The organism is Streptomyces bungoensis (assembly GCF_001514215.1).
Classification (GTDB): Bacteria; Actinomycetota; Actinomycetes; order Streptomycetales; family Streptomycetaceae; genus Streptomyces; species Streptomyces bungoensis.
In genome coordinates, this window is record NZ_KQ948862.1 from 115,344 (window position 1) to 171,432 (window position 56,089).

At 72.4% G+C, this 56,089-nt stretch carries 51 protein-coding genes, 5 tRNA genes and 1 pseudogene (1 of these 57 running past the window's edge); 36 read left to right on the forward strand and 21 right to left on the reverse strand.

The features are described 5' to 3' along the window. Positions 1-2,244, forward strand: the 3' portion of a protein-coding gene (locus tag AQJ66_RS23135; protein ID WP_061925621.1) for a glycoside hydrolase family 3 N-terminal domain-containing protein. It extends 771 nt beyond the left edge of the window; 2,244 of the gene's 3,015 nt are visible here — the last part of the coding sequence; its start codon lies off the left edge, out of view; it ends in the stop codon at positions 2,242-2,244. A gap of 67 nt (positions 2,245-2,311) precedes the next feature. Continuing rightward, positions 2,312-3,694, forward strand: coding sequence for a hypothetical protein (locus AQJ66_RS23140; protein WP_061925624.1), 1,383 nt, complete (start codon positions 2,312-2,314; stop codon positions 3,692-3,694). Between the two features lie 40 nt (positions 3,695-3,734). On the opposite strand, the gene AQJ66_RS23145 is transcribed toward AQJ66_RS23140, so the two are convergent. Beyond that, positions 3,735-4,343 (reverse strand): YceI family protein, encoded by a 609-nt coding sequence (locus tag AQJ66_RS23145; RefSeq protein ID WP_061925628.1) that lies wholly within the window; start codon positions 4,341-4,343, stop codon positions 3,735-3,737. 225 nt (positions 4,344-4,568) lie between these two features. On the opposite strand from AQJ66_RS23145, the gene AQJ66_RS23150 reads away from it, so the two are divergent. The 4 genes from AQJ66_RS23150 (at position 4,569) to AQJ66_RS23165 (ending at position 9,377) form a co-directional block, all read left to right on the forward strand. Beyond that, a complete protein-coding gene (locus AQJ66_RS23150) occupies positions 4,569-5,081 on the forward strand; it encodes a hypothetical protein (RefSeq protein WP_061925631.1) in 513 nt (170 codons plus the stop codon). Positions 5,082-5,100: 19 nt separating this feature from the next. After that, positions 5,101-7,404, forward strand: a complete 2,304-nt coding sequence (locus tag AQJ66_RS23155) for a polysaccharide lyase 8 family protein (RefSeq protein WP_061925634.1) — start codon at positions 5,101-5,103, stop codon at positions 7,402-7,404. A gap of 153 nt (positions 7,405-7,557) precedes the next feature. Further along, positions 7,558-9,153, forward strand: a complete 1,596-nt coding sequence (locus AQJ66_RS23160) for an acyl-CoA carboxylase subunit beta (RefSeq protein WP_061925637.1) — start codon at positions 7,558-7,560, stop codon at positions 9,151-9,153. A gap of 35 nt (positions 9,154-9,188) precedes the next feature. Continuing rightward, complete coding sequence (locus AQJ66_RS23165; RefSeq protein ID WP_061925640.1) at positions 9,189-9,377, forward strand: acyl-CoA carboxylase epsilon subunit; 189 nt, start codon at positions 9,189-9,191, stop codon at positions 9,375-9,377. Positions 9,378-9,461: 84 nt separating this feature from the next. Here AQJ66_RS23165 and AQJ66_RS23170 read toward each other — a convergent pair whose 3' ends face one another. From AQJ66_RS23170 to AQJ66_RS23205, 8 genes are all read right to left on the reverse strand, one after another. Beyond that, positions 9,462-10,043, reverse strand: coding sequence for a GTP-binding protein (locus AQJ66_RS23170; protein ID WP_029183992.1), 582 nt, complete (start codon positions 10,041-10,043; stop codon positions 9,462-9,464). Continuing rightward, positions 10,024-10,593: a DUF742 domain-containing protein gene (locus AQJ66_RS23175; protein ID WP_061925643.1), complete on the reverse strand. Its 570-nt coding sequence runs from the start codon at positions 10,591-10,593 to the stop codon at positions 10,024-10,026. The genes AQJ66_RS23170 and AQJ66_RS23175 overlap by 20 nt, the downstream gene beginning before the upstream one ends. Positions 10,594-10,687: 94 nt before the next feature. Next, positions 10,688-11,101, reverse strand: coding sequence for a roadblock/LC7 domain-containing protein (locus tag AQJ66_RS23180; RefSeq protein WP_004983065.1), 414 nt, complete (start codon positions 11,099-11,101; stop codon positions 10,688-10,690). A 10-nt stretch (positions 11,102-11,111) separates the two neighbouring features. After that, complete coding sequence (locus tag AQJ66_RS23185; RefSeq protein WP_208611434.1) at positions 11,112-14,372, reverse strand: sensor histidine kinase; 3,261 nt, start codon at positions 14,370-14,372, stop codon at positions 11,112-11,114. 380 nt (positions 14,373-14,752) lie between these two features. Then, positions 14,753-15,328, reverse strand: coding sequence for a GTP-binding protein (locus AQJ66_RS23190; RefSeq protein WP_061925646.1), 576 nt, complete (start codon positions 15,326-15,328; stop codon positions 14,753-14,755). Beyond that, positions 15,309-15,707 carry a DUF742 domain-containing protein gene (locus AQJ66_RS23195; RefSeq protein ID WP_019058642.1) on the reverse strand — a complete coding sequence of 133 codons (399 nt, stop codon included), beginning with the start codon at positions 15,705-15,707 and terminating at the stop codon, positions 15,309-15,311. Before AQJ66_RS23195 ends, AQJ66_RS23190 begins: the two co-directional genes overlap by 20 nt. A 110-nt stretch (positions 15,708-15,817) precedes the next feature. After that, positions 15,818-16,231: a roadblock/LC7 domain-containing protein gene (locus tag AQJ66_RS23200; protein WP_061925649.1), complete on the reverse strand. Its 414-nt coding sequence runs from the start codon at positions 16,229-16,231 to the stop codon at positions 15,818-15,820. Positions 16,232-16,240: 9 nt separating this feature from the next. After that, the gene (locus AQJ66_RS23205) at positions 16,241-20,020 is read right to left on the reverse strand and encodes a sensor histidine kinase (protein ID WP_107119023.1); all 3,780 of its coding nucleotides are present in this window, start codon (positions 20,018-20,020) and stop codon (positions 16,241-16,243) included. Between the two features lie 571 nt (positions 20,021-20,591). Between AQJ66_RS23205 and AQJ66_RS23210 the strand changes: the two genes are divergently transcribed. From AQJ66_RS23210 to AQJ66_RS23255, 9 genes are all read left to right on the forward strand, one after another. After that, the gene (locus tag AQJ66_RS23210) at positions 20,592-20,786 is read left to right on the forward strand and encodes a hypothetical protein (protein ID WP_061925652.1); all 195 of its coding nucleotides are present in this window, start codon (positions 20,592-20,594) and stop codon (positions 20,784-20,786) included. A 920-nt stretch (positions 20,787-21,706) separates the two neighbouring features. Beyond that, positions 21,707-22,492, forward strand: a complete 786-nt coding sequence (locus AQJ66_RS23220; protein ID WP_061925657.1) for a fumarylacetoacetate hydrolase family protein — start codon at positions 21,707-21,709, stop codon at positions 22,490-22,492. Next, complete coding sequence (gene gltX, locus AQJ66_RS23225) at positions 22,485-23,969, forward strand: glutamate--tRNA ligase (protein ID WP_079060370.1); 1,485 nt, start codon at positions 22,485-22,487, stop codon at positions 23,967-23,969. The genes AQJ66_RS23220 and gltX overlap by 8 nt, the downstream gene beginning before the upstream one ends. Positions 23,970-24,048: 79 nt before the next feature. Beyond that, positions 24,049-24,783, forward strand: coding sequence for an HAD family hydrolase (locus AQJ66_RS23230; protein ID WP_061925975.1), 735 nt, complete (start codon positions 24,049-24,051; stop codon positions 24,781-24,783). 92 nt (positions 24,784-24,875) lie between these two features. After that, positions 24,876-24,947, forward strand: a tRNA-Gln gene (locus tag AQJ66_RS23235). Positions 24,948-24,986: 39 nt separating this feature from the next. Then, positions 24,987-25,059 (forward strand) — tRNA-Glu (locus AQJ66_RS23240). Positions 25,060-25,088: 29 nt separating this feature from the next. Continuing rightward, a tRNA-Glu gene (locus tag AQJ66_RS23245) sits at positions 25,089-25,161 on the forward strand. A 21-nt stretch (positions 25,162-25,182) separates the two neighbouring features. Further along, positions 25,183-25,254 (forward strand) — tRNA-Gln (locus tag AQJ66_RS23250). A 28-nt stretch (positions 25,255-25,282) separates the two neighbouring features. Further along, positions 25,283-25,355, forward strand: a tRNA-Glu gene (locus AQJ66_RS23255). Between the two features lie 62 nt (positions 25,356-25,417). On the opposite strand, the gene AQJ66_RS23260 is transcribed toward AQJ66_RS23255, so the two are convergent. Further along, positions 25,418-26,065, reverse strand: coding sequence for a MerR family transcriptional regulator (locus AQJ66_RS23260; protein WP_061925663.1), 648 nt, complete (start codon positions 26,063-26,065; stop codon positions 25,418-25,420). A gap of 129 nt (positions 26,066-26,194) precedes the next feature. Between AQJ66_RS23260 and AQJ66_RS23265 the strand changes: the two genes are divergently transcribed. After that, a complete protein-coding gene (locus tag AQJ66_RS23265; protein WP_208611435.1) occupies positions 26,195-26,680 on the forward strand; it encodes a DUF4188 domain-containing protein in 486 nt (161 codons plus the stop codon). 86 nt (positions 26,681-26,766) lie between these two features. Here the strand turns inward: AQJ66_RS23265 and AQJ66_RS40990 are convergent. Next, positions 26,767-26,916 (reverse strand): annotated as a pseudogene (locus AQJ66_RS40990) (IclR family transcriptional regulator); the annotation flags it as partial. 484 nt (positions 26,917-27,400) lie between these two features. After that, positions 27,401-28,117: an IclR family transcriptional regulator NdgR gene (ndgR, locus tag AQJ66_RS23270; protein ID WP_061925666.1), complete on the reverse strand. Its 717-nt coding sequence runs from the start codon at positions 28,115-28,117 to the stop codon at positions 27,401-27,403. A gap of 209 nt (positions 28,118-28,326) precedes the next feature. Between ndgR and leuC the strand changes: the two genes are divergently transcribed. From leuC to AQJ66_RS23290, 4 genes are all read left to right on the forward strand, one after another. Then, the gene (leuC, locus tag AQJ66_RS23275; RefSeq protein ID WP_061925669.1) at positions 28,327-29,751 is read left to right on the forward strand and encodes a 3-isopropylmalate dehydratase large subunit; all 1,425 of its coding nucleotides are present in this window, start codon (positions 28,327-28,329) and stop codon (positions 29,749-29,751) included. 6 nt (positions 29,752-29,757) lie between these two features. Then, positions 29,758-30,351 carry a 3-isopropylmalate dehydratase small subunit gene (leuD, locus tag AQJ66_RS23280; protein ID WP_061925674.1) on the forward strand — a complete coding sequence of 198 codons (594 nt, stop codon included), beginning with the start codon at positions 29,758-29,760 and terminating at the stop codon, positions 30,349-30,351. 275 nt (positions 30,352-30,626) lie between these two features. Next, positions 30,627-30,857 carry an SCO5555 family protein gene (locus AQJ66_RS23285; protein WP_061925677.1) on the forward strand — a complete coding sequence of 77 codons (231 nt, stop codon included), beginning with the start codon at positions 30,627-30,629 and terminating at the stop codon, positions 30,855-30,857. A gap of 137 nt (positions 30,858-30,994) precedes the next feature. Continuing rightward, positions 30,995-31,654 (forward strand): HU family DNA-binding protein, encoded by a 660-nt coding sequence (locus tag AQJ66_RS23290; protein ID WP_061925680.1) that lies wholly within the window; start codon positions 30,995-30,997, stop codon positions 31,652-31,654. 74 nt (positions 31,655-31,728) lie between these two features. Here the strand turns inward: AQJ66_RS23290 and AQJ66_RS40150 are convergent, their stop codons facing one another. Both AQJ66_RS40150 and cofC read right to left on the reverse strand, forming a co-directional pair. Continuing rightward, entirely contained in the window at positions 31,729-31,932 is a 204-nt protein-coding gene (locus AQJ66_RS40150) for a hypothetical protein (protein WP_061925684.1), read from the reverse strand. 71 nt (positions 31,933-32,003) lie between these two features. Continuing rightward, positions 32,004-32,642 (reverse strand): 2-phospho-L-lactate guanylyltransferase, encoded by a 639-nt coding sequence (gene cofC, locus AQJ66_RS23300; RefSeq protein WP_061925687.1) that lies wholly within the window; start codon positions 32,640-32,642, stop codon positions 32,004-32,006. A 176-nt stretch (positions 32,643-32,818) separates the two neighbouring features. On the opposite strand from cofC, the gene AQJ66_RS23305 reads away from it, so the two are divergent. From AQJ66_RS23305 to AQJ66_RS23315, 3 genes are read left to right on the forward strand one after another with little or no spacing between them, the layout of a single operon-like run. Then, positions 32,819-33,670 carry a lysophospholipid acyltransferase family protein gene (locus tag AQJ66_RS23305; protein ID WP_061925690.1) on the forward strand — a complete coding sequence of 284 codons (852 nt, stop codon included), beginning with the start codon at positions 32,819-32,821 and terminating at the stop codon, positions 33,668-33,670. Then, on the forward strand, positions 33,667-34,677 hold the full coding sequence (locus tag AQJ66_RS23310; RefSeq protein WP_061925693.1) for an NAD(P)H-dependent glycerol-3-phosphate dehydrogenase: 1,011 nt from the start codon (positions 33,667-33,669) through the stop codon (positions 34,675-34,677). Before AQJ66_RS23305 ends, AQJ66_RS23310 begins: the two co-directional genes overlap by 4 nt. Positions 34,678-34,736: 59 nt before the next feature. Then, positions 34,737-35,894 carry a D-alanine--D-alanine ligase family protein gene (locus AQJ66_RS23315; protein ID WP_061925696.1) on the forward strand — a complete coding sequence of 386 codons (1,158 nt, stop codon included), beginning with the start codon at positions 34,737-34,739 and terminating at the stop codon, positions 35,892-35,894. Positions 35,895-35,906: 12 nt separating this feature from the next. On the opposite strand, the gene AQJ66_RS23320 is transcribed toward AQJ66_RS23315, so the two are convergent. Together AQJ66_RS23320 and AQJ66_RS23325 are read right to left on the reverse strand one after the other, a co-directional pair. Beyond that, positions 35,907-36,428 (reverse strand): DUF3515 domain-containing protein, encoded by a 522-nt coding sequence (locus AQJ66_RS23320; RefSeq protein WP_061925698.1) that lies wholly within the window; start codon positions 36,426-36,428, stop codon positions 35,907-35,909. A gap of 20 nt (positions 36,429-36,448) precedes the next feature. Next, positions 36,449-36,682, reverse strand: coding sequence for an Lrp/AsnC family transcriptional regulator (locus tag AQJ66_RS23325; protein WP_059252806.1), 234 nt, complete (start codon positions 36,680-36,682; stop codon positions 36,449-36,451). A 204-nt stretch (positions 36,683-36,886) separates the two neighbouring features. On the opposite strand from AQJ66_RS23325, the gene AQJ66_RS23330 reads away from it, so the two are divergent. Both AQJ66_RS23330 and thiD read left to right on the forward strand, forming a co-directional pair. Beyond that, positions 36,887-37,852, forward strand: coding sequence for a thiamine-phosphate kinase (locus AQJ66_RS23330; RefSeq protein WP_061925701.1), 966 nt, complete (start codon positions 36,887-36,889; stop codon positions 37,850-37,852). Further along, positions 37,849-38,649 carry a bifunctional hydroxymethylpyrimidine kinase/phosphomethylpyrimidine kinase gene (thiD, locus tag AQJ66_RS23335; protein ID WP_107119024.1) on the forward strand — a complete coding sequence of 267 codons (801 nt, stop codon included), beginning with the start codon at positions 37,849-37,851 and terminating at the stop codon, positions 38,647-38,649. Before AQJ66_RS23330 ends, thiD begins: the two co-directional genes overlap by 4 nt. A gap of 95 nt (positions 38,650-38,744) precedes the next feature. On the opposite strand, the gene rpmB is transcribed toward thiD, so the two are convergent. Continuing rightward, positions 38,745-38,930 (reverse strand): 50S ribosomal protein L28, encoded by a 186-nt coding sequence (rpmB, locus tag AQJ66_RS23340; protein ID WP_003993230.1) that lies wholly within the window; start codon positions 38,928-38,930, stop codon positions 38,745-38,747. Between the two features lie 259 nt (positions 38,931-39,189). Here rpmB and AQJ66_RS23345 point away from each other — a divergent pair, with 259 nt between their 5' ends. Further along, positions 39,190-40,905 (forward strand): DAK2 domain-containing protein, encoded by a 1,716-nt coding sequence (locus AQJ66_RS23345; RefSeq protein ID WP_061925704.1) that lies wholly within the window; start codon positions 39,190-39,192, stop codon positions 40,903-40,905. Between the two features lie 37 nt (positions 40,906-40,942). Here the strand turns inward: AQJ66_RS23345 and AQJ66_RS23350 are convergent, their stop codons facing one another. Both AQJ66_RS23350 and AQJ66_RS23355 read right to left on the reverse strand, forming a co-directional pair. Further along, the gene (locus tag AQJ66_RS23350) at positions 40,943-43,882 is read right to left on the reverse strand and encodes a hypothetical protein (protein ID WP_061925707.1); all 2,940 of its coding nucleotides are present in this window, start codon (positions 43,880-43,882) and stop codon (positions 40,943-40,945) included. Continuing rightward, a complete protein-coding gene (locus AQJ66_RS23355; protein ID WP_061925709.1) occupies positions 43,879-45,708 on the reverse strand; it encodes an HSP90 family protein in 1,830 nt (609 codons plus the stop codon). Before AQJ66_RS23355 ends, AQJ66_RS23350 begins: the two co-directional genes overlap by 4 nt. A 201-nt stretch (positions 45,709-45,909) precedes the next feature. On the opposite strand from AQJ66_RS23355, the gene recG reads away from it, so the two are divergent. The 9 genes from recG to AQJ66_RS23400 all read left to right on the forward strand — a co-directional run bounded on the left by recG (position 45,910) and on the right by AQJ66_RS23400 (position 53,625). Next, a complete protein-coding gene (recG, locus tag AQJ66_RS23360; RefSeq protein WP_061925712.1) occupies positions 45,910-48,117 on the forward strand; it encodes an ATP-dependent DNA helicase RecG in 2,208 nt (735 codons plus the stop codon). A gap of 107 nt (positions 48,118-48,224) precedes the next feature. Then, a complete protein-coding gene (rsmD, locus tag AQJ66_RS23365) occupies positions 48,225-48,812 on the forward strand; it encodes a 16S rRNA (guanine(966)-N(2))-methyltransferase RsmD (protein WP_061925716.1) in 588 nt (195 codons plus the stop codon). A gap of 26 nt (positions 48,813-48,838) precedes the next feature. Beyond that, a complete protein-coding gene (gene coaD / locus AQJ66_RS23370) occupies positions 48,839-49,318 on the forward strand; it encodes a pantetheine-phosphate adenylyltransferase (RefSeq protein ID WP_208611437.1) in 480 nt (159 codons plus the stop codon). 56 nt (positions 49,319-49,374) lie between these two features. Then, positions 49,375-50,463 (forward strand): ATP synthase F0 subunit B, encoded by a 1,089-nt coding sequence (locus tag AQJ66_RS23375; RefSeq protein ID WP_061925984.1) that lies wholly within the window; start codon positions 49,375-49,377, stop codon positions 50,461-50,463. Positions 50,464-50,592: 129 nt separating this feature from the next. Beyond that, positions 50,593-51,237, forward strand: a complete 645-nt coding sequence (locus AQJ66_RS23380; protein WP_061925721.1) for a YceD family protein — start codon at positions 50,593-50,595, stop codon at positions 51,235-51,237. Between the two features lie 2 nt (positions 51,238-51,239). Further along, positions 51,240-51,413: a 50S ribosomal protein L32 gene (gene rpmF, locus AQJ66_RS23385; protein WP_003951102.1), complete on the forward strand. Its 174-nt coding sequence runs from the start codon at positions 51,240-51,242 to the stop codon at positions 51,411-51,413. A gap of 8 nt (positions 51,414-51,421) precedes the next feature. Beyond that, positions 51,422-52,216, forward strand: a complete 795-nt coding sequence (rnc, locus tag AQJ66_RS23390) for a ribonuclease III (RefSeq protein WP_208611436.1) — start codon at positions 51,422-51,424, stop codon at positions 52,214-52,216. 85 nt (positions 52,217-52,301) lie between these two features. Next, positions 52,302-53,174, forward strand: coding sequence for a bifunctional DNA-formamidopyrimidine glycosylase/DNA-(apurinic or apyrimidinic site) lyase (gene mutM, locus AQJ66_RS23395; RefSeq protein WP_061925726.1), 873 nt, complete (start codon positions 52,302-52,304; stop codon positions 53,172-53,174). Positions 53,175-53,187: 13 nt separating this feature from the next. Beyond that, the gene (locus tag AQJ66_RS23400; protein WP_061925730.1) at positions 53,188-53,625 is read left to right on the forward strand and encodes a DUF6924 domain-containing protein; all 438 of its coding nucleotides are present in this window, start codon (positions 53,188-53,190) and stop codon (positions 53,623-53,625) included. 12 nt (positions 53,626-53,637) lie between these two features. On the opposite strand, the gene AQJ66_RS23405 is transcribed toward AQJ66_RS23400, so the two are convergent. Then, positions 53,638-54,045 carry a winged helix-turn-helix transcriptional regulator gene (locus tag AQJ66_RS23405; RefSeq protein WP_061925733.1) on the reverse strand — a complete coding sequence of 136 codons (408 nt, stop codon included), beginning with the start codon at positions 54,043-54,045 and terminating at the stop codon, positions 53,638-53,640. Between the two features lie 107 nt (positions 54,046-54,152). Between AQJ66_RS23405 and AQJ66_RS23410 the strand changes: the two genes are divergently transcribed. Next, the gene (locus AQJ66_RS23410) at positions 54,153-54,737 is read left to right on the forward strand and encodes a flavodoxin family protein (protein WP_061925736.1); all 585 of its coding nucleotides are present in this window, start codon (positions 54,153-54,155) and stop codon (positions 54,735-54,737) included. Positions 54,738-54,774: 37 nt separating this feature from the next. Here the strand turns inward: AQJ66_RS23410 and AQJ66_RS23415 are convergent, their stop codons facing one another. Further along, positions 54,775-55,932, reverse strand: a complete 1,158-nt coding sequence (locus AQJ66_RS23415; RefSeq protein ID WP_061925987.1) for a CAP domain-containing protein — start codon at positions 55,930-55,932, stop codon at positions 54,775-54,777. Between the last annotated feature and the right edge of the window lie 157 nt (positions 55,933-56,089).

Genomic DNA, 56,089 nt, shown 5'->3' on the forward strand with positions numbered 1-56,089 from the left:
GGCACCGCCACCGCCGGCCGGGACTACACCCCCGCCTCCGGCACCCTCACCTTCCCGGCCGGCAGTCCCTCCGGCACCGTCCGCACCATCGAGGTCGCGACGCACAGGGACAAGTCCGCGGCGGCCGCGAAGACCATCCCGGTGAAACTCGCGGTCACCGGCGCCAAGGCCCCCGCCGAGACCCCGCAGGTCGTCATCGACGCGCACGGACTGCCCTACCTGGACGCGAAGTTGCCGGTCAGGAAGCGCGTCGCCGATCTGCTGTCCCGCATGTCCCTCGAGGAGAAGGCCGGGCAGATGACCCAGGCCGAGCGCGGGGCGGTCGGGGAAGGCGGCGACGTCGCGGCGTACGGCCTCGGCTCCCTGCTGTCCGGCGGCGGCTCGACGCCCACCCCCAACACCCCCGAAGCCTGGGCGAAGATGATCGACGGCTTCCAGCTGCGCACCCGGGCGACCCGCTTCCAGGTCCCGCTGATCTACGGCGTCGACGCCGTCCACGGCCACAACAACCTGGCCGGCGCCACGATCATGCCGCACAACGTCGGCATCGGCGCGAGCCGTGACCCGCGACTCGCCTACCGGACGGGCGCGGTGACGGCCGCCGAGGTCCGCGCCACCGGCATCCCCTGGGACTTCGCGCCCTGCCTGTGCGTGAGCCGGGACGAACGCTGGGGCCGCTCCTACGAGTCCTTCGGCGAGGACCCCGCCCTCGTGCAGTCCATGGAGACCGTGATCCAGGGCCTCCAGGGCCGCGCCGACGGCCGCGACCTGAGCCGGAACGACAAGGTGCTCGCCACCGCCAAGCACTTCGTCGGCGACGGCGGCACCGCCTACGGCTCCTCCACCACCGGCACCTACACCATCGACCAGGGCGTCACCACGGTCACCCGGCAGCAGCTGCAGGACATCCACCTGGCGCCGTTCGAGACCGCCGTCGAGCGGGGCGTCGGCACGGTCATGCCGTCGTACTCCTCCCTCGACATCACCGGCGACGGCAAGGGCGCGGTGAAGATGCACGCCCGCGGCGACATGATCAACGGCGAGCTCAAGGGCCGGATGGGCTTCGGCGGCTTCGTCATCAGCGACTGGAACGCCATCGACCAGCTCCCCGGCGACTACGCCACCCAGGTCCGCACGGCGGTGAACGCGGGCGTCGACATGATGATGGTGCCCTACTCGTACCGGGACTTCGGCCGGACGCTCGCCGACGAGGTGAAGGCGGGCCGCATCAGCGGGAAGCGGGTGGACGACGCCGTCTCCCGCATCCTCACCCAGAAGTTCCGGCTCGGCCTGTTCGAGCACCCGTACGCCGACACCCGCGGCGCCGCCGCCATCGGCTCCCCGGCCCACCGGGCGGTCGCCCGCCGGGCGGCGGCCGAGTCGCAGGTGCTGCTGAAGAACAGCGGCGGGCTGCTGCCGCTGAGGAAGAGCGAGAAGGTGTACGTCGCCGGGTCCGACGCCGACGACCTCGGCAACCAGACCGGCGGCTGGACCATCACCTGGCAGGGCGCGTCCGGCACCCACACCAAGGGCACGACCATCCTGCAGGGCATGCGCGACGCCGGCGGGAACGTCACCTACTCCAAGGACGCCTCCGCGCCGACGGACGGCTACGACGCCGGCGTGGTCGTCGTCGGCGAGACCCCGTACGCCGAGGGCGTCGGAGACGTCGGCAACGGGCACTCGCTGCAGCTCTCGGCCGCCGACCGGGCGGCCGTCGACAAGGTGTGCGCCGCCATGAAGTGCGCGGTGCTGGTCGTCTCCGGGCGCCCGCAGCTCGTCGGGGACCGGCTCGCCGGCATCGACGCGCTCGTGGCCTCGTGGCTGCCCGGCACCGAGGGCGAGGGCGTCGCCGACGTCCTCTACGGCAGCCGGCCCTTCACCGGGCAGCTCCCGGTCAGCTGGCCCCGGTCCGAGTCCCAGCTGCCGGTCAACGTCGGCGACGCCGCCTACGACCCGCAGTTCCCCTACGGCTGGGGCCTGACCACGCTCACCCACGTCCCGAAGGGCGGCGCGGCCACGCTGCGGGCGCTGCGCCTGGCGGCGGCGGTGGCGGAGCGGGCGGGCGCCGGCCGCACCGGACGGGAGATCGTCCGCGAGGCCCGGCTGATCGTCCAGCGCAAGGCGGGGGAGCGCATGACCGAGGGCGTGGCGAAGCCCTTCGCGGAGGCGGACCACCTGCTGCTGACGGGCCGGTACGGGGAGGCGGTGCGCAAGCTGGAGCAGGCGTACGGGGCCGCCTGATCCCCCCGGGGCCCTGCCGGGGCCCGTGCGCCGACCGCTCGGGGGAGGCTTCGGGTAGTTTCGAAGGATGAAGGCCGTCCTGCGGACCCGAAGCCTCCCCGCGCTGCTGCTGGCCGCGCTCGTCCTGGTGATGGCGACCGCCCTCGCGCCCGCGGCCCGGGCCGGGACCAGCGTCTCCACCATCGCCGACGCCCTGCGCAGGAGCCCGGTGTACGTCGATCCGGCGGTCTCCCGCGAGGTGCCGCCCGCCGAGGCCCGGGCCCTGGCGAAACGCATCGAGGACGCCGACAAGCCGCTGTTCATCGCCGTGCTGCCGGCCGGCTACCCGACGCAGAAGCTCTTCCTGAACCTGCGCGCGGCCACCGGGATCACCGGCCTCTACGGCATCCGTCTGGGCGACGGGTTCGACGCGCGCGCGGACTCCTCGGTGATGTCGGCGACGGCCCGGCGGAACCTGGTGTCGAGTGTCCAGGGCGAGTCCGCCACGGCCCAGCTGACCGACTTCACCGACCGCGCCCTGCCCACCCTGCGCGGCCACGCGCCCGCGAGCTGGGGCTCCTCCGGCGGTGGCGGGGGCGGCGGGTCGAGCACGGCCCTGATCGCGGTCGGCGCGGTGCTGGTCGCCGGCGGCGCGGGCGCCTACGCCCTGGTCCGGCGCGGGCGGCGCCGGCGCGAGCAGGAGCAGCGGGCGGCGCTGGACAGGCTGCGGGTGGTCGTGGACGAGGACATCACCGCCTTCGGCGAGGAACTCGACCGGCTCGACTTCCACCCGGCCGAGGCGGGCGCCGACGACGCGATGCGCGCGGACTACGAGCGGGCTCTGGACGCCTACGACAGCGCCAAGCAGCGCATGGCCGAGGCCCAGCGGCCGGAGGAGGTCCGCACGGTCACCGAGGCGCTGGAGGACGGCCGGTTCTCGCTCGCCCAGCTGGCCGCCCGCCGCGAGGGGCGCCCGCTGCCCGAGCGGCGCCCGCCCTGCTTCTTCGACCCCCGCCACGGCCCGTCCGTCACGGACGCGACCTGGACGCCGCCGGGCGGCGCGCCCCGCCAGGTGCCGGTCTGCGCCGCCGACGGCACCCGGCTGGCCGACGGCCGCGACCCGGTGATCCGCGAGGTCGACACCGACTACGGCCGCCGCCCCTACTGGGACGCCGGGCCCGCGTACGGCCCCTGGGCCGGCGGCTACTTCGGCGGCGGCATCCTCCCCGGCCTCCTCGTCGGCACGCTGCTCGGCGGCATGATGGCCGCGCCGTCGTACGCGGCGGACTACGGCGCCGGGTACGGCGACTTCGGCGGCTACGGCGACGGCGGGGGTGACGTGGGCGGTGACGTGTCCGGCACGGACTTCGACCCCGGCGACTTCGGCGGCGGCTTCGGTGACGGCGGGGGCTTCGACGGGGGCGGCGGGGACTTCGGCGGAGGCGGGGGCGACTTCGGCGGAGGTTTCTGACCGCCCGCACCGAAGTCCGCCCCACCGCTCCGCGCGCGGGTCACGCGTTCTTGACGGCCGAGACGTCGAAGTTCAGCTTGATCTTGTCGGAGACGAGGACGCCGCCGGTCTCGAGCGCCGCGTTCCAGGTCAGGCCCCACTCGGAGCGCAGGATCTCGGCCTTGCCCTCGAAGCCGACGCGCTCGTTGCCGAAGGGGTCCTTGGCGGCGCCGTTGAACTCCAGGTCGATGGTGAGCGGCTTGGTGACGCCGAGGATGGAGAGGTCACCGGTGATCCGGTAGTCGTCGCCGCCGAGGGACTCCGCCTTGGTGGAGCGGAAGGTCATCGTCGGGAACTCGTCGGTCTTGAAGAAGTCCGCGGACTTCAGGTGGCCGTCGCGGTCGGCGTTGCCGGTGTCGATGCTGTCCATGCGGATGTCGAGGGTGGCGGTGGACCGGCTGGGGTCCGCGCCGTCCAGGTGCAGGCTGCCGGTGAAGTCCTGGAAGCTGCCCTTGACGTTGGTGACCATCGCGTGGCGGGCCACGAAGCCGATCGTGGTGTGTGCCGGGTCGATGGTGTAGTCGCCGGTCAGCGCGGCCAGGTCGGGGGAGACGGCGGCCGGGGCGGCGGCGGTCCCGGAGGCGGTGTCCTTGCGGCCGAAGATGCCCATGGTGTGCTCCTTGGAGTTTCTGTTTAATGTTCAACGAACCCAACAGGAACGACGTTAGACCTATTCCGTTCGAGTTTCAACATCATCCGCAGAGTGTCGGACCGTAATCACCGAGTCACGGCGCACGCCCTCTGGCGAACGCGCGTAGACCTCGGGCACCATCAGCGGTGCACCACCTGCACAGCCGCCCCGCAGCACACACCGGCCCACCGCAGGAAGGTCCCCATGAAGGCACACCGCCCGACACTGCGCGCCACCCTCACCGCCCTCGTCCTCGTCGTCGCCCCGGGCGTCGCGGTCCTCGGCACCGCCGGCGACGCGTTCGCCGTCACCAAGATCAGCCACGCCACCGCCACCGGGATGTTCCGGGACGTGGGCATCACCTGGTCGTCCTCCGGCAACTGCTCCGACCGCTACAACTCCACCTGCACGTCCTTCGAGCAGCTCAACCTCGCCACCGCTCAGGGCGCCCAGACGCTCAAGCGGGCCAGCGGCTGCGCGCTGAACATCACCGGGGGCACCGAGACCGGGCACGCCTCGGGCACCTACTCGCACTGGAACGGCTACAAGCTCGACTACGGCAAGAACACCTGCGTCACCTCGTACATCAAGAACAACTTCGGCTACATCGGCCTGCGCGGCGACGGCGCCCCGCAGTACAAGTCCGGCTCGGGCAACATCTATGCCGACGAGGGCACCCACTGGGACGTCCTGTACTACAACTGCGGCGGCTGCTGAGCCGGGGAGGGAGGCGGCCATGGGCGTGTCCCGGCGGGCGCTGCTCCTGGCCGCCGCCCTCGCCGCCACCGCGGCGCCCGGCGCCCGGGCGGACGACGACCCCTACGAGGCCCTGCGCCGCCGCTGGCTCGGGATCGCGCTGGGCTCGGGGTACGACCCGGGTGCCGAGCCGTACGCCTCGCGGCTCGCCGAACTCGGCACCAGAGCAAGGGAGTTCCGCGAAAGCATGGCCCCCGCTCCCGGCTCGCTGTGGCCCGGGCAGCCCTTCGACCCGCCCGCCGGCATCACCCTCGGCTACGGCCGGCTGTGGACCATGGCCCAGGCCTACGCGCAGCCCGGCACCGGATCCACCGGCGACGACGCCCTCCTCGCCGCCGTGCTGCGCGGCCTCGACCACCTCTCCGCCACCGTCTACCACCCCGCCACCACCCCCTACGGCAACTGGTGGGAGTGGCAGATCGGCAGCCCCCGGCCGCTGATGGACATCACGGCCGTCCTGTACGACCGGCTCGGACCGGCCCGGGTGGCGGCGGCCTGCGCGGCCGTCGGCCACTTCGTCCCGGACGCGCTGCTCACCGGCTACTCCGGCACCTCCACCGGCGCCAACCGCGTGGACCTGTGCCGCTCCGTCGCCCTGAGCGGCATCCTCGGCCGCGACCCCGGCCGCATCGCGCTCGCCCGGGACGCCCTCTCGCCCGTCTTCCCGTACGTCACCCGGGGCGACGGCCTCCACGCCGACGGCTCCTTCGTGCAGCACACCTGGGTCGCCTACTCGGGGACGTACGGCCAGGTCCTCCTCGACGGCCTGGCACGGCTGTTCGCCCTCCTCGCCGGCTCCCCGTGGGAGGTCACCGACCCCGCCCGGCAGCACGTCCTGGACAGCGTCGAGCACGCCTACGCGCCGCTCCTGCACGACGGGCTGGTGATGGACTGCGTCAACGGCCGTGCCGTCAGCCGGGGTTACCTGCGCTCCGACGACCTGCACCTGCTGCGCGGCGACCACTACCACGGGCACGCCCTGATCGCCGCCGTCGCCCTCCTCGCGGACGGCGCGAGCGAGGCGGAGCGGCAGCGGTGGTACGGCAGGATCAAGGGCTGGGCCGAACGCGACACCACCGCCCCGGTCCTGACGGACCCCCAGTTCGGCGTCGCCGACCTCGCGCGGCTCCACACGGCCGCCGCGGCGCCCGTCCCCGCGGCTCCCGAACCCCTCGGCCACCGGCTCTTCCCGGCCATGGACCGGGCCGTCCACCGCCGCCCCCGCTTCACCGCCGCCCTCGCGATGGCCAGCGACCGCATCGCGCACTACGAGTGCGGCAACGGCGAGAACCCGCGCGGCTGGCACACCGGCTCCGGCATGCTCTCCTGGTGGCCGGCGGGCGGCGGCGACCAGTACACCGACTGGTACTGGCCGACCGTGGACTGGTACCGGCTCCCGGGCACCACCGTGTCGGCCAGGCGCCTGCCCGACCGGGCCGGCGGCGAGTGGGGCGCCCCCCGACCCGACGTCCGCTGGGTCGGCGGGACCACCGACGGGCGGTACGCGGCCGTCGGCCAGCACCTGAAGGGGCTCGGGTCGACCCTAGAGGCCCGCAAGTCCTGGTTCTTCCTCGACGACGCCGTCGTCTGCCTCGGCGCCGGCATCACCTGCGCCGACGGGACCGCCGTCGAGACGGTCGTGGACAACCGCAACCTCGGCGAAGGGGGCACCCGGCGGTTCGTCCGCGGCCCCGGCTGGGCCCACCTCGAAGGACACGGCGGCTGGCTGCTGCCCCGCGGGGGCGCCCTGCGCACCCTCCGCGAGGACCGCACCGGGGCCTGGTCCGACATCAACACCACCAGTACGGACGAACGGCGCACCCGGCGCTGGCAGACCCTCTGGCTGGACCACGGCACCGACCCGGTGGACGCCGCCTACGCCTACGTCCTGATGCCCGGCGCCTCCCGCGGCGAGGTCGCCGCCCACGCCGCCCGGCCGCACCGGCTGCGCGTCCTCGCCAACGACGCCGGACGCCAGGCCGTCGCCGTGCCCGCCCTCGGCCTGACCGCCGCCAACCTGTGGCGGGCGGGTACGGTGGGGGAGCTGACCGCCTTCGGGGGCGCGAGCGTCCTCGTCCGCAGGCGTGGCCGGACCGCTACGCTCTGCGTGAGCGAGCCGCCCCGTACCGGCGCCCCCCTGGAGATCGTCTGGGACCACCCCGTGCGCGCGGTCCTCCGCGCCGACGAGGCCGTCGAGGTGCTCCCCGGACTGGGCCGTCTGAGGGTCCGTGTCACTCCAGGGATGGCATGCGCCACCCACGAATGTGAGGTGGCTCTCGGGTGACGTCTTTGTGGCGCCCCTACAACTCCGGCGGCCTCTGAGCAGTCGGAACGGCTGCATGCCCCCGTGGTTCTGTTCGGTGCTACCAGGAAAACGCGCCGGAGACTGTACGGAGTCGACGGTCGCTTTCCTTGGTGTCCTTCGTAAGGTCGCTACATGACCGTTTTGGAAGAGACGACGGGTGAGCGGACCGGCGAGCCGACGGACGCCCGCGGACGGGTCGCCGAGCTGCACACGATCCGTGCGCAGGCCGTGGCCGGCCCCAGCGAGAAGGCGACCGAGGCGCAGCACGCCAAGGGCAAGCTGACGGCCCGGGAGCGCATCGAGCTGCTCCTGGACCCGGATTCCTTCCAGGAGGTCGAGCAGCTGCGCCGGCACCGGGCCACCGGGTTCGGTCTGGAGGCCAAGAAGCCGTACACCGACGGTGTCGTCACCGGCTGGGGCACGGTGGAGGGCCGCACGGTCTTCGTCTACGCCCACGACTTCCGGATCTTCGGCGGCGCGCTGGGCGAGGCCCACGCCACCAAGATCCACAAGATCATGGACATGGCCATCGCGGCCGGTGCCCCGCTGGTCTCCCTGAACGACGGCGCCGGCGCGCGCATCCAGGAGGGTGTCAGCGCGCTGGCCGGCTACGGCGGCATCTTCCAGCGCAACACCCGGGCCAGCGGCGTCATCCCGCAGATCTCCGTGATGCTCGGCCCGTGCGCGGGCGGCGCGGCCTACTCGCCGGCCCTGACGGACTTCGTGTTCATGGTCCGCGAGACCTCGCAGATGTTCATCACCGGCCCGGACGTGGTCAAGGCCGTCACGGGCGAGGAGATCACCCAGAACGGCCTCGGCGGCGCCGACGTGCACGCGGAGACCTCCGGCGTCTGCCACTTCGCCTACGACGACGAGGAGACGTGCATCGCCGAGGTGCGCTACCTCCTGTCGCTCCTGCCGCAGAACAACCGCGAGAACCCCCCGCGGGTGGACTGCTCCGACCCGGTGGACCGCCGCTCCGACGTCCTGCTGGACCTGGTCCCGGCCGACGGCAACCGGCCGTACGACATGGCCAAGGTCATCGAGGAGATCGTCGACGACGGCGAGTTCCTGGAGGTCCACGAGCGCTGGGCCCGCAACATCATCTGCGCCCTCGGCCGGCTCGACGGCCAGGTGGTCGGCATCATCGCCAACCAGCCCCAGGTCCTCGCGGGCGTCCTGGACATCGAGGCGAGTGAAAAAGCTGCGCGCTTTGTCCAAATGTGTGACGCTTTCAATATCCCGATCGTCACCTTCCTGGACGTCCCCGGGTTCCTCCCCGGTGTCGACCAGGAGCACGGCGGAATCATCCGCCACGGCGCGAAGCTCCTCTACGCCTACTGCAACGCGACCGTGCCGAGGATCTCGCTCATCCTGCGCAAGGCGTACGGAGGTGCCTACATCGTCATGGACTCCCAGTCGATCGGCGCCGACCTCACCTACGCCTGGCCGACGAACGAGATCGCGGTGATGGGCGCGGAAGGCGCCGCCAACGTCATCTTCCGCCGCCAGATCGCCGGCGCCGAGGACCCCGAGGCCATGCGCCAGAAGATGGTCAAGGAGTACAAGGCCGAGCTGATGCACCCGTACTACGCGGCCGAGCGCGGCCTCGTGGACGACGTCATCGACCCGGCGCAGACCCGCGAGGTACTGGTCAAGTCGCTGGCCATGCTGCACACCAAGCACGCCGACCTGCCGTCCCGCAAGCACGGCAACCCGCCGCAGTAACCCTGCGGACACCTCTTCCACGGAGACTGACACCCATGGACAACGCTGAGATCCGCGTCGAGAAGGGCCACGCCGAGCCCGAAGAGGTCGCCGCCATCACGGCCGTCCTCCTGGCCCGCGCGGCCGCCGCCCCCTCCGCCCCGGTGCACCGCGCCCGCCGCAGGGCCGGCTGGCGCCGCCTGGAGCGCGAGCCCGGCTTCCGCGCCCCGCACAGCTGGCACTGATCCCGCACGCGGACGAAGGGCCCCTCTCGAAAGAGAGGGGCCCTTCGTGATGTCCGGGCGCGCCCCCGAAGGGGCGCGGAACGGCTACCGCAGCCGCGCCATCAACGCGTGCTCCACGAGGGTGATCAGCGCCGACTTGGCGTCCGCGCGGTGGCGGGCGTCGGTCGTGATGATCGGGGTGTCGGGGCCGATCTGCAGCGCCTCGCGCACCTCGTCCGGCGAGTACGGCTGGTTGCCGTCGAAGCCGTTGAGGGCGATGACGAAGGGCAGACCCGAGTTCTCGAAGTAGTCGACCGCCGGGAAGCAGTCGGCGAGACGCCGGGTGTCCACCAGGACGATCGCGCCGATCGCACCGCGGACCAGGTCGTCCCACATGAACCAGAAGCGGTCCTGGCCCGGCGTGCCGAACAGGTACAGGATCAGGTCCTGGTCCAGCGTGATACGGCCGAAGTCCATGGCGACCGTGGTGGTCGTCTTGTCACCGGTGTGGGTGAGGTCGTCGATGCCGGCCGAAGCGGACGTCATGACGGCCTCTGTGCGCAGCGGGTTGATCTCCGAGACAGCACCGACGAACGTGGTCTTGCCCACGCCGAAGCCGCCCGCCACCACGATTTTCGCGGAGGTGGTGGAGCGGGAAGGACCGCCGCTAGAGCTTGCGAAGTCCACTGAGCACCCTTTCGAGCAGTGTCACGTCTGGCTGGCCACCGGCGTTCTCGTCGCCGCCGGGCTGATGGATGGCGACCAGGCCCGCCTCCGCCAAGTCGGCGACGAGGATCCTGGCCACGCCGAGGGGGATGGTCAGCAGCGCCGAGATCTCGGCGACCGACTTGATCTCCCGGCACAGGTTGCAGATCCGCTGATGCTCGGGCAACTGGCCCTGCATCTGGTGCGGAGCGGCGGTGGTGTGCACCAGCGCCTCGATGGCGAGCTGGTAGCGCGGGCGGGTCCGGCCGCCGGTCATGGCGTACGGACGCACCAGGGGGTTGTTGGCTGCCGAGGCCGGCGCCGGCTCGGGGCGGCGCTGCGGCTGGACCGGCTGGATCCGCGGGGCCGGCGGCTGGTCGTACGGCGAGGGGCCGGGGCCCTGCGGGGCGTACGGCTGCCGGTGGCCGGGGGAGGAGGGGAAGTTGTACCGGTTCGCCGAACCGTCGCCCTGGCCCTGTGCGGGGCCGTACGACCAGTTGCCCGAAGACGAACCGCCTGGGGGTGTTGCCACTTTCTCCTCCTCCGACCGTGCCGGGCACCCATACGTGTGGAGCCGCGTCCCGAAACCTTACGGTGCCGGGACGCGTATACGCACCGTTCGCCTGTTAGTTGAGAAGGCTCCCCTGGAGCTCCGCGCGGAGATCCGGGGTGAGAACCGTTCCCGCGCGGTCCACCAGAAGGGCCATCTCGTACCCGATGAGGCCGATGTCCGCTTCCGGGTGGGCCAGTACCGCCAGCGACGAACCGTCGGAGATGGACATGATGAAGAGGAATCCCCGCTCCATCTCCACAACCGTCTGGTTCACACTGCCGCCCTCGAAGATGCGGGAGGCGCCTGCCGTCAGAGACGTCAGACCGGAGGCGACGGCCGCGAGCTGGTCGGCGCGGTCGCGCGGAAAGCCTTCGGACATCGCCAGAAGGAGTCCGTCGGCGGAGACCACCACCGTGTGGGACACCCCCGGGGTGTTGTCCACGAAGTTGGTGATCAACCAGTTCAGGTTCTGTGCCGCCTGGCTCATCGGGCTCACACTAACGCTCCTGGTTGTAGGTGCTGTCAGGACCGAAGCCCTGGCCGTTCGTTTCACTGCCGCCTGCGCTGCGTCCGCGCTGGACGCCTCGGCGCAGGTTGCTCAGTCGGCCCCGGACGTCCTCCGGGGCGCGGGAGACCTGTGGGCCTCCCTGCGGGGTGGTCTCGGCGGCGCCCTCGACCAGATTGGCCTTGGGTACCCGCCGCGGCAGGCCGGAGGCGGTGACCCCGCCTGCCTTGGGCTTGCGGAGCTGCGCCGCCTGCTGCCAGCGCTCGTCGTTCGCCGAACGCCAGTCGCTGTCGCCGTTCACCCCCGGGGAGTCCCCGGTGGCGGGAGCCGGCGCTTCCTGCCGCACGTGCGCCGTGCCGTTCGCGCCGCCGGCGCCGCTGGACCCGTTCGCGGATCCCCGGCGGGGCAGCCCGGCGTCGGTCAGCGCGTGGCCGGCCGGAGGGGTCGGTTCCGGACTGTCGAAGCCTACGTGGTCCCGCTCACTCGCGTCAGCGGCCTGCGCCGACTCCGCTTCCGGAGCGTACTGGGCCGGATAGCCGTTCTGGTAGCCGTTCTGCCGGGGCCAGTCGTCCTGGTAGGACCCGCCCTCGTAGGAACCGAAGGCGTCGGCCGCCGCGGAGGCGTGCTCCTCCTGGGCCGGCTCCGGGTAGCCGCCGCCGGCGGAGAAGCCGTCGTTCCGGGGCAGGCCCTCGCTCGGCGCGTAGAACTGCTCGTCGTACGGCTTCTCGTACGACTGCTCCTGGTACGCCTGCCGGGGCTGCTCCTGGTACTGCTGCTCCGGGTACGCCTGCTGCGGCTGCTCCTGGTACGCCTGCTGCTCGGTGTAGCCCGTACCGCTGCCGTCGTAGGCCGCCTGCCGGGCGTCGAACTCGTCGGCGTAGGCCTGCTCGGGGCTCTCCTGCCGGGGCTGCTCCGGCTGGCCGTGCGACTGCGACTCCAGGGCCGCGCGGCGCTCCTCGCGCAGCAGCGAGCGGCCGACCGGGTCGAGCTCGCGGATGTCGTCGGGGACGTCCGCGTAACGGCTGTCGTCGAAGCCCAGCTCGGCGGCGGTGCGCAGCGGCGGCTGCTGGTGCTGGAAGCTCTCGCCCGGGAACTGCTGCTCCGGGATGATCTGCGAGACCGTGAACTCCTCGCGGTCCAGCGGCGCCTCGCCGCCACCGCCGTGCGTGATCGCGTCCGGCAGCATGACCAGGGAGGTCGTACCGGCCTGCTCGCCCGAGGGGCGCAGCTGGACCCGGATGCCGTGCCGGTCGGACAGCCGGCCGACCACGAACAGGCCCATGCGCTGGGAGATCGCGGCGTCCACGGTCGGCGGGTTGGCCAGCTTGTGGTTGATGTCCGCGAAGTCCTCGGCGGTCAGGCCGATGCCCTTGTCGTGGATCTCGATCATCACGCGGCCGTCCGGCAGACGGGTCGCGGTGACCCGGACCTTCGTCTGCGGCGAGGAGAACGTGGTGGCGTTCTCCAGCAGCTCGGCCAGCAGGTGCACGAGGTCGGTGACCGCGCGGCCGTGGATGTCGGCCTCCGGTACGCCGGACAGCTCGATGCGCTCGTACTGCTCCACCTCGGAGGAGGCGGCGCGCAGCACGTCGACCAGCGGGACCGGCTGGTCCCAGCGGCGGCCGGGCTCCTCGCCCGCGAGGACCAGCAGGTTCTCGCCGTTGCGGCGCATACGGGTCGCGAGGTGGTCCAGCTTGAAGAGGTTCTCCAGCTGGTCCGGGTCGGCCTCGTTGTTCTCCAGGTCGGTGATCAGGGTCAGCTGGCCCTCGATCAGCGACTGGTTGCGGCGCGACAGGTTGGTGAAGATCGCGTTGATGTTGCCCCGCAGCAGGGCCTGCTCGGCGGCGAGCCGGACGGCCTCGCGGTGGACCTGGTCGAAGGCCCGGGCGACCTCGCCGATCTCGTCCGTCGAGGTGATCGGGATGGGCGCCACCCGGGTGTCGACGCGGCCCGGGTCGGTCCGGGACAGCTGGTCGACCAGCATCGGCAGGCGCTGTTCGGCGATGCCGAAGGCGGCGTTGCGCAGCTGGCGCATCGAGCGGCTCATCTGCCGGGCCACGGTGCCGGCCAGGATGAACGCGAGCAGCAGGGCGACCACGACGATCGCACCCGTGATGATCGCGGAGGTCTTGGCGTCGTCGGCGATACCGGAGGCCTCGCTCACCGCCTTGTCGGCGAGGTTCGACTCCAGCTGGCGGTAGCCCTTGTACTTCAGGCTGTTGACCGTCCACCAGTTGTCGGCGGTGATGCCCTTGGCGGCGAGCGCCTGGCGGGTGAGCGGGTCGGTGTCCTTCAGCCCGGCCAGCATCGTGACCATCGTCTCCGGCTTCGCCGGCGGCGCGACGTACTTCGGGTCCTGCTGCTTGGCCTGCGTGACCAGCGCGGCGCCCTGCGTCTTGATCTGCTGCTTGACGGCGTCGAGGTTCTGCGCGTCCTCCTCGGTGCCACCGCCGAGGTACTCCTCCAGAGCGATGCGCTCCAGGTAGGCGTAGGCGGACAGGGAGACCCGCTGGGTCGCCAGGTTCGGGGCGTCCGGGCCGGGCTTGACCAGCATGTGCATGCCGATCGAGCGCTCCAGGGACAGCGCCGCCTTGGTGAGCGACATGGCGTAGACGGTGCGGCCGTAGGAGGTGATGTTGCCGGTGCCCAGACCGAGTTCGTTGGCGAACTCCATCAGGGGGTGGGCCACCTCGACGTAGCCCTCTTCGGTCTGTACGCCCGTGGTCTTGTCGGTGTAGGCGACCTGGCGCAGGGTCTGCAACCGGGGCTCGACCTTGCGGAACCCGGTCAGCCGGCGCTTCAGGCCCGCCTTGTCCGGCATGCTCTGCGCGGCGCGGTCGAACGCGTCGGCGGCGAGGTCCGTCTGCTTGCGGGCGTCGATGACGACCTGCTTGTTCTTCCCCAGCAGGATAGGGGCCGCGGTGACGTCACGCTCGTTCTCGAGGGCGTCGGCGTAGCCGAGGGCGGCCTGTACCAGGCGGGCGGTGTTCTCCGCGTCCCGGGCCTGCTGCCAGGTGTCGATCGAGTTCTTCACCTGGAAGCCGCCCATGACGAGGCCGACCGCCACGGGTATGAGCAGGATCGCGTTCAGCCGGGTCGGCACGCGCCAGTTGCGCGGCGAGAAGCGGCCGCCGCTCTTCGCGGGTGCGACCGCGGGCTCCGCGCCGGTCACGGGGGTGGGCGCCGCAGCGCGCGGCGGCGGGGTGAAGTTGCCCCGCGCCGACGGCTCGGGACCGTTCTTGCTTCGCCTCACTCGACCAACAACCTCTCGGCGGTCGGCACCTACGTCGTGCCGCAGTCTCTCAGAGCCCGGTTCGCCACAGACCACTTGGGAGTACGTCTTTGACTATTGGGCAGTTCAGGCATTCCAGCACGGGGCCGTGTGCACTTCCAAACAGTGGAAGCCGGGAGAGCAGCCCCTCGTGAGCCCCAGATAAAACGGTCATAAAGAGCGAGCCCCGCCAAAAGACGGGGCGATCGTGCGCGCAGCGACACCGCCCGACCGCGTCGCGTGGCGGACTTCGGCGATTCCTCTGCCGAACTGTTATGAACAGCGGAGCCGACCGTGTCAAAGGCCACAGCCGGCTCCGTTCCGTTTACGACAACTGCCGTAGCGCACGTCGTGTTCGCGTGCTACCGCAGACGCGCCATCAGGGCGTGCTCGACCAGCGTGATCAGCGCCGACTTGGCGTCCGCGCGGTGGCGGGCGTCGGTCGTGATGATCGGGGTGTCGGGGCCGATCTGCAGCGCCTCGCGGACCTCGTCGGGGGTGTACGGCTGCTGGCCGTCGAAGCCGTTGAGGGCGATGACGAACGGCAGGCCGCTGTTCTCGAAGTAGTCCACGGCCGGGAAGCAGTCGGCCAGACGCCGGGTGTCCACGAGCACCACCGCGCCGATCGCGCCGCGGACCAGGTCGTCCCACATGAACCAGAAGCGGTCCTGGCCCGGCGTGCCGAACAGGTACAGGATCAGGTCCTGGTCCAGCGTGATACGGCCGAAGTCCATCGCCACCGTGGTGGTGGTCTTGTCCCCGGTGTGGGTGAGGTCGTCGATGCCCGCGGAGGCGGACGTCATGACGGCCTCCGTGCGCAGCGGGTTGATCTCCGAGACGGCGCCGACGAACGTCGTCTTGCCCACGCCGAAGCCGCCCGCCACCACGATCTTCGCGGAGGTGGTGGCCCGGCTCCCGTCAGAGCTTGCGAAGTCCACTGAGCACCCTTTCGAGCAGCGTCACGTCCGGAGCGCCGCCGTTGTTCTCGTCGCCACCCGGCTGGTGGATGGCGACCAGGCCGGCCTCGGCGAGGTCGGCGACCAGGATCCGGGCCACACCGAGCGGCATGGCCAGCAGCGCGGAGACCTCCGCGACCGACTTGACCTCCCGGCACAGGTGGCAGATGCGCTGGTGTTCCGGGAGCAGTCCCATCAGCGCTGCCGGGTCGGCCGTGGTGCTGATCAGCGCCTCGATGGCGAGCTGGTAGCGCGGCCGGGTCCGGCCACCGGTCATCGCGTACGGACGTACCAGCGGCTGGTCGCCCTCGTCCCCGTACGGCTCCGCGTACGGATCATGAGAGGCGGTGGGCGGGGTCATGAATCCTCCGGGCGGGACAGCATGTCGATGAGTCGTGCCGTCTGACGGGGCCGTGGGGGGATTGTGGCGGCCGGACGGTGTTTTCGTGAGCTGGGTGGTGCCGGGGCCGGTCAGTGGAGCAGACTGCCTTGGAGTTCGGCACGCAGGTCCGGGGTGAGAACCGCCCCTGCGCGGTCGACGAGCAGTGTCATCTCGTAGCCGACGAGACCGATGTCGCACTCCGGGTGGGCCAGGACGGCGAGGGACGACCCGTCCGAGACCGACATCAGGAAGAGGAAGCCGCGCTCCATCTCGACGACCGTCTGCGCCACGTTGCCGCCCTCGAAGATCCGGGACGCCCCGGCCGTCAGCGAGGTCAGACCGGAGGCGACGGCCGCGAGCTGGTCGGCGCGGTCGCGCGGGAAGCCTTCGGACATCGCCAGCAGAAGGCCGTCGGCAGAGACCACCACCGTGTGGGACACCCCCGGGGTGTTGTCCACGAAGTTGGTGATCAACCAGTTCAGGTTCTGTGCCGCCTGGCTCATCGGACTCAACTAACGCTCCTGCTGGTGAGTGGGGCTCGGGAAGCTGCCGGTCTGGCCGCCGCCGGCCTGACGGCCCTGAGCGATGCCCCGACGGAGATTGGTCAGCCGGCCGCGTACGTCGTCAGGCGCACGGGAGACCTGCGGACCGCTCTGGTGCTGTTGCTGCTGCGCCGTGCCCGGGACGAGGTTCGCCCGGGGCACCCGCCGCGGCAGGCCGGAGGTGGTGACACCGCCGGCCGCGGGCTGCCGGACGCGCTCCGCCTGCCGGACGAGTTCGTCGTTCGGCGAGGTGCGCCAGGAGCCGGTGGTGGAGGAATGGTGCGGGCCCGCGGGGGCCTGCTGCTGCGGAGCCTGGGCCGGAACCGCGGCTGGTGCCGCCTCCTGCTGCCCGCCCTGCTGTCCGCCGTGGAACCAGTTGGTCTCCAGCGTGTCGTACAGCGGGGTGCGGCCGTCGCCCGGACCGCTGGCCGGCGGAAGTGCCCAGCCGTCACCCGGTCCGCGTCCGTTGTCCGGCTGCTGCCGGACCGGACGCTGCTGCGGGGCCTGCGGCGCGGGGGCCTGCGGGCGCGGGGCGCCGAAGTCGGCGCGGCCGCCCGGCTGGGGACCCTCGAACCGGCCGGTGTCCGCCGGGCCCTGGCCCGGGCGGCCGGGCAGCGCGTGCCGCCCGGTGGAGCTGCCGTCGAAGCCGCCGCCGTAGCCGTTGTCGTAGGCCTGCGGGGCCGCGAACTGGCCCGTGCTCTGCGGGTCCTGCTGCCCGGGCGCCGGCGTGCCGAACACGTCGGAGCGGACGAACGGATCCGTGCCGCCCTGCTGACCGAACTGGCCCGGCTGCTGCGGCTGCACGTTCGGGCGCGGGAACTGGCCCGTGGAGCCGCCGGCCGTTCCGAAGTCCGGGCGCGGGAACTCGCCCGTGGCGGACGGACCCTGCCGGTCGTCGATGCGGGGCATCTCCGCGGTCGCGCCCGGGCCCTGCCGGTCGTCGATGCGCGGCATGCGCGAGGTGTGCGCCGGGTCCTGCTCGTCGTGGCCGCGCGGGGTGTCCAGCGAGGCACGTGAGAGCGGGGCGCCGTCGTTCCAGTCCGGGGTGCGCGCGGGCGGGTTGGCGCCGGGCAGCTCGGCCCGCGGACCGCCCCGCGGCGGCAGTTGCGGCTGACGGCCCTGGTCGGGGCCGGCGGCGGCGCCGCGCGGCGCCGCCGCACCGCGACCGCCGAAGGCGTCCTGCTGCTGCGGTCCGCCGGGGTTCGCGGCCTGCAGGCCCTGCGGGGCACCCGGCGCCTGGGAGGGGCCGCCGAAGCCGCCCGCACCGGCACCCGCCGCAGCTCCCGGCCGGCCGCCCTGCTGCGGCGCACCCGGTCCCTGCGGTCCGCGTGCTCCGCCCGGCGCACCGGGACGGGCGCCGGGGCCCGAACCGGGCAGCGCGGCCCGGGGACCCTGACCGGAGCCGACCTGGCCGCGCGGGCCCGGACCGGCACCGAGGAGTCCGCCGCCGGCGGGGGCACCGCCGAGGGCGCCGCCCTGGCCGCCGTTGCCGGCCGCGCGGCGGGCGGCCGCGGCACCGGCCGCGGCCTGCGCGGCGGCCGGACCACCGGTCGGCGCGGGGGCGCCGGGCTTGCCCGGAGCGGGCTTCTTGCCGCCCTGCGCGACGTCGACGGGCAGCATGACCAGCGCGGTCGTACCACCGGAGTCGGAGGGGCGCAGCTGGATGCGGATGCCGTGGCGCTGCGATAGCCGGCCGACCACGAACAGACCCATGCGGCGGGAGACGGAGACGTCCACGGTGGGCGGCGAGGCGAGCCGTTCGTTGATCGCCGCGAGGTCCTCGGGGGAGAGGCCGATGCCGGTGTCGTGGATCTCGATCAGCACGCGGCCGTCGGGCAGCGCGTGACCGGTGACCTTGACCTTGGTCTGCGGGGAGGAGAACGAGGTGGCGTTCTCGAGCAGCTCGGCGAGCAGGTGCACGAGGTCGTTGACGACGCGGCCGGCGACCTCGGTCGTCGGCACGGCGGCCAGCTCGATGCGCTCGTACTGCTCCACCTCGGACGCGGCGGCGCGGAGCACGTCGACCAGCGGCACGGGGCGGGTCCAGCGGCGGCCGGGCTCCTCGCCCGCGAGGACGAGGAGGTTCTCGCCGTTACGGCGCATACGGGTGGCGAGGTGGTCCAGCTTGAACAGCGACGACAGCTGGTCCGGGTCGGCCTCGCGGGACTCCAGTTCGGAGATCAGCGACAGCTGACGCTGGATCAGGCCCTGGGAGCGGCGCGAGAGGTTGGTGAACATCGCGTTGACGTTGCCCCGCAGCAGGGCCTGCTCGGCGGCGAGGCGGACCGCCTCGCGGTGCACGTCGTCGAAGGCCGCGGCCACCTGGCCGATCTCGTCCCGGGAGTGCACACCGACCGACTCCACGGACGTGTCCACGTCCTGCGGGTCGGACTCCGACAGCTGCTTGACCAGCTCGGGCAGACGGTCCTGGGCGACCTTGGTGGCGGTCTCCTGCAGGCGGCGCAGCGAGCGGATCATGGAGCGGGCCACCACGAAGGCGCCGACCAGGGAGATGCCGAGCACCAGCAGGATCAGCGCACCGGAGATGATCGCGTCCTGCTCGGAGGACGCCTTCAGCTCGCGGGCCTTCTGCTCCATGTCCTCGAGCAGCGAGCGCTCGACGTTCTTCATCTGCTGGATCTTGGTGGAGCTGTCGTCCAGCCAGTCCCGGTACGAGCGGGCCGGCAGGCTGTCCAGACCGCTCGGGGACTCCAGGACCCGCTTGGCGTACAGGTCCGCGGACTGGATGATCGCGTTGCCGTCCTCGATCGGCTTCAGCAGCGCGTCCGGGTTCTCGCTGCTGTAGATCTTCCGGAAGATCGAGATCTGGGAGTTCTCGCTCTGGTACGCCGACTCGCCGTAGAGCTGGTCGTTCCGGGAGAGGTGACCCTTGGTGGTGTTGCTGGAGGTCAGTGCCGCGGCGATGACGGCGCGCTGCACCGAGGCGTACTCCTTGGCGGTGGAGAAGGCCGCCAGGGCACGGGTGCGCGAGATCATCTCCGGGTTGCTGGACGCCTCGGCCATGGACTGGGAGAGGTCGATCAGCTGGGTGATCAGGCGGTGGTACGCCTCGACCGTCTGCGTCGAGTTGTTCTTCGACTTGTAGGCGTCCTTGCGGATCCGGGCGAGGTCGTCGAGCTGGTTGGCGAGGCTCACCAGGGTGTCGCGGACACCCTGGAGCTGGCCGCTCTTGCTCGCCGCGTCGATCTGCTCGGACGCGTTCAGGAAGTTCTCGCGGGCCCGGTCGGTCTTGTCCTGGTAGCCCTTGACCGTGTAGTCGCTCGGCTGCAGACCGTGGGAGAGCGGACCGGCGGACTGGTCGCGCTCGTCCTGCAGCGCCTGGGCCAGTTCCGTGGCCTGCTTGGTCATGTCCGTCAGCAGCTTCATGTTGTCGAGCTGCTGGATGTCGGTGATGTTCTGGTCGATGCGCAGCGCGCCCAGCGAGGTCGCCGCGACCACCGGAAGCGCCAGCAGCGACACCAGGCGCGTGGAGATGCGCCAGTTGCGCATCGCCATGCGCGAGCCGGGGCCGCCGGCACCCTTGGCGGGCTTCACCGCCGGCACCGGGTCCGGGGCCTTCGCGGCGCCCGCCGAGGAGGACGTGCCGAGGCGCCCGGGGCGCTCACCGCCGTCCCCGGACGGGGCCTGGCCCGGGTTCTGGGCGTGCTGGGGCGAGGAACCGCGGTCGGTCCCGCCGTGCGCCTCCGGCTCCGCCGAAGCGCTGCCATCCCTCTTGAAACGTCCCTGCACTAGCGTCGCAACCTCTGGACCAGGCGCCCCTCCGTTCGCACGGAGGGACACGGTGTCGGCGTCTTGGAGAGCGCCCTGAATACGCCCCCCGGGTGGTCTTGAGTGACCGGCGCTGGCTCCCCCTCTCGCCGCCACTCGGCGCTGCGTTGCGCCCCCTGCGCGCCGGCTCGATCCCGCGGCGGTCCGTGGAATTCCAGCACAGTGCAGGATCTCCAACAAGGGCCGTACCCCGAGCTGTGACCTACGTGACGCACCGTGAATCACGGGTCACCGCTGGTGCAGGGTGATTCGGTGGAAAACGGGCATAGGGCTGTGAGTCGCCGCTCGGTGCCGACTGTCCCAGTCGGCATGATCAGGAGCGGAATGGCAGCTTCAGGGAGTCAATGTCCGTTTCCCTGCCGAGGGTTGTCGGCCCACATTGACCGCTTTGTCCCCCGGTTCGTGAGCAAACTCACACGAGGATCATGGGGAGTTCGCGACTGTGGCGGGGAATCGGATGTTTAGCCTGACGCTTTACGGAATGGGCGACACTGCCAACCCCACCGGACCCGAACTCACAGGACTGACAACCGTGAAGACGACGATGATGTTCCGCACGATAGCCAACCCGCGGCGCACGACCCTGGCGCACCTCGAGGACGCCGAGGAACTGCAGGCGCCCGAGCTGCCGGAGCACGGCGTCGAGCTTCCCGCCCAGACGGCCAACCCCCGCCGCACCGTCCTGATGGAGGTTCCGGTCGCCGCCGGGGCCCCGGCCGACGCGTAGCAGGGCCGGAGCCGCAGCCGGGCGGGCACCACAGCCGAGGAGCGCGGCCCGGAAGATCACGCACCCGCGAGGATCTTCCGGGCCGCGCTCACTTTGCGCGCGTGCAGGCGGCACCGTGCCGTGCCGGGCGATCATCCTCCGCCGTATCGCGGCCTGCGCCCTCGGCCGCGAAGGTGAGCCGCTTCTCGCACGCCATGCCCGCCGGCGCGGTCCGCTTCTCCCGCAGCGAGTTCCGGAAGCTTTCCGGCGAGATACCGCTCGCCGCCGAGACGCCCGCCGGATACTCGTACGGCCCGGCGAGCTTCCGGACGGCCGGACCCGGGCAGCCCACTTCCGGCGCGGGCTTTCCCCGGAACTGTGTCTTTCCCTTCCCCGGGGCCGTACCGGTCCGACATCCCATTCCGGCGGTCCGGACTCGCGCCGGGGGCGGATTTCCCGGCGAGTGCGCGGGAAAGACCGAAACGCTTCATGCGGTCGCGGGCCGGTGTCTGCCGCGCGGCCTCGACGGTGTCGTGCTCGGCGTCGCTGTAGCCGCACGCCGCGATCTGTGCGCCGCCGCGCGGCGCGGCCGTGGGGCGGTCGCTGCCCCTCGCGCCCCTGGAGGTCAGGACGGTTCACTGCCACGGAATGCGGTGAGGAGGCCGGAGGCGTCCGCTGTTGCAGAAGAAGACCCGCGCGATGCAAAGCCGTGTTTTTCCGAGGAGGATTTCCAGGGTTCGATTCCGGCCGTGACGACAGTGGTTCCGGCCGGAGATCACGAGGCGCCCGACGTGACCGCGGGAGGAATTCGGAATTGCGGCGCGCGGGTTTCCGGACCGGAATTACCCGGCCGCCACGCGCCGCCGCCCGAACGCCGGGCGGCCCGACCGGCTAACCTGGGGCGTCAGTAAGCCGGTTCTAGTTGAGGGGCGCAGGATCCCGTGCGCATCGCCAGGTTCTCCATCGACGGGAACGTAGCCTTCGGCGCGGTCGAGGGCGACAAGCAGGACGAACTCGTCCTCGACATCATCAAGGGCATCCCGTTCGCGGACTACGAGCTGTCCGGTACCAAGGTGCCGCTGAGCAAGGTCAGGCTCCTCCCGCCGGTGCTCCCCAACAAGGTCGTGGCCTTCGGCCGCAACTACGCCGAGCACGCGCGCGAGCTGGGCAACGAGGTGCCCGACGCCCCGTTCGCCTTCTTCAAGCCCTCCACCTCGGTGATCGGGACCGGCGACGAGATCCAGTACCCGCCCTTCTCCGAGGAACTGCACCACGAGGCCGAGCTGGCCGTCGTCATCGGCCGGCTGTGCCGCGAGGTCCCGCGCGAGCGCGTCAAGGACGTGATCTTCGGCTACACCTGTGCCAACGACGTCACCGCCCGCGACGTGCAGAAGCGCGAGAAGCAGTGGGCCCGGGCCAAGGGCTTCGACACCTCCTGCCCGCTCGGCCCCTGGGTGGAGACCGACCTGGACCTCGACCGGGCGAACGACCTCACCGTCCAGCTCACCGTCAACGGCGAACAGCGTCAGCTGGGCCGCACCAGCGAGATGATCCACCCCATCGAGGACCTGGTCGTCAACATCTCCGAGGCCATGACGCTGCTGCCCGGCGACGTCATCCTCACCGGCACCCCCGCGGGGGTCGGCCCCCTCCACGTCGGCGACGAGGTCGCCGTCACCATCGAAGGCATCGGCACTCTCACCAACAAGGTTGTCAAGCGTGGCTAGCGCACCCGGCTCACCCGTACGCGTCCGTTTCTGCCCCTCGCCCACCGGTAACCCCCACGTGGGCCTGGTCCGCACCGCCCTGTTCAACTGGGCGTTCGCCCGGCACCACCAGGGCACCCTGGTCTTCCGCATCGAGGACACCGACGCGGCCCGCGACTCCGAGGAGTCGTACCAGCAGCTCCTCGACGCGATGCGCTGGCTCGGCTTCGACTGGGACGAGGGCCCCGAGGTCGGCGGCCCGCACGCGCCGTACCGCCAGTCGCAGCGCATGGACCTCTACCAGGACGTCGCCCGGAAGCTCCTCGACGCGGGCCACGCCTACCACTGCTACTGCTCCCAGGAGGAGCTGGACACCCGCCGCGAGGCCGCCCGCGCCGCCGGCCAGCCGTCCGGCTACGACGGCCACTGCCGCGACCTGAGCGCCGCGCAGGTGGAGGAGTACGAGGCCCAGGGCCGCACCCCGATCGTCCGCTTCCGGATGCCCGACGAGACGATCACCTTCACCGACCTGGTGCGCGGCGAGATCACGTACCTCCCGGAGAACGTGCCGGACTACGGCATCGTCCGCGCGAACGGCGCCCCGCTGTACACGCTGGTCAACCCGGTCGACGACGCGCTGATGGAGATCACCCACGTCCTGCGCGGCGAGGACCTGCTCTCCTCCACCCCGCGCCAGATCGCGCTGTACAAGGCGCTGATCGAACTCGGCGTCGCCCGGCAGATCCCGGCCTTCGGCCACCTGCCGTACGTCATGGGCGAGGGCAACAAGAAGCTCTCCAAGCGCGACCCGCAGTCCTCGCTGAACCTGTACCGCGAGCGGGGCTTCCTGCCCGAGGGCCTGCTCAACTACCTGTCCCTGCTGGGCTGGTCGCTCTCCGCGGACCAGGACATCTTCTCGATCGAGGAGATGGTCGCCGCCTTCGACGTCGCGGACGTGAACCCCAACCCGGCGCGCTTCGACCTGAAGAAGTGCGAGGCGATCAACGCCGACCACATCCGCATGCTCGAGGTGAAGGACTTCACCGAGCGCTGCCGCCCGTGGCTGAAGGCCCCGGCCGCCCCGTGGGCACCGGAGGACTTCGACGAGGCGAAGTGGCAGGCGATCGCCCCGCACGCGCAGACCCGCCTCAAGGTCCTCTCCGAGATCACCGACAACGTCGACTTCCTGTTCCTGGCCGAGCCGGTCTTCGACGAGGCGTCCTGGACGAAGGCGATGAAGGAGGGCTCCGACGCCCTGCTCCGCACGGCGAGGGAGAAGCTGGAAGCGGCCGACTGGACCTCCGCCGAGTCCCTGAAGGAGGCCGTCCTGGCCGCCGGCGAGGCCCACGGCCTCAAGCTCGGCAAGGCCCAGGCCCCGGTCCGCGTGGCCGTCACCGGCCGCACGGTCGGCCTGCCGCTCTTCGAGTCCCTCGAGGTCCTCGGCCGGGAGAAGACGCTGGCCCGCATCGACGCGGCGCTGGCCAGGCTGAGCGCGTAACCGGCGCACACGGCAGGGGCGGCACCCGGGACTCCGGGTGCCGCCCCTGCCGCTTCGGTTCGGCGGTACCGTCGGGGGCATGGGGATCAGAGCAGTGGTCTGGGACGTGGACGACACCCTCTTCGACTACACCACCGCCGACCGCGAGGGCATGCGCGCGCATCTGGTGGCCGAGGGGCTGCTCGCCGGGTACGGGTCGCCGGAGGAGGCCCTGGCGCGCTGGCGGGAGATCACCGACCGGCAGTGGGCCCGCTTCGCGGCCGGCGAGGTCGACTTCGTCACACAGCGGCGCGACCGCACCCGGGTCTTCCTGGACCGGCCGGGGCTGACGGACGCCGAGGCCGACGACTGGTTCCAGCGGTACGTGACGCACTACGAGGCCGCCTGGTCCCTCTTCCCGGACGTCCTGCCGGTCCTCGACGCGCTGGCCGCCAGCCACCGGCACGCGGTGCTGTCCAACTCCAGCCTGACCGTCCAGGACCGCAAGCTGCGGACGCTCGGCGTGCACGACCGCTTCGAGGTCATCCTCTGCGCCGCCGAGCTGGGCGTCTCCAAGCCGGAGCCCGGCGCCTTCCTGGCCGCCTGCGAGGCCCTCGCGCTGGCCCCGCACGAGGTGGCGTACATCGGGGACCACCCGGAGATCGACGGGCGGGGCGCGGCCGACGCCGGGCTGCTGTCGGTGTGGATCGACCGCGGCGGCGCGTACGCGACCCTCGATCCGCCCGCCGGCCCGCACCGCATCGCCTCCCTCTCCGAACTCCCCCGGCTCCTCGGCGCCGATACTCGTTTTGGAGCCCCGTCCACCTTCGGGTAATGTTCTTCCTGCGCCGCCGGGGAGCGGGCCGAAAGGCCGGAAACCCGAGGCGCACAGCTAGAACAAGAACCCCCCAGGGGCTTGCGTTCCAGTGGCCTATGGTGTAATTGGCAGCACGACTGATTCTGGTTCAGTTAGTCTTGGTTCGAGTCCAGGTAGGCCAGCTCGCAGAGCTTATCTGCACCCGCGGATCACATCCGCGAGCCCCCGTTGTGTAGCGGCCTAGCACGCTGCCCTCTCAAGGCAGTAGCGCCGGTTCGAATCCGGTCGGGGGTACTGATCCTGATCCTGTCGGGATCGCTAGGGCCCCCGTTGTGTAGCGGCCTAGCACGCCGCCCTCTCAAGGCGGTAGCGCCGGTTCGAATCCGGTCGGGGGTACTGACTGGTCTAAACCATCATTGGTCTATGGTGTAATTGGCAGCACGACTGATTCTGGTTCAGTTAGTCTTGGTTCGAGTCCAGGTAGACCAGCTCGGACCTGCGGAAACGCAGTGTCCAGGCCCCCGTTGTGTAGCGGCCTAGCACGCCGCCCTCTCAAGGCGGTAGCGCCGGTTCGAATCCGGTCGGGGGTACGTACGGTGAAGGGCCCCTTCCTCGGGAGGGGCCCTTCACCGTGTACCGGCGCCCCGTCCCGTCACGCCCCGCCGAACCGGCGGATCGACTCCTCCGCCTCCGCCAGCCGGCGCAGGCTGAGCAGCACCGGCTCGTAGAGCACGGTCAGTGCCACCGCGGCCTCCACCTGCTCGTCCGGTGTGGCGTACCGCTCCACCACGTCCAGGTCGCTGACCGCGATCTGCTCCACGGCACGGGCGTACGGCGCCAAGTCGTCGACGGCGCAGGGATAACCGAGGCGGGTCAGCGTGACGATCGCGGTCACGAGCATGCCGTACGCCGGTCCGCGCTCCGTCCTCTCCGCCTTGTCGCGGGCCCAGCCCATCCGGTCCAGCAGCGCGTCGGCGGTGTGCCGGGCCGACTCGGTGGCGGGGTCGGCCTCGTCCGGTGCCGGACCGTGCGGCAGGGCCCACACGGCCGTTCCCAGCCGCTCGCCGGGACCCAGTTCGTCGTCCCCCAGGGCGGCGAGCACCTCCCGGGCCGAGTTCACCGGGATCCGCCCCACCTGGATCATCGCCCGCACCAGCCGCAGTCGCCGCAGGTGCTCCTCGTCGTACTCGGCCTGGGTGGCCGTGACCCGGCGGCCGGGGTGCAACAGCCCCTCGCGCAGGTAGTACTTGATCGTCGCCGTGGACACTCCGCTGCGCGCGCTCAGCTCCGCCAGTCGCATCCCGCCCCGCACCCTCTTTCCTCGTTGCGTCCTCTTGCGCCCAGTGTAGGAGAGTGGCACTATCCAACTATGGATAGTGCGGCTATCCAATCAGTCGGACGAGTCGGACGAGGACGGGACCGGGGAGCCATGGGTGCCGAGTCGATCGAGGGGCGCATGACCGCCGAGCACGAGGAGGGGATCGTCGTCTTCCTCGTCGGGATGCGTATCAACAGCTTCTGGGCGGTGCGCAGTTGGCTGCCGGTCGCCAGGGCCATGGGCCCGATGATCGCCGAACTCGCGCAGGACCGGGACAGCGGGCTGCTGGGGTACAAGGCCCTGCGCGCCGGGCTGCGCGAGGCGTACCTGGTGCAGTACTGGGAGTCGAAGGAGAAGCTGCTCGCCTACGCCTCCGCGCCGGACCGCAGTCACCGCCCGGCCTGGGCCGCGTTCAACCGGCGGCTGCGCGAGGGCAGGGGGAAGGTGGGCTTCTGGCACGAGACGTACGTCGTGCCCGCCGGGTCCCACGAGTCGATCTACCTGAACATGCCCGCGTACGGCCTGGCCGCGGCCACGGGGGTGGCGCCGGTCGCCCGCCGCGGGAACCGCGCCGCCGACCGGCTGGCCATCTCCTGAGCGCGGACTGCCGCCGAGCGGCGTCCGGCTCGGCCGGGGCCGGCCCCATCCGATGCCGGTGGCGGTGCCACTGCGGTGGGGAGCGGTCAGCCTGAGCGGCGCGGGGCCCGCGGGAGGCGGGCCGCCGCACCGATGACCGCCTGGGCGCGCAAGCGGCCCGGGTGGCGGGACAGAGACTCGACGGGGCCGCAGACCGGGACGGCCACTACGACGCCGTTCGACGGGCCTCGTACGACTCCCCTGAGTGCGGACGTCGCCGAACCGGCTCCCGCGCGCCCCGCGTCCTGCCGGAAGGGCCTTGCCGCGGCGTAGGAGCCGGTTCCTGTTGCTGGCGGTGGCGGTGGTGGTGCCCGAGGGGCCGGGCCGGCCGGAGCGGCGCGGGGCCTGCCTGTGACGGCTCGTCGTCGCTGGGCGTCCCGCTCGTCTCCCGTCCTGCCGGGAGGGCCTTGCCTATGGGCCGTCGTCGAGCGCCGTCCCGCGTTCGTCCCCCGTCCTGCCGCGGCGTTGAGGCCGGCCCTTACTGGTGGCGGTGGCGGGGTCGGGCTGGAGAGGCCGGCCAGCCGGAGCGGCGCCGGGTCTGCCTGAGACGGGTCGCCGTCGCTGGGCGTCCCGCTCGTCTCCCGTCTCTCGTCCCCCGTCCTGCCGGAAGGTCCTGCCGCGGCGTTGAGGCCGGCCCTTACTGGTGGCGGTGGTGGAGCGGGGGAGTGCCGAAGGGGTCGGTCAGCCGGAGCGGCGCAGGGCCTCCGAGAGGCGGGCCGCCGCGTCGATGACCGCCTGGGCGTGCATACGGCCCGGGTGGCGGGACAGGCGCTCGATGGGGCCGGAGACCGACACGGCCGCCACCACGCGGTTCGACGGGCCGCGCACGGGCGCGGAGACGGAGGCCACGCCCGGCTCGCGCTCGCCGATGGACTGGGCCCAGCCCCGGCGCCGGACGCCCGACAGGGCCGTCGCCGTGAAGCGGGCGCCCTGCAGGCCGCGGTGCAGCCGCTCGGGCTCCTCCCAGGCCATCAGGATCTGCGCCGACGAACCGGCCTTCATCGTGAGCGTGGAGCCGACCGGGACCGTGTCCCGCAGACCGGACAGGCGCTCCGCCGCGGCGACGCAGATCCGCATGTCGCCCTGGCGGCGGTAGAGCTGCGCGCTCTCGCCGGTGACGTCGCGCAGGTGGGTCAGCACCGGGCCAGCGGTGGCCAGCAGGCGGTCCTCGCCGGCCGCCGCGGCCAGCTCCGCCAGGCGCGGGCCGAGGATGAACCGGCCCTGCATGTCTCGTGCCACCATGCGGTGGTGTTCCAGGGCCACGGCCAGGCGGTGGGCCGTGGGTCGTGCCAGTCCGGTCGCGCCGACCAGACCCGCGAGGGTGGCCGGACCGGACTCCAGAGCGCTCAGGACGAGGGCCGCCTTGTCCAGAACGCCGACGCCGCTACTGTTGTCCATGAAACGATACTCGCGTCTCACTCTGTGAAACGCAAGTTCAATTTTCCATGGAACGCGCCACTCTGGAATCACACAGCGGCCCGCGGACCATCGGGCCCGGCGGTGGACGCCCGGAATCACCACTTCATGGGGCCCGGCAGACGGGCGGTCGCCGCATCCTCAAGATCTCTAGTTGGGCCGGTGGACGTTTGCCGGCCGGAGGGAAAGCGATGGGTAGGACACTCGCGGAGAAGGTCTGGGACGACCACGTCGTCCGGCGCGCCGAGGGCGAGCCCGACCTCCTCTACATCGATCTGCACCTGCTGCACGAGGTGACCAGCCCGCAGGCCTTCGACGGGCTGCGCAAGAGCGGCCGGCAGGTGCGGCGCCTCGACCTCACCATCGCGACCGAGGACCACAACACCCCGACCATCGACATCGACAAGCCCATCGCCGACCCGGTCTCCCGGGCCCAGCTGGAGACGCTGCGCAAGAACTGCGCCGAGTTCGGCGTCCGGCTGCACCCGCTGGGCGACGTCGAGCAGGGCGTCGTGCACGTGGTCGGTCCCCAGCTGGGTCTGACCCAGCCGGGCACCACCGTGGTCTGCGGTGACTCCCACACCTCCACGCACGGCGCCTTCGGCGCGCTGGCGTTCGGCATCGGCACCTCCCAGGTGGAGCACGTGCTGGCCACCCAGACGCTGCCGATGGCCCGCCCGAAGACCATGGCGATCACCGTCGAGGGCGAGCTGCCCGAGGGCGTCACCGCCAAGGACCTGATCCTGGCGATCATCGCGAAGATCGGCACCGGCGGCGGCCAGGGCTACGTCCTGGAGTACCGCGGCTCCGCCATCGAGAAGCTCTCGATGGAGGCCCGGATGACCATCTGCAACATGTCGATCGAGGCCGGCGCCCGCGCGGGCATGATCGCCCCGGACGAGACGACCTTCGCGTACCTCCAGGGCCGTCCGCACGCCCCCGAGGGCGCCGACTGGGACGCGGCGGTCGCGTACTGGAAGACCCTGCGGACCGACGAGGACGCCGTCTTCGACGCCGAGGTCGTCATCGACGCCGCCGAGCTGTCCCCGTTCGTCACCTGGGGCACCAACCCCGGCCAGGGCGCGCCGCTTTCGGCGTCCGTCCCCGACCCGGCTTCGTACGAAGACGCCTCGGAGCGCCTCGCCGCCGAAAAGGCCCTGGAGTACATGGGGTTGGAGGCCGGGCAGCCGCTGCGCTCCATCGACGTGGACACGGTCTTCGTAGGCTCCTGCACCAACGGCCGCATCGAGGACCTGCGCGCCGCCGCGGACGTCGTGCGGGGCCGCAAAGTCGCCGACGGCGTACGGATGCTGGTCGTCCCGGGCTCCGCGCGCGTCGGGCTGCAGGCCGTCTCCGAGGGCCTGGACGTCGTCTTCAAGGAGGCCGGTGCCGAATGGCGGCACGCCGGCTGCTCGATGTGCCTCGGCATGAACCCCGACCAGCTGGCCCCGGGGGAGCGCTCCGCCTCCACCTCCAACCGCAACTTCGAGGGCCGGCAGGGCAAGGGCGGCCGCACCCACCTGGTGTCCCCGCAGGTCGCGGCCGCGACCGCCGTCCTGGGCCACCTGGCCTCGCCCGCCGACCTGTCCGACGCCCCCGCGCCCGCTGGAGTCTGATCGATCATGGAAGCCTTCACCACCCACACCGGCCGGGCCGTCCCGCTGCGCCGCAGCAACGTCGACACCGACCAGATCATCCCCGCCCACTGGCTCAAGAAGGTCACGCGCGACGGTTTCGAGGACGGGCTGTTCGAGGCCTGGCGCAAGGACCCCGAGTTCGTGCTCAACCGCCCCGAGCGGCAGGGCGCCACCGTCCTGGTCGCCGGCCCCGACTTCGGCACCGGCTCCTCCCGTGAGCACGCCGTCTGGGCGCTGCAGAACTACGGCTTCAAGACCGTGATCTCCTCCCGCTTCGCGGACATCTTCCGGGGCAACTCGCTGAAGAACGGCCTGCTCACGGTGGTCATCGACCAGAAGGTCGTGGACGCGCTGTGGGAGCTGACGGAGGCCGACCCGCAGGCGGAGATCACCGTCGACCTCGAGGCCCGCGAGGTACGCGCCGAGGGCATCACCGCCCCCTTCGAGCTGGACGAGAACTCCCGCTGGCGTCTGCTGAACGGGCTGGACGACATCTCCATCACCCTGCGGAACGAGGGCGACATCGCCGCCTACGAGGCGGAGCGGCCGTCCTACAAGCCGCGCACGCTCCAGGTCTGAACCAACGCCGGAACCGCCCCCTCCGACGGGTCGGGTTTCGGCCACCCAACGCCCCGGCTGTACCCCCGATCGCCCCGATCGGGGGTACAGCCGTGTCTGCACCCGAATGGCCCCGTCCCGCTGCCGGGCCGCTCTCAACTTGCCACGTTACGGCGGTGATTGGCGGGGTACGCGCCCTGTGGGAACGGGGCTTTCACAGGGGCCGAAAGGGCTGTCGGCGGCGGCAGTTGCCCCCTGCGCAGGCGACAACTCGCCCCAGATGGCACAATCTGTGCATGGAACACGACGGCCAACTCCAGCTCTATGCGGCGGTCGCGGACCATCTCAAGGAAGCGCACTCACGGGTGCGCGCACTGCAAGTCCCGGAGGGCGTACGGATGGCGCTGACCCGGAAGCTGCTGGTCATTACGGCCGCGGCCAAGCACGATCCCGCCGCTGCGGCGCGGCGACTCGAGCGGTTCATGACGGACCTCGACGAGGGTCGGATCCCCGACGAGGACCGCTGAACAGCCCGGGACCACCGAGTCCGTTGCGGCACAAGGGTGATAAGCCCGTTTCGTGTTTGATTTGCGGTATATATCTGCCTAACGTGCGAAAAAGGCTTGAACACTTTCGTTCTGGCGATGTCTCCGAAGGGGAAGACGTGAACAAGGCGCAGCTCGTAGAAGCGATTGCCGACAAGGTGGGTGGCCGCCAGCAGGCAGCCGACGCCGTCGATCATGTCCTGGACGCCATCGTCCGCGCGGTCGTCGCGGGCGAGCGGGTCTCGGTCACGGGCTTCGGGTCCTTCGAGAAGGTGGACCGGCCCGCGCGTTACGCCCGCAACCCCCAGACGGGCGAGCGGGTTCGCGTCAAGAAGACCTCCGTGCCGCGCTTCCGCGCCGGTCAGGGCTTCAAGGACCTGGTGAGCGGCTCGAAGAAGCTGCCGCGCGGTGGAGAGGTCGCCGTGAAGAAGGCGCCCAAGGGCAGCCTGTCCGGCCCGCCGCCCACCATCGCGAAGGCCGCGGGCAAGAAGGCCGCCGCCAAGAAGACGAGCGCGGCGGCGGCGAAGAAGACCACCGCGGCGAAGAAGACGACGGCCAAGAAGACCACGGCCGCCGCCGCGAAGAAGACCACCGCGAAGAAGACGACGGGCACCACGGCCGCCGCCAAGAAGACCCCCGCGACCAAGGCCGCCGCCAAGAAGACCACGGCGCAGAAGGCCCCGGCCAAGAAGGTCACCGCCAAGAAGGCCCCGGCCAAGAAGTCGACGGCCCGCAAGACCACCGCCAAGAAGACCACCGCCCGCAAGGCGACGTCGTAAGCCGCGAGGGCACTCAACGCGCCGGGCCGGACTCCCCTGGGGAGCCCGGCCCGCGGCATGTGGGGCGCCTGTGGCTACAGCGTCTGCAGGGTCACCAGGGTGATCCGCGGGGCGCCGCTGTCGCCCTCCGTCTCGATCCGCACCCGCTGTCCGGGCCGCAACAGCCGCAGCCCCCCGGCGTCGAAGGCCGCGGCGTCGAACGGCACCGGGGTGCCGTCGTCGAGCAGCACCTGACCGCTGCGGGTGTCGGGGTCGTACGTGTACGCGGTCGCCTGCATGCCGGCCAGCCTAGTGCCGGACGTGAGGGGTGCGCCCCCGGGCCCGCGGGTACCACGCGCCGGGCGGCGGCTCACGACCCCGGGATCAGCAACCCCGCCGACACCGCGGCCGTGTGAGGGCCCACCCCGAGCGCCAGCGCCGCGCGCAGGTCGTCGCCGGTGTCGACGTCCTGCCGTACCGAATTCACTTCCCCGAGCTCCAGTTCCGCGGCGCCCGAAGCACGGTGCCGGGCCCGGGAATCGACGCCGAACTCCGGCCGCAATTCGGCACCCGGCCCCGCGGCCAGCAAGGTCGTGCCCGATCCCGCCGCATCCGCGAGAAAGGCCCGCGGGAATTGCGCCGCCGCCCCCAGCACCACCGCGAGTTCCGCCGGCCGCAGTGCCGGCAGATCGGCGTTCAGTGCCGCGACCGGAGCCCGCGGCCGCCGCTGCCGCACGGCGCCCGCGCCGTGGGCGAGAGCGGCGTTCAGGCCGCTTGCCGGGGCGTCGGGGACGATCCGGGCGCCCAGCTCCGCCAGCTCCCGCCCGGCCAGCGCGTCGTCCGTGACGACCGCCACATCCGACACCGCCGGACACGCCAGCGCCGCCGCCACCGTGTCCTGCGCGAACGCCAGGGCGAGCCCCGGGCGCACCCCGTCGGCGGCGGTGTCCGCAAGCCTGCTCTTGGCCCGCGCCAGAGGCTTCAGGGGGATGACCAAGGTCCACTGCACCGGCGTACCGTCCCTCTCTCGTCGCCCTCATTCTCACCCGGCGGACCGGGTGCGAAGGGGGCGCCGGTGAGGTGCGGGCGTACGGTGTTCTCGACAGACCGGCGCCCCGGGGCGACACTTGTGCGGCCCCCGGACCGGGTGGCAGTCCCGAAGGCCTTGTGAAGGAAGGTGTCCGCGTGCCCCGCCGCAGAATCGGCTTCTGGTACCGCTTCGCCGCGGTGCTCTGCAAACCGCCGCTGGTGGTTCTGATCAAGCGGGACTGGCGTGGAATGGAGCACATTCCGGCCGAGGGCGGATTTATCACCGCGGTGAACCACAATTCCCATGTGGACCCCTTCGCCTATGCCCACTATCAGTACAACACCGGACGTGTTCCGCGTTTCCTGGCGAAGAGCGGGCTTTTCAAAAAGGGATTCGTCGGCGCCGCGATGCGCGGCACCGGGCAGATTCCCGTCTACCGCGAGAGCACGGACGCGCTCAGCGCCTTCCGGGCCGCCATCGACGCCGTGGAGCGCGGCGAGTGCGTCGCCTTCTACCCCGAGGGCACCCTCACCCGCGACCCGGACGGCTGGCCCATGACCGGCAAGACCGGCGCAGCGCGCGTGGCCCTGCAGACCAAGTGCCCGGTGATCCCGGTGGCCCAGTGGGGCTGCAACGAACTGCTGCCGCCCTACGCCAAGAAGCCCCACCTCCTCCCGCGCAAGACGCACCGCGTCCTCGCCGGCCCGCCCGTGGACCTGTCGCGCTTCTACGACAAGGAGATGACCGCCGACCTCCTGAAGGAGGCCACCGAGGTCATCATGGCCGCCGTCACCCGCCAGCTGGAGGAGATCCGCGGCGAGAAGGCGCCCGAGACGCCCTACGACCCGCGCCGCGAGCGGATCGAGCAGCGCCGCAGGACCCGCGCGCAGGCCGAGCGGAGGGCGGCGCGCATCGGCGAGGAGCCGGTGTCCGTGACCGGCGAGGCGGCCGCCCAGGCCGCCGGGGAAGCCCCGCGGACCGGCACGGATGAGGAGAGCGGCACGTGAGCAAGCCTGTCCGGGCCGCCGTCATGGGCGCCGGCTCCTGGGGCACCGCCTTCGGCATGGTCCTCGCCGACGCCGGCTGCGAGGTGACCCTGTGGGCCCGCCGCCCCGAGCTGGCGGAGGCGGTCAACTCCACGCGGACCAACCCCGACTACCTGCCCGGCGTCGAACTCCCGGAGCGCCTGCGCGCCACCGCCGACCCCGCCGAGGCGCTGCGCGACGCGGACTTCACCGTCCTCGCCGTCCCCTCGCAGACGCTGCGCGCCAACCTCGCCGAGTGGACCCCGCTGCTCGCGCCCGGCACCGTGCTCGTCTCCCTGATGAAGGGCGTCGAACTCGGCTCCACCATGCGGATGAGCGAGGTCGTCGACGACGTCGCCAAGGTCGGCCCCGACCGCATCGCCGTCGTCACCGGCCCCAACCTGGCCCGCGAGATCGCCGCGCGCATGCCCGCCGCCGCCGTGGTGGCCTGCACCGACGAGACGGTCGCCCGGCGGCTCCAGGCCGCCTGCCACACCCCGTACTTCCGGCCCTACACCAACACCGACGTCGTCGGCTGCGAACTGGGCGGCGCCGTGAAGAACGTCATCGGTCTCGCGGTCGGCATCGCCGACGGCATGGGCCTCGGCGACAACGCCAAGGGCTCGCTCATCACCCGCGGCCTCGCCGAGACCACCCGGCTCGGCATGGCCCTCGGCGCCGACCCGCTGACCTTCTCCGGACTCGCCGGTCTCGGGGACCTGGTGGCGACCTGCTCCTCGCCGCTGTCGCGCAACCACACCTTCGGCACCAACCTCGGCAAGGGCATGACCCTGCAGGAGACCATCGCGGTCACCCGGCAGACCGCCGAGGGCGTCAAGTCCTGCGAGTCGGTGGCGGATCTGGCGCGCCGGCACGGCGTCGAGATGCCCATCACCGAGACGGTCGTGGACATCGTGCACGAGGGCAAGCCCCCGGTGGTCGCCCTGAAGGAGCTGATGTCGCGCAGCGCGAAGCCCGAGCGACGCTGAGCGACCCCCCTGCGTCGACGCTGTATCGGGGCCCCGCTGCCAGGTACTCTCATCGCGATATGAGCACCGAGAACCTCCCCCAGAGCCCTGAGCAGCCGTCCCGCAAGCCGCGCGTGGCCGTCGTGTTCGGCGGGCGCAGCTCCGAACACGGGATCTCCGTGGTCACCGCAGGCGCCGTCCTCAAGGCCATCGACCGGACGAAGTACGACGTCCTGCCGATCGGCATCACCACGGACGGCCGGTGGGCCCTGACGGCCGACGAGCCGGAGCGCATGGCCATCACCGACCGCCGCACCCCGAGCGTGGCGGACCTGGCGGAGTCCACCGAGGGCGGCGTGGTGCTCCCGGTCGACCCGGCGAACCGCGAGGTCGTCTACAGCGAGCCCGGCTCGGTGCCCAAGGCGCTCGGTGAGGTCGACGTCGTCTTCCCGGTGCTGCACGGCCCGTACGGCGAGGACGGCACCCTGCAGGGCCTGCTGGAGCTGTCCGGGGTGCCGTACGTGGGAGCGGGCGTGCTCGCCTCGGCCGTCGGCCAGGACAAGGAGTACATGAAGCGGGTCTTCACCTCCTTCGGGCTCAAGGTCGGCCCGTACGTGGTGATCCGGCCCCGCGAGTGGGCGCAGGACGAGTCCGCCGCCCGCAAGAAGATCGTCGACTTCGCCGGCGAGCACGGCTGGCCGCTGTTCGTGAAGCCCGCGCGCGCGGGCTCCTCCATCGGCATCACCAAGGTCGACGACCTCTCCGGCCTGGACGAGGCGATCGCCGAGGCGCAGGCCCACGACCCGAAGATCCTGGTCGAGGCGGCCCTGCGGGGCCGCGAGATCGAGTGCGGGGTGCTGGAGTTCGAGGACGGCCCGCGCGCCTCCGTCCCGGCCGAGATCCCGCCGCCGGACGCGCACGCGTACTACGACTTCGAGGCCAAGTACATCGACTCCACGCCCGGCATCGTCCCGGCCCCGCTCACCGACGAGGAGACCGCCGAGGTGCGGCGGCTCGCGGTCGAGGCGTTCGAGGCGGCCTCCTGCGAGGGCCTGGTCCGCGCCGACTTCTTCCTCACCGAGGACGGCGAGTTCGTCATCAACGAGATCAACACCATGCCCGGCTTCACGCCGATCTCGATGTACCCGCAGATGTGGCAGGCCACCGGCATCGGCTACCCGGAGCTGGTCGACCGCCTGGTGCAGGCCGCGCTGCGCCGCCCCACCGGGCTGCGCTGAGCCCCCGCCGGGTCAGCCGCGCATGGAGGCGATCCCCTGGGGGATCGCCTTCTTGACGGAGGCGGCGAGCCCCGTGAGCACGGCCGTCCCGCCGTCCTGTCCCGACATCCCCTCGGGCAGCGTGACCTGCACGTATGCCACGCGGTTCGCCGTGGTGAACCGCCAGGTGCCGTTCCCCAGCCGCTCCATCAGCCAGTCCACGCCGTTCACCCCGCCCGCGACCGCGTCCGGGTCACCGCCCTCGGCCACCTTCGGATCGACCATCTTCGGGGGCCGTACGACACCGCAGCGCAGTATGATCGCCGGGCTTCCCCAGCCCGCCGTGTAGGCGGACCGGGGCTCGGGGTCCTCACGTCCCCGTCCGTCGAGCTTCCCGGGCAGCACCCGGTGCAGGTCCCGGCACACCTTCGCCGTTTTCGCGTCGGGGCTGGGAACCGCCACGGTCGCGCTGTCGTCTGCTGTGGAGCAGCCCGCGACCGCGATCAGCAGCGCGGGCGCGAGCAGGCCGAGTGGCCGGTGACGGAAGAAGTTCACCGGCCAAGGGTAGACGGGGGCTACAGATGCACGACCGGGCAGGTCAGGGTGCGCGTGATGCCGTCCACTTGCTGGACCTTCGCGACCACCATGCGGCCGAGCTCGTCGACGGTGTCGGCCTGGGCGCGCACGATGACGTCGTACGGCCCCGTCACGTCCTCGGCCTGGAGCACTCCAGGGATCTTGCTGATCGTCTCGGCGACGGTCGACGCCTTGCCGACCTCCGTCTGGATCAGGATGTACGCCTGTACCACGGAACCTCCAGGGCGGCCACGAGGATCATGTGGGGAAAAGGAACGCCACGGTATCGCGTCGCCCCTCCCCACGGGGAGACCTGCGGGAACCGGGCTTGCGCGCCAGGGTGCGGGCACGACAGATGGTGACGGTCACCTCGACGGTATCGGGGACACTGAGGACGCGCGAGTGGGCACGCACAGGCACAGAAGGGGCTTGACGCAATGAAGGGCACTGTGGGTGAGCTGGGTGAGTTCGGGCTCATCAGGGAGCTCACCTCCCGTCTCACCACCACCCCGGCGGTCCGGGTCGGCCCCGGAGACGACGCCGCGGTGGTCGCCGCCCCCGACCGCCGGGTGGTGGCCAGCACCGACATCCTGCTGGAGGGCCGGCACTTCCGCCGCGACTGGTCCACGGCGTACGACGTCGGCCGCAAGGCCGCCGCGCAGAACCTCGCGGACATCGCCGCCATGGGCGCCGTGCCGACCGCGCTGCTGCTCGGCCTGGTCGTGCCCGCGGAACTCCCGGTCACCTGGCCCAGCGAGCTGATGGACGGGCTGCGCGACGAGTGCCAGGTCGCCGGTGCGTCCGTGGTCGGCGGGGACGTCGTACGCGGCGACACGATCATGGTGTCGATCACCGCGCTCGGTGATCTGCGCAACCAGGAGCCCGTCACGCGCGCGGGCGCCCAGCCCGGCGACCTGGTGGCCGTCACCGGCTGGCTGGGCTGGTCCGCGGCCGGCTACGCGATCCTGTCCCGGGGCTTCCGCTCGCCGCGCGCCTTCGTGGAGGCGCACCGCCGCCCCGAGCCGCCGTACCACGCGGGACCGGCCGCCGCCGCGCTCGGCGCCACCGCGATGTGCGACGTGAGCGACGGGCTGATCGCCGACCTCGGGCACATCGCCGAGGCCAGCAAGGTCCGCATCGACGTCCGCTCCGGGGCGATCGACATCCCCACCCAGATGAACGACATCGGCCAGGCCGTCGGCGTGGACCCGCTGCAGTGGGTGCTGACCGGGGGAGAGGACCACGCGATCGTGGCGACCTTCCCGCCGGACGCCAAGCTGCCGGCCCGCTGGAAGGTCATCGGCGAGGTCCTCAACCCCTCGGCGCTGCCCCAGGTGACCGTGGACGGGGCTCCCTGGACGAGCAAGGGCGGCTGGGACCACTTCGCGGACATCGAGTCGTGACCCCGGCTCCGCCCCGGGTGCTGACCGTGGCCGGCTCCGACTCCGGCGGCGGCGCCGGCGTCCAGGCCGACCTGAAGACGATGCTGGCGCTCGGCGTGCACGGCATGAGCGTGATCACCGCCGTGACCGCGCAGAACTCCCTGGGCGTGCAGGGGGCCTGGGAGCTGCCGGTGGAGGCGGTGCGGGCGCAGTACCGCAGCGTGGTGGACGACGTCGGCGTCCAGGCCGTGAAGACCGGCATGCTGGCCTCGGCCGAACTGGTCGAGGCGGTCGCCGAGTTGATCACCGGCACGGACGCGCCGGCCGTGGTGGACCCGGTCGGGGTGTCCAAGCACGGCGACCCGCTGCTGGCGGCCTCCGCCCTGGACGCCGTCCGCACGCGGCTGCTGCCGGCGGCGACCCTGGCCACCCCGAACCTCGACGAGGTGGCCCAGCTCACGGGGGTGCGGGCCGGGTCGGAGGACGACCTGCGGCGGGCGGCGGCGGCCGTGCTGGCGTACGGGCCGCGCTGGGTGCTGGTCAAGGGCGGGCACCTGCCCGGCCACGCGGACGCCGTGGACCTGCTCACGGACGGCTCCGCCGAGCACTGGCTGCGGGCCCCGCGCCTCGACAACCGGCACACCCACGGCACCGGCTGCACCCTCGCCTCGGCCGTCGCCTGCGGGCTGGCGAAGGGGCTGACCGTGCCCGAGGCCGTCACGGCCGCCAAGGAGTACGTCACCGGGGCGATCGCCGCCGGGTTCGCGCTGGGGGCCGGGATCGGCCCGGTGGACCACGGGTGGCGCCTGCGCACCTGAGCGCCCGCACGCGGGTACGGCAAAAAGCCGGCCCACCCGGAGGTGGACCGGCTCAGTGCAACGGACCAGGCAGTGGCCGCGCGCTCAGCAGTGCGTCAGCGCGAGACCTTGCCGGCCTTGATGCACGAGGTGCAGGCGTTCACGCGCTTCGGCGTCCCGCCGACCACGGTACGCACACGCTGGATGTTCGGGTTCCAGCGGCGGGACGTACGGCGGTGCGAGTGCGAGATGTTGTTGCCGAAGCCCGGCCCCTTGCCGCAGACGTCGCAGTTGGCAGCCACGGGTCACTCCAAAGACTTCAGATGCACTTACGGTTGATCCCGGCATGCCGGGATCGAGATCCTGAGATCCGAGATCTTGATTGGCGCTGCCAGGGGGAATGGCCCGATCAGGATCGGGCAACCGGAGCAGCATACAACGGCTGCGCCCGTAGAAGGAAACTACCACGGCAGCTCGGGGCTCCGTCCCCGGCCCTCCACCGGAGGACGCCCCCGTGGGGTCTACGCTGCGTCCCACGTCCAGCCAGTCAGGGAGGCGCAGGTGGCGCAGGTGCCGCAGACACTCGATGCTCTCGCGGTGCGCACCTGGTGCGGTCTGGCGCTGCGGGCGCTGGGGCGGGCCCGCGAGGAGATCGACGCGATCAACGTCTACCCCGTGGCCGACGGGGACACCGGGACGAACCTCTACCTGACCCTGGAGTCGGCGGCGACCGCGGTGGAGGCGGTGTTCGCCGGGTACGCGGCGGGGCCGGGGGAGCCGGCGCTCGCCGACGCCGTGCGTGCCATGGCCCACGGGGCGCTCATCGGCGCCCGCGGCAACTCCGGCACGATCCTCGCCCAGCTGCTGCGCGGCATGGCCCAGGTGCTGGCCGGGGAACCGGACGGCGAGGCTCCTCACCGCAGTGACGGCACGGGGCTGCGGCTGGCCCTGCGCCGCGCCGCCGACTCCGCGCGCGAGGCCGTGGCCCACCCGGTCGAGGGCACGGTGCTGACCGTCGCCTCCGCCGCGGCCGCCGCCGCCGAGGACACCGAGGGCGACTGCGGCACGGTCGCCCGGGCCGCCTACGAGGGCGCCCGGACCGCCCTCGCGGCGACCCCCGGCCAGCTGAAGGTGCTGGAGCGGGCCGGGGTGGTCGACGCGGGCGGCAGGGGGCTGGTGGCGGTGCTGGGCGCGCTCGTGGAGGCGTTCACGGGGGAGGCGCCGGGAGGCCTCCTGCCGCGGGGCGCCTCGGATGCGCACGCGCGCGTGGAGGCCGCACAGGCCGCGCACGCCATCGCCGGGCACCTCCCGGAGGCCGGGCCGTGCGGCGAGGACACCGGCGCCGGGCCCGGCGGCGGGCCGGCCTACGAGGTGATCTACCTCCTGGAGGCCGACGACGAGGCGGTGGCCCGGCTGCGGGCGCGGCTCGACGCCCTCGGGGATTCCCTCGTCGTGGTCGGCGGCGACGGGCTGTGGAACGTCCACGTGCACGTCGACGACGCGGGTGCCGCCGTGGAGGCCGGCGTCGAGGCCGGGCGGCCGTACCGCATCCGGATCACGCACTTCGGGCTCGGCGACGTGCACACCGGCGGTGAGCGGCCGCCGCGCGAGCGGGCCCAGCGGGCCGTCGTCGCCGTCGTGCCCGGCGAGGGCCTGGCCGGGCTCTACGCCGAGGCCGGCGCGACCACCGTGCTCGCGCGCCCCGGGGAGCCGCCGGCGAGCGGGGAGCTGGTGCAGGCGGTACGGCGCGCCCACGCGCGCGAGGTCGTCCTGCTGCCCAACGACGCGGAGCTGCGGCACACGGCCGCCGCGGCCGCGGAGCAGGCCCGCGCCGAGGGGATCCGCGTGGCCCTGATCCCGACCCGCTCGGCGGTGCAGGGCATCGCCGCGCTCGCGGTGCACGAGCCGGAACGGCGCTTCGACGAGGACGTCGTCCAGATGACCTCGGCGGCGGGCGCCACCCGGTACGCGGAGGTCGTCGTCGCCGAGCACCAGTTCTGGACGTCGGCCGGCATCTGCCAGGCCGGGGACGTCCTGGGCCTGATCGACGGCGACGTCGCGGTGATCGGCGCCGACGTCACCGCCATCGCCGAGACCGTCCTGGAGCGCATGCTCCAGGCGGGCGGCGAACTGGTCACCCTCGTCGTCGGCGACGAGGCCCCGGAGACGGCCGCCGACCACCTGGAGGCACGCGTCCGCGAGTCCTACCTGGCCGTCGACACGGTGGTCTACCGCGGCGGCCGACAGGGAGCCCCGCTCCTCATCGGCGTCGAGTGAACGGGTACCACCCGCCGCCGTCCCCCGGGACGGGCCCTCACCGGCCCGGGGGCTCCTCGAGGCCCAGGATCTGCCGGGCCTCCGTGCGGCGGGACCGGGCGGGCTCGTCGTCCTCGGGGCCGTCCTCGTAGGCCGCGAGCACCGCACGCGCGCGTGCCGCCGCGTCCGCCGGCCGGCCGAGGTCGGTCTCCAGCCAGGCCGCGGCGAGCTGGGCGCCGGTGCGGCTGTCGAGCCCGTCGGCGCCCAGCGAGCCGAACACCGCGACCGCGCGGTCCATCTGGACCAGCGCCGCCTCGAACGCGCCCTGGATCACCTCGTCCTCGGCCTCCTCGGCCACGGACCGGGCCAGCAGGTCGCCGAACTGGCGGTGCGTGTGACCGAGTTCGGCGGTGAGCCCGTCCCGGGCCCTCGGGTCCCCGGCGGCCTCCAGCGCCTCCTCGCACACGCGCACCGCCCGAGCCATCAGCTCCCGCCCGCCCTCCGCGCCGTCCTCCCCGCGCAGGGCCAGCCAGGCGCGGGCACGCAGCGAGCGCACCAGGAACTGCGGATTGCCGAGCGCCCGCCACAGCTCGCCCGCGCGCGCGTACGCCCGCTCCGCCTCCTCGAGCAGACCCGCGCTGCTCAGCGACTCGGCGGCCAGATGGGCGAGGGTGGCGTGGTCCTGCTGCTCGGGCCAGTGCCGGGCGATCTCGGCGGCCTGCAGCCGCCGTTCGGCCGCCGCCCGGTGCTCGCCCAGCTCGCTCAGGCAGTCCCCGAGCCACCACTGCGCCTGGACCACCGCCCCGTCGCCGTGCGTCTCGGCGGACAGGTCCGGCAGCGCGGACTCCAGCACCTCGGCGGCCTCCGCGTACCGCCCCTCGCGCAGCAGGAGACCGCCCAGCTGGTGCCGTGCCCAGGCGCCCAGCGTGCCGCTCTCGCCCGCCTCGTCGGCCCAGTGCGCGGCCTCCAGCGCGTGCTCGGCGGCCTCGCCGGCCTCGCCGCGGCCACCGAGCACCTCCGCGAGCTGCAGGTGCAGCTGCGCCCGCCCGGTCGGCTCCACGTGCGGCCCGCCGTGCTCCAGGGCCGCCCGCAGCGCCCGCTCGGAGCCGGCGGGATCACCGAGCCGGTGGGACAGGGCGGCCACCTGGACCTCGTACTCGACCGCGAACCAGGGCAGTCCGGCAGCCACGAAGTCGGTGGCCGCCCGCTGGAACAGCTCCGCCGCCCGCACCGGATCGCCGCCGCGCTCGGCGAGCGTGGCCAGCATCCCCCGCGCCTCGGCGCCCCGCGCGGTCAGCCGCACATCGCCGCCCGCATGCCCGCGCACGAGCGCCAGCACCTCCCGCACGGCCTGCTCGGCCTCCGCGAGCACCCCGGGGGACACGAGGCCCGAAGTCGCGTCCTCCGCGCCCTCGTACACCCGGCGCATCAGGATCCGCGCCCGGCTCATCAGCACCGACGCGGTCTGCCGCGCACCGGTGCCCTGCCCGGCGTACAGCGCGAGCACCTCGTCGTACAGCCCGGCCACCGCGGCGGCCGCCGCGTCCACCTCACCGGCCAGCGCCCGCACGTACGCCCCGCGCGCGCGTGCCGCCAGCGCCTCCCCGGGGTCGCCCGCCTCCGCGTACAACCCGGCGGCCCGCTCGAACAACGCGGCACCCTCCGGGCCCTGGGACATCGCCTTGTGCTCGGCCAGCTCCGCGCGGTCGCGCACGTCCAGCTCGGCCCCCTCGGCCGCCCGCGCGACCGCCGCCCACGCCTCCAGGGCGTGCGGCTGCAGCGTGTCCGACAGCCGGCGCGCCTCGGCCAGCAGGGCGGCCAGACCGGGCGCCCCGGACTCCGCGGGCCCGGCGGGCGCGGCCACGGGCGCGGGCGGCGCGGAACGCACCGTCCGCACGCCCAGCGGCAGGCGCTCCACCAGCGGGCGCTGCGCCATGCGCGCGCGGACCCACTCGCCGATGTGCGCCGTGCCGTTGCGCCGGTCGAACCGCCCGGCCAGCTCCAGTGCCTCCGCGCGCGCGTGGGCGGCCAGTTCCGCCGCCGTCCAGGTCCGCCCGGCCGGCCCCGGCACCCGCTGCCCGCCCAGGCCCACCTCGCCCAGCCGGTCCATCAGCAGCGCCACCACCGCCAGGTACTCCATCCGGCTGCGCGGATGCCCGGTGTCCGTGAAGTACGCCGGCCGCTCGGCGAGCAGCTCCAGGCCGCGCGCCTCGTTGCCGGTCAGCGCACAGAACTCCACGTGGGCGGCGTAGGCGCCCCGCATGCTCTCCATGGCCCGCACCAGCCGGAAGCCCCGCAGGTGGTGCGCGCGCGCCTCCTCCAGGCGGCCCAGGCGCAGCAGCGGCCGCAGCGACGAGGCCAGGACCGTGTGGGGCTCGTGCGCGCAGCTGTACTCGCCCTCCAGCACCGGCCGCCACAGCTCCAGGGCCTGCGCGTCCCGGCCGCACTCGACCTGCCAGGCGCCCTGCCCGTGCAGCTCGCAGGCGTGGCAGTCGGCCATCCGGTCCCGGTCCGCGGCCAGCCACGCGGCGTACGCGCGCTCCGCCCGGTCCCGGTCCCCGACATGCGCGGCCACGCTGAACTCCGCGCTGCGCACCGCCCGTTCGGAGTGCCCGGCCAGCCGGTAGCGGTGCTCCATCTCGCCGAGCCACTTCTCGACCGAGGCCAGCGGGATGTGCGGCTGGTCCAGCATGCCGGCCGAGACCCACTTGAAGACCCAGTGCAGCGAGTGCGTCTCGTACTCGTCGAAGTCCTCCGGCCGTTCGTCCCACATGCGCAGCAGGCGCGCGAACGGGACGAACATGCGGTCCTTCTCGGAGCTGTAGTTGTAGACCTTCAGCTGGTGCCCGAGCGCCTCGATCACGGCGAGCGGCACGTTCAGCCGCTCGGCGGCGGCGAGCAGCTCCTCCGCGCGCGCGTTGCGGGCCGGGCCCTCCGGCTGCTCGGAGTTCTCCGCCATGGCCCGGCGCAGTGCGTCGAAGTCCGTGATCCCCGTCATCGGTGACCGTTCTCCCCGTGTGTGGCCCACTCCAGCAGGCCTATGAACGCCCGGTTGAGCAGTGCGGAGTCGGCCGGCCTGAGCGGGCGCTGCGCCATCAGCAGGGCCTGCCCGTACAGCGACTCGGTGGCGGTGCCGACCAGTTCGGCGTCGCGCAGCGAACTGATGCGCCGGATCAGCGGATTGAGGTGGTTGAGCACCAGGCGGGCGCGCGGCGCGCTGCCGCGCAGGGAGCCCAGGATGCCCGCCCACAGGTCGTCGGCCTGCTCCTCGGCCTCCGCGCGGGCCTGCTCGTGCCGGGCGGCCCGGTCGTCCAGGTGCAGCGCGGGCACGGACAGCGGGTGGAAGGCCCGCAGGACGACGTCGCAGCCCAGCGGATCGAGCTTCGCGCGCGCGGCCGCCAGGAAGCCGGCGAGCGCCAGCTCCTCGGCCGGGTCGACCGCGTCCAGGTGCGCGGTCACGGTGTCGGCGTCCAGTTCGGCGACCACCGTGCCCGGCCGCACCGACGGCAGCGCCTCGACCAGCTCGCTGTCGTAGGTGTAGCCGCCGTTGACCACCCCGACGCCCTGCGCGGAGGCGATCGGCGCGACCTGCCGGTACTCCTCGACCGTGCGCGTGAAGTGCACCACCGGGTGCCGGAGCGCGAACTCCTCCAGCGACAGCTGCCCGTCGGTCGTCTCGAACGGCAGCCACGGCAGCATCGTGCGCAGCATGTCCGAATCGTGCCGTGCCAGGGACTTCACGCCCAGGTGGTGCACGGCGAGGAACGCGGCCAGCCGCTGCGGATCGCCCGCCGCGAGCCCGGTCAGCCAGGACCGGATCCGCTCGCCGAGCGCCTCCCGGACGGCGGCCAGCGTCTCGTCCTCGTACAGCGACTCGCGCGAGGCGGTGGGCCGCAGAGTGTCGGTGTCCAGCACGCAGCGCACGAAGAACGTCCAGTCGGGCAGCAGCTGTTCGGCACGCTCGGTGAGCAGCATGCCCTTCAGGTGCACCCGGTGGGTCGCCCGCTGCGCGGGACTGACCGCCGACGGCAGCACGTACGCCACCCCGCGGATCCCGGCCACCGGCACGTCCAGGTCGATCGAGTCCAGCGGCGTGAACCCGAACAGCTCGTGGCAGTGCCGGGCCAGCGCCACCCTGCGGGCGGCCGGGCTCGGGTACGGGCGGTCCCAGGGTGCCGGGAGGTCCGTGACCGCCTCGTCGCCGATCCGGACGTCGTAGGGCAGCAGCGAGCCGAAGTCGCGGGCCAGCGTGAGCACCCGCTCGGGCGCCAGCCACTCGGCGGCCCCCGCCCGCGCCACCAGGTGCACGGTGGTGCCGGGCTCCGGCCGCTCCGCGTCCGGCAGCGTGCGCACGGTGTACGAGCCGTCGTCGCGTGCCGTCCACTCCACCGGCGGGGCATCGGGTGTCCGGGCGCTGCGGCTGACCACGCGGATCCGCTCGGCGACCACGAAACAGGCCAGCAGGCCGATGCCGAACTGGCCGAGGAAGTCGGAACGGGCCTCCTGCAGGCCCTCCGCCCGCTTGGAGCTGCGGCCGATGGTCGCCAGCAGGCTGTGCACGTCCGACTCGGTGAGCCCGACGCCGCTGTCCTCCACCCGCAGGGTGCCGTCGGACGCGTGCAGCCGCACCCGTGCCGGGGCCTCGGGGTCCTCGGCCCGCCGGGCGGTGATGGCGTCCACCGCGTTCTGCAGCAGTTCGCGCAGGTAGACCCTGGGGCTGGAGTAGAGGTGATGGGAGAGCAGGTCCACCAGACCGCGCAGGTCGACCTGGAACGTGTGGGGTGACTGGGATGCCTGGGATGACTGTGAGGTCTGGGAGTCCATCGTCGCTGCGCCGGTGGCGGGGAGAGGGCGTTCGGCGCGGGGTCGGGCGGTCCCGGAGGGACGGTGACCGCGGGGGTCGGCCGGAGCGCGCCATCCTAGAGCCGGACCGTCCCGCCTGACCAGCGGTTTCCCGGATCCGTACGGCGAGGGGCAGGAATCCGCAGGGCGGCGTGTACCGCTTTGTCAGTGCCGTGGTGTGCAATGGATCTCGTGCCCGCACTGGAAGAACCACTGAAGAAGGTGCTCGGCCCCGCCACCGCGAAGGTGATGGCCGAGCACCTCGGCCTGCACACCGTCGGCGACCTCCTGCACCACTACCCGCGCCGGTACGAGGAGCGCGGCCAGCTCACCCACCTCGCCGACCTGCCGATGGACGAGCACGTCACGGTGGTCGCCCAGGTCGCCGACGCCCGCCTGCACACCTTCGCCTCCGCCAAGGCCCCGCGCGGCAAGGGACAGCGTCTGGAGGTCACCATCACCGACGGCAGCGGCCGGCTCCAGCTGGTCTTCTTCGGCAACGGCGTGCACAAGCCGCACAAGGACCTGCTGCCCGGCACCCGCGCGATGTTCTCGGGCAAGGTCTCCGTCTTCAACCGCCGCCTCCAACTGGCACACCCGGCCTACGAGTTGCTGCGAGGTGACGGCGAGGAGACGGTCGAGAGCTGGGCCGGCGCCCTCATCCCCCTCTACCCGGCCACGGCCAAGCTGGAGTCCTGGAAGATCGGCAAGGCGGTCCAGACGGTCCTGCCCCACGCGCAGGAGGCCCTCGACCCCCTGCCGCCCTCCCTGCGCGAGGGCCGCGGCCTGGTCACCCTCCCCGAGGCCCTCCTCAAGATCCACCGCCCGCACACCAGGGCCGACATCGCCGACGCCCGCGCCCGCCTGAAGTGGGACGAGGCCTTCGTCCTCCAGGTCGCCCTGGCCCGCCGCCGGCACGCCGACAGCCAGCTGCCGGCCGTGCCCCGCACCCCGGCGCCCGACGGCCTCCTGGCGGCCTTCGACGACCGGCTCCCCTTCACCCTCACCGAGGGCCAGCGGAAGGTCTCCCGGGAGATCTTCGACGACCTGGCGACCGACCACCCGATGCACCGGCTGCTCCAGGGCGAGGTGGGCTCCGGCAAGACCCTGGTGGCCCTGCGCGCCATGCTCGCCGTGGTCGACTCCGGCGGCCAGGCGGCCATGCTCGCGCCCACCGAGGTGCTCGCCCAGCAGCACCACCGCTCCGTCACCGAGATGATGGGCGAGCTGGCCGAGGGAGGCATGCTGGGCGGCGCCGAGCACGCGACCAAGGTGGTGCTGCTCACCGGCTCCATGGGCGCCGCCGCCCGCCGCCGCGCCCTGCTCGACCTGGCCACCGGGGAGGCCGGCATCGTCATCGGCACCCACGCGCTGATCGAGGACAAGGTGCAGTTCCACGACCTCGGCCTGGTCGTCGTGGACGAGCAGCACCGCTTCGGCGTCGAACAGCGCGACGCCCTGCGCGGCAAGGGCAAACAGCCCCCGCACCTCCTCGTCATGACCGCCACCCCCATCCCGCGCACGGTCGCCATGACCGTCTTCGGCGACCTGGAGACCTCCGTCCTCGACCAGCTCCCGGCGGGCCGCTCCCCGATCGCCACCCACGTCGTCCCCGCCGCCGACAAGCCCCACTTCCTCAGCCGGGCCTGGGAGCGGGTGCGCGAGGAGGCCGGCAACGGCCACCAGGCCTACGTGGTCTGCCCCCGCATCGGCGACGAGGAGGACGACCCGAAGAAGCCCGGCGGGAAGAAGTCCCCCGAGGACGAGGCCGAGAAGCGCCCGCCGCTGGCCGTCCTGGAGGTGGCCGAGCAGCTCACCAAGGGCCCCCTGAAGGGCCTCGGGGTCGAGGTCCTCCACGGCCGTATGCACCCCGACGACAAGGACGCGGTGATGCGCCGCTTCGCCGCCGGCGAGACCGACGTCCTGGTCGCCACCACGGTCATCGAGGTGGGCGTGAACGTCCCCAACGCCACCGCCATGGTGATCATGGACGCCGACCGCTTCGGCGTCTCCCAGCTCCACCAGCTGCGCGGCCGCGTCGGCCGGGGCTCGGCGCCCGGCCTGTGCCTGCTGGTCACCGAGATGCCCGAGGCCGGCGCGGCCCGCCGGCGTCTCGACGCGGTCGCCGCCACCCTCGACGGCTTCGAGCTCTCCCGCATCGACCTGGAGCAGCGCCGCGAGGGCGACGTCCTCGGCCAGGCCCAGTCCGGTGCCCGCTCCAGCCTCCGCGTCCTCGCGGTCATCGAGGACGAGGAGGTCATCGCGGAGGCGAGGGAGGAGGCGGCCGCACTCGTGGCCGAGGATCCCGGCCTCGAGCACCTCCCGGGCCTGCGAACGGCCCTGGACGCCCTGCTGGACGAGGAGAGGGAGCAGTACCTGGAGAAGGGCTGAAGCGGAGTCACCAAGGGGCGCGGGGCCGTACCCCATGTGCGGCTACCGCCGCGCAGGCGCGACCAGCCACAATGAACCGTAAAGCCGCCCACGGAGAAGGACCCCCCATGACCCGCGTGATCGCCGGCGCAGCCGGCGGACGCCGCCTGGCCGTGCCGCCGGGCACCGGCACCCGCCCCACCTCCGACCGCGCCCGCGAAGGTCTCTTCTCCACCTGGCAGTCCCTTCTCGGCGGCCCCCTCGCCGGCGAACGGGTCCTCGACCTCTACGCCGGCTCGGGTGCCGTCGGCCTGGAGGCCCTGTCCCGGGGCGCGAGCCACACCCTCCTCGTCGAGGCCGACGCCCGCGCCGCGCGGATCATCCGCGAGAACGTGGGAAACCTGGGCCTTCCCGGCGCCGAGGTCAGAGCCGGCAAAGCGGAGCAGATCATCAAGGCGGCGGCCCCGGAAGAGCCGTACGACCTCGTCTTCCTCGACCCCCCGTACGCCGTCACGGACGACGATCTTCGGGAGATTCTCCTCACACTCCGCACCCAGGGCTGGCTCGCGGCGGACGCGCTCGTCACCGTGGAGCGCAGCACCAGAGGCGGCGAATTCCGCTGGCCGGACGGGATCGAGGCCCTCAGGTCCCGTCGCTACGGCGAGGGAACGTTTTGGTACGGTCGCGCCGCCGCTCCGTGCGAAGACGCACGATGACCGGACCGGAGAGCGAGGGATCACAAGTGCGCCGCGCCGTCTGCCCAGGGTCGTTCGACCCGATCACCAACGGACACCTCGACATCATCGCCCGTGCCTCCCGTCTGTACGACGAGGTCTACGTCGCGGTGATGATCAACAAGTCCAAGAAGGGCCTGTTCGAGGTCGAGGAGCGGATCGAGCTGATCCGCGAGGTGACCGCCGACTACGCCAACGTCCGGGTCGAGGCCTTCCACGGCCTGCTCGTCGACTTCTGCAAGCAGCGCGACATCCCCGCCATCGTCAAGGGCCTGCGCGCGGTCAGCGACTTCGACTACGAACTGCAGATGGCCCAGATGAACATCGGCCTCACCGGCGTCGAGACCCTGTTCGTGCCCACCAACCCCACCTACAGCTTCCTGTCCTCCTCCCTGGTCAAGGAGGTCGCGGCCTGGGGCGGGGACGTCTCCCACCTCGTGCCGCCGGCCGTCCTCGAGGCCCTGAACGGGCGTCTGCGCCAAGGCTGATGGGGCTACAGTCGTCCCGTCCGTCTCCAACACAGCTGTAGAGAGTGGCGAGCAAGGTGGACGTCCAGAAGAAGCTCGACGAGATCGTCGCCGCGGTCTCCGGCGCCCGGTCCATGCCCATGTCGGCCTCCTGCGTGGTCAACCGCGCCGAGCTGCTCGCGCTGCTCGAAGAGGTCCGCCAGGCGCTGCCCGGCTCCCTCGCCCAGGCGCAGGAGCTGATCGGCGACCGCGAGCAGATGGTCGAACAGGCCCGCCTGGAGGCCGAGCGGATCATCGAGAGCGCGCACGCCGAGCGCGGCTCGCTGATCGCCGGCACCGAGATCGCCCGCCGCTCGCAGGCCGAGGCCGACCGGATCCTCGCCGAGGCCCGCAAGGAGGCCGAGGAGATCCGCGCCGAGGCCGACGACTACGTCGACTCCAAGCTCGCCAACTTCGAGGTCGTCCTCACCAAGACCCTCGGCTCGGTCGGCCGGGGCCGCGAGAAGCTGCTCGGCACCGGGCCCGGCCTGGACGAGAACGGCTACGAGGACGAGGACGCCCCCGAGCGCAGCCTGGACCCCGAGACCCTGCGCCACAACGCCGACGCGTACGTCGACACCAAGCTCGGCGCCTTCGAGGCGGTCCTCGCCAAGACCCTGGACGCCGTCGGCCGGGGCCGGCAGAAGCTGCACGGCAGGATCGCCACCGACGACCTGGGCGCCCTCGCCGACGACACCACGACGTTCCAGCACTCCAGCGACGCCGACTACCTCGCCGACCTCGCGGCCCTGGCCGACGCCCCGGCCGAGCGCCCCGCCGCCCGGTCCCAGCAGCCCCCGCAGCCCTCGCAGCCGGAGCCGCCGCAGCCGTCGTACGAGCCGCAGCCCGCCTACGGCTACGACCAGCAGCCCGACCCGTACGCGGGCTTCCCGCAGCAGACCGACTACGCCCAGCAGGACCCGTACGGCTACCAGCAGGCCGACCCGTACGCCTACCCGTACGACCCCCAGCAGGCCGCCTACGACTCCCAGCAGCACCAGCAGCACCAGCAGCACCAGCAGCCTCAGCACCAGCAGTACGCGGCGCTCGACGAGACCAGCCTCTTCGACACCAGCATGATCAGCGCCGAGCAGTTGCGCGCCTACGAGCAGGGCCGGGGACTGTAGCCGGGGCCGGATTGGGCCGAGAGCGAAAGGTCCAGTATCCTGGCTCTTCGGTCGCGCGTATGTCCGCGATCACCGCTGCCCGGAACACCACGGGCGGCGCCCCTCCGAGTTCGAAGACCGAAAGCAGGAATGGCCTCCAACGCACGCCTCGACCACCGCAACCCCCTCGTGTTCGACACGCATGAGCTGGGCCGGCGTCCTGGTGCGCTGCAGCGCCTGCCCCGCACGGTCGACGCCCCCGCCGATCTCGGTCTCCCGGACGTCATCGGAGTGCCGGAAGGCGCCCCGGTGGAACTCGAACTCCGGCTCGAGTCGGTCATGGAAGGTGTGCTCGTCACAGGCACCGCCCGTGCACGGGCCGAGGGGGAGTGCGTAAGGTGTCTGGAGCCGGTCGGGCTGGAGCTCGAAGCGGACTTCCAGGAACTGTTCTCGTACCCTGACGCCGACGACCGGGGCCGCGTGATCGCGGAACCGGGCGACGACGCCGAGGACGACGAGGACAGGTACTACCTCGAGGACGGACTGTTCGACCTCGAACCTCTGCTGCGCGATGCGGTGGTGCTCGCACTGCCGATGCAGCCGGTGTGCCGGGAAGACTGCCCGGGCCTGTGCTCCGAGTGCGGAGCGCGGCTCGCGGACGACCCGGACCACCACCACGACGCCGTCGACATCCGTTGGGCGGCTTTGCAGGGACTCGCCGGCACCATGCAGGACGGCGAGAAGGACGAGATGAGCGGCGCCGAAGCGGGCGTCGACGAGAAGCAGGAGAAGTAGCCGTGGCTGTTCCGAAGCGGAAGATGTCGCGCAGCAACACGCGCCACCGCCGGTCGCAGTGGAAGGCTGCGGTCCCCACCCTGGTTGCGTGCGAGCGCTGCCACGAGCCCAAGCAGCAGCACATCGCGTGCCCGTCTTGCGGCACCTACAACAAGCGCCAGGTCCTCGAAGTCTGAGCGGGCTGGTGAGAGGCACTGTGTCCAGTCCCAAGAAGGCGACGGAAAACCAGGCCTCGTCCCACACGCTTCTGGAAGGGCGGCTCGGCTACCAGCTCGAGTCCGCCCTTCTGGTGCGCGCGCTGACCCACCGTTCCTACGCGTACGAGAACGGCGGTCTGCCGACGAACGAGCGGCTGGAGTTCCTGGGGGACTCCGTGCTCGGCCTCGTCGTCACGGACACGCTGTACCGCACCCACCCCGACCTGCCCGAAGGCCAGCTGGCCAAGCTGCGGGCCGCGGTGGTCAACTCGCGTGCGCTGGCGGAGGTCGGACGTGGCCTCGACCTGGGCTCCTTCATCCGGCTCGGCCGCGGTGAAGAGGGCACGGGCGGCCGGGACAAGGCGTCCATCCTCGCCGACACCCTTGAAGCGGTGATCGGCGCGGTCTACCTCGACCAGGGCCTCGACGCGGCGTCCGAGCTGGTGCACCGGCTCTTCGACCCGCTGATCGAGAAGTCCTCGAACCTCGGAGCCGGCCTGGACTGGAAGACCAGTCTCCAGGAGCTCACCGCGCTGGAGGGGCTCGGCGTGCCCGAGTACCTCGTCACGGAGACCGGCCCCGACCACGAGAAGACCTTCACTGCTGCCGCCCGCGTCGGAGGCGTCTCGTACGGCACCGGCACCGGCCGCAGCAAGAAGGAGGCGGAGCAGCAGGCCGCCGAGTCCGCCTGGCGGGCCATCCGGGCCGCGGCGGACGAGCGCGCCAAGGCGGTCGAGGAGGTCGCCGCCCAGGACGGCGACCCGTCGTCCGCCACCGCCTGACGAACAGCAGCACCGAGCGCCCGCCCCGCCGTTCCCGCCGGGGCGGGCGCTCGCTTTCATCCCACGGTCCGTACGGGGGTTCCCGATGCCCGAGTTGCCCGAGGTCGAGGTCGTCCGGCGCGGTCTGGAACGGTGGGTCGCCCACCGCACCGTCGCCGACGTGGAGGTCCTGCACCCACGTGCCGTACGCCGGCACGTCGCGGGCGCCGACGACTTCGCGCACCGGCTCAAGGGCCGGCACGTCGGCGCGCCCCGCCGGCGCGGCAAGTACCTGTGGCTGCCGCTGGAGGAGACGAACCAGTCCGTCGTCGCCCACCTCGGGATGAGCGGCCAGCTGCTGGTGCAGCCGCAGGAGGCACCGGACGAGAAACACCTGCGCGTCCGGATCCGGTTCGCCGACACCGTCGGCACCGAGCTGCGCTTCGTGGACCAGCGCACCTTCGGCGGACTCTCGCTGCACGACAACACCCCGGACGGCCTGCCCGACGTCATCGCGCACATCGCACGGGACCCCCTCGACCCGCTGTTCGACGACGAGGCCTTCCACCTGGCGCTGCGCCGCAGGCGGACCACCATCAAGCGGGCCCTGCTGGACCAGACGCTGATCAGCGGCGTCGGCAACATCTACGCGGACGAGGCCCTGTGGCGCGCCCGCATCCACTACGAGCGCCCCACGGCCGGCTTCACCCGCCCGCGCACCGCCGAACTCCTCGGCCACGTGCGGGACGTGATGAACGCGGCCCTCTCCGTCGGCGGCACCAGCTTCGACAGCCTGTACGTCAACGTCAACGGCGAGTCGGGGTACTTCGACCGCTCCCTGGACGCCTACGGCCGCGAGGACCTGCCGTGCCGGCGCTGCGGCACGCCCATGCGCCGCCGCCCGTGGATGAACCGGTCCAGCTACTTCTGCCCGAAGTGCCAGCGCCCGCCGCGGCCCGGCGGCCCGGGCCGCGGCTGAGAGGAACGGCGCCATGGCGCTTCCCGGCGGCGACGGCGACTTCTCGCTCGTCCTGCGCACCGACTTCTCCGACGACGCGGCGTGGCGGGCGGTGTGCGCGGAACTCGAGGCGGCGGAGGAGTTCTCGACCGCCGTCCTGGAGGACGACCCGCGGTTCTCCGGCGCCACCGTCCGGGCGCTGCTCGACGAGGAGGCTGCCGCCGCGGAGGCGGACAGGGTCTTCCACGTCTTCCTCGCCGACGCCTTCACCATGACCGACCCCGAGCACCGGCTCCTGGCCGTGGACCTCGCCGACGAGCCGGGCCGGACCTTCCGGGTGCCGCCGCGGTGGTTCCCGGACATCTCCGTCAACCTGGCCATCGCCAACATGGACTTCGCCGAGTTCGCGGACGAGGTGGACGGCTCGGGGACGTACCGCGGCCTCAGCGACGGGGGCCGGGACGAAGCCTGACGCGGACCGGGTTCACGCCGGCTGCGACGGCTGCCGGGCGTCGTACACCTCACGGGAGGCGAGGACGTCGTCCATCGCTCCCTCGACGCAGTGGATGAGCGCCAGCAGCCGCTCGGCGATCCGGCGGCCCAGGGGCGTCAGCTCGTAGTCCACGCGGGGCGGGTTGGTCGGCTGGGCCTCGCGGTGCACCAGCCCGTCGCGCTCCAGCGCCTGCAGCGTCTGGGACAGCATCTTCTCGCTCACGCCGTCGACGCGGCGGCGCAACTCGTTGAAGCGCAGCGACCCCTCGTACAGCGCGCCGAGCGTCAGCCCGCCCCATCGGCCGGTGACGTGCTCCAGGGTGCCGCGGGACGGGCACGCCTTGGCGAACACGTTGTAGGCGAGGTCGTCCTCGGGGCTGGGTGCACGGGTGCTGTCCATAGCACACGAGCGTACGCCAGCGCAGCGCTAACCACCAGGTTGCACTAACTAGAAGTTAGTGCTTTCCTTTTGTCATCGTTAGCGAGCTGCCCCTTCGAGGAGTTCTTATGAGCACCCCTGTCGTCTCCATCGCCTACCACTCCGGTTACGGCCACACCGCCGTACTGGCCGAGGCCGTCCGGGCCGGTGCCGTGGAGGCCGGTGCCGAGGTGCACCTGATCAAGGTCGACGAGATCACCGACGAGCAGTGGGAGACGCTGGACCGCTCCGACGCGATCGTCTTCGGCTCGCCCACCTACATGGGCACCGCCTCCGGCGCCTTCCACGTCTTCGCCGAGGCGTCCTCCAAGCGCTGGTTCGGCCAGGACTGGAAGGACAAGCTGGCGGCCGGCTTCACCAACTCCGGCTCCAAGAGCGGCGACAAGCTGCACACCCTGCAGTTCTTCCAGATCCTCGCCGGCCAGCACGGCATGCACTGGGTCAACCTGGGCCTGCACCCCGGCTGGAACAGCAGCGAGGCCTCCGAGCACGACCTCAACCGCCTCGGCGTCTTCGCCGGCGCCGCCGCCCAGACCAACGTCGACGAGGGCCCGGAGGCCGTCCACAAGGCCGACATCGCCACCGCCGAGCACCTGGGCCGCCGGGTGACGGAGACGGCCCGGACCTTCACGCGGGGCCGCGCGGCCGCCTAGCCGGCGGCGCCGGCCCCCGGGTGGCCGCGGGGTGCGGTCAGTAGCCGAAGTCCTGCGTCCACCACGGCCCGCCCGCACCGAAGTGCACGCCGACGCCGAGGGTCTTGAAGTCGCAGTTCAGTATGTTGGCGCGGTGGCCGGGGCTGTTCATCCAGGCCTGCATCACGGCCGCCGCGTCCGCCTGGCCGCGGGCTATGTTCTCGCCGCCGAGGCCGGTGATGCCCGCCTTCGCCGCCCGGTCCCAGGGGCTCGCGCCGTCGGGGTCGGTGTGGTCGAAGAAGCCCCGCGCCGCCATGTCGTCGCTGAAGCCCTCGGCCAGCCCGGTCAGCGAGGAGTTCGCGGCCAGTGCGCTGCACCCGACCTTCGCCCGCTCCTCGTTCACCAGCCGCAGCACCTCGGCCTCGGCGGCGGCCCGCGCCGACACCGCGACCGGTGCGGACGAAGCCGCCGGCGCCCTGGTCGCCGCACGCGACGGGGCGGTCGTCGGCGGGGTGGCCGGCGCGGGCTTCTTCGAGGAGGTCTTCGCCGGGCTCTCGGCGGGGCTCTCGGAGGGCTTCTTCGCCGGGGTCCGGGAGGCCGGGGCGGAGGGGGAGGAGGCCGAACGGGACGCGGAAGCCGAGGGTGCCGGCGAGGCCGCGGTGCCGGGAGCGCTGCCCGTGGGTGCGCCGCCGGTCCGGCTGTCCGCGCTGCCCGAGGTGCCGCCCTGCTCGGCGGCCGTGTTGCTGGGCGAGACCGCCCCCTGCACCCGCTCGCCGCCGGTGGTGTGCGTAGCGCCCCCGAGCTGGTAGTTCTCCAGGCCCGGCACCACACCCGTGGCCACTGCCGCCGTACCGAGGGCGACCGCGGCGGAGACGCCGAGCAGGCCCGTGCGCACCGGCCGCGCGCCCGCCTTGCGGCGCCGGTGGCCCTGCGACGGCGACGTGCCGCCGCCCGGGGCGGAACCGCCACCGGCGGCCGGCGGGGTCCGGTCGTCGACCGCGTACAGGTAGGCCGTGCTCCTGGCGTTGGCGTCGGCGTACGCCTCGGGGTTCAGGTACGGCGCGATGCCCATGGGCACGCGGTCACGCGTGAAGCGGGCCCTGGTGAACGAGTCCGGCGGAGCCTCGCCGCCGGCGCCCGAGCGGTGTGCGTGCGTGCCCCCCGCGGCGCGGCCCGTGGCGGCGCGGCCGGCGTCCGAGCGTCGGTGGCGTCCCATGCCCATGCCTTCTTCCTCGTCCTCGCGATCGGCCGGCGCTACCAGGCGCCTCGGCGGTGAGCGACTCCCTCTGGCCGACCCGACTCACTCGAACGAGTGAGTTTCATATGAGATTCATTGGGTCCGGACGGTACCCCATGGCACCGAGGGCGGCTGT

Bases quoted from the DNA above. Each gene is read 5' to 3' on its own strand.
- recG (WP_061925712.1), top strand. From the start codon at position 45,910: ATGGATCTCGTGCCCGCACTGGAAGAACCACTGAAGAAGGTGCTCGGC.
- AQJ66_RS23160 (WP_061925637.1), top strand. From the start codon at position 7,558: ATGACCGTTTTGGAAGAGACGACGGGTGAGCGGACCGGCGAGCCGACG.
- AQJ66_RS23315 (WP_061925696.1), top strand. From the start codon at position 34,737: ATGAGCACCGAGAACCTCCCCCAGAGCCCTGAGCAGCCGTCCCGCAAG.
- AQJ66_RS23405 (WP_061925733.1), bottom strand. From the start codon at position 54,045: ATGGACAGCACCCGTGCACCCAGCCCCGAGGACGACCTCGCCTACAAC.
- AQJ66_RS23145 (WP_061925628.1), bottom strand. From the start codon at position 4,343: ATGGGCATCTTCGGCCGCAAGGACACCGCCTCCGGGACCGCCGCCGCC.
- AQJ66_RS23230 (WP_061925975.1), top strand. From the start codon at position 24,049: ATGGGGATCAGAGCAGTGGTCTGGGACGTGGACGACACCCTCTTCGAC.
- leuC (WP_061925669.1), top strand. From the start codon at position 28,327: ATGGGTAGGACACTCGCGGAGAAGGTCTGGGACGACCACGTCGTCCGG.
- AQJ66_RS23165 (WP_061925640.1), top strand. From the start codon at position 9,189: ATGGACAACGCTGAGATCCGCGTCGAGAAGGGCCACGCCGAGCCCGAA.
- AQJ66_RS23195 (WP_019058642.1), bottom strand. From the start codon at position 15,707: ATGACCCCGCCCACCGCCTCTCATGATCCGTACGCGGAGCCGTACGGG.
- leuD (WP_061925674.1), top strand. From the start codon at position 29,758: ATGGAAGCCTTCACCACCCACACCGGCCGGGCCGTCCCGCTGCGCCGC.
- mutM (WP_061925726.1), top strand. From the start codon at position 52,302: ATGCCCGAGTTGCCCGAGGTCGAGGTCGTCCGGCGCGGTCTGGAACGG.
- AQJ66_RS23180 (WP_004983065.1), bottom strand. From the start codon at position 11,101: ATGAGCCAGGCGGCACAGAACCTGAACTGGTTGATCACCAACTTCGTG.
- AQJ66_RS23140 (WP_061925624.1), top strand. From the start codon at position 2,312: ATGAAGGCCGTCCTGCGGACCCGAAGCCTCCCCGCGCTGCTGCTGGCC.
- rsmD (WP_061925716.1), top strand. From the start codon at position 48,225: ATGACCCGCGTGATCGCCGGCGCAGCCGGCGGACGCCGCCTGGCCGTG.
- AQJ66_RS23265 (WP_208611435.1), top strand. From the start codon at position 26,195: ATGGGTGCCGAGTCGATCGAGGGGCGCATGACCGCCGAGCACGAGGAG.
- AQJ66_RS40150 (WP_061925684.1), bottom strand. From the start codon at position 31,932: ATGCAGGCGACCGCGTACACGTACGACCCCGACACCCGCAGCGGTCAG.
- AQJ66_RS23155 (WP_061925634.1), top strand. From the start codon at position 5,101: ATGGGCGTGTCCCGGCGGGCGCTGCTCCTGGCCGCCGCCCTCGCCGCC.
- AQJ66_RS23400 (WP_061925730.1), top strand. From the start codon at position 53,188: ATGGCGCTTCCCGGCGGCGACGGCGACTTCTCGCTCGTCCTGCGCACC.
- AQJ66_RS23285 (WP_061925677.1), top strand. From the start codon at position 30,627: ATGGAACACGACGGCCAACTCCAGCTCTATGCGGCGGTCGCGGACCAT.
- AQJ66_RS23380 (WP_061925721.1), top strand. From the start codon at position 50,593: ATGGCCTCCAACGCACGCCTCGACCACCGCAACCCCCTCGTGTTCGAC.
- AQJ66_RS23260 (WP_061925663.1), bottom strand. From the start codon at position 26,065: ATGCGACTGGCGGAGCTGAGCGCGCGCAGCGGAGTGTCCACGGCGACG.
- AQJ66_RS23150 (WP_061925631.1), top strand. From the start codon at position 4,569: ATGAAGGCACACCGCCCGACACTGCGCGCCACCCTCACCGCCCTCGTC.
- AQJ66_RS23415 (WP_061925987.1), bottom strand. From the start codon at position 55,932: ATGGGACGCCACCGACGCTCGGACGCCGGCCGCGCCGCCACGGGCCGC.
- AQJ66_RS23410 (WP_061925736.1), top strand. From the start codon at position 54,153: ATGAGCACCCCTGTCGTCTCCATCGCCTACCACTCCGGTTACGGCCAC.
- AQJ66_RS23355 (WP_061925709.1), bottom strand. From the start codon at position 45,708: ATGGACTCCCAGACCTCACAGTCATCCCAGGCATCCCAGTCACCCCAC.
- AQJ66_RS23200 (WP_061925649.1), bottom strand. From the start codon at position 16,231: ATGAGCCAGGCGGCACAGAACCTGAACTGGTTGATCACCAACTTCGTG.
- AQJ66_RS23350 (WP_061925707.1), bottom strand. From the start codon at position 43,882: ATGACGGGGATCACGGACTTCGACGCACTGCGCCGGGCCATGGCGGAG.
- AQJ66_RS23330 (WP_061925701.1), top strand. From the start codon at position 36,887: ATGAAGGGCACTGTGGGTGAGCTGGGTGAGTTCGGGCTCATCAGGGAG.
- ndgR (WP_061925666.1), bottom strand. From the start codon at position 28,117: ATGGACAACAGTAGCGGCGTCGGCGTTCTGGACAAGGCGGCCCTCGTC.